The organism is Peribacillus sp. YIM B13477 (assembly GCF_042787955.1).
GTDB classification, from domain to species: Bacteria; Bacillota; Bacilli; order Bacillales; family DSM-1321; genus Peribacillus; species Peribacillus frigoritolerans.
Window position 1 is genome coordinate 1 of the sequence record NZ_JBHZPD010000009.1, and the last position, 57,671, is coordinate 57,671.

A 57,671-nucleotide genomic window follows, 5' to 3' on the forward strand; every position below is an offset into this window, starting at 1 on the left:
AGGCACGCCGCCAGCGTTCGTCCTGAGCCAGGATCAAACTCTCCGAAGAAATGTTTGACTTGCTCATTTGCTTTTTTGATAGTGTGTGCTCACTTAAAATTTAACGTTGGCGCTTTGTTTTGTTCAGTTTTCAAAGAGCAATTTGTTGTAGGTTTTTTTCAACTAATTCATCTTAACATAACGTTGAATAGTTGTCAACTTCTACGAAGTATTTCTTTTTTTAAAATCGCTCATTAATTAGGCGACTTTATTATCATACTGCTATTTTTCTTTAGTGTCAACATTTAATCCGTAAAATAAATCTCTAATAACATTTTCATCTTGAAACCATCTTGTTAATGAATGATTACATTCCTTGCAAAAACAAGAATAAGAAGAGCGGCAGGACACAAACTATGCTAAAAAGGAGAGTGTATATCATGGATGAAAAGGGTTTAAAACAGAACGCTAGTAATACTTTACGTACGAATAAAAAGAAAACTTTAGAAATAATACCAAGTGTTGATGAGTTAAAAAAAGAGCATGAACCAGAGTATGTCTTTTTATATTGGGATGAATTGAGATAGCCTTTAGTTTAAGAAGTTACATGCTTTATAAGCCTAATTTGTACTTATAAAGTTAAAATCCTTCTAAAAAATCCACTCTTTTAGAAGGCCTTATGACCCTTTCTTTTATAACTTGTTATGCTTTTTAATACCCGAATACACATCGTCCCTTTGCATTGATTGCTTTTTACATTTTTCGAACCAATTTCCCGGAATCTTTTATTATCTTCAATTTCACTTTTTCAATCACCATTCTTCATGCTCCATCATATAATACCTCAAAGGAAAACCGGGGGTATCAACATGCAAGACAATCAACATGGATCGCAAATGACTGAGGTTGAAAAGTTTGATGAATGGGTAAAAAGTTTTTTTCTGGATCCGGAAACTTGTGCGTTGGATCATCAACTTTTTTCAATTGATATATACGAAAGTGACGATGAGTATATGGTGGAAGCGGTTTTGGAAGATCATGATGTGAAAGATATTAAAGTATGCCTAAGTGATAATGAGCTATCGATCATCGTTGACGATACTCATAAGCCATTTCTTGAAAAAAAAGAAGATAAGCTACCCACACAGAGAAAAATCCCTTTCCCCTTTTCGATTTGCTCACGCAGAATTACCGCTGAATTCTCGAATCCGATTTTGGTGATTCGCATCCATAAGTTTTCCCCCGGAAAAACAGCTGAAGATATTAACATTGAGTAGTCCGTTCATTAAAAATAAAAAGAATGGCTAAGGGGAACCTCCCTTTAGCCATTCTTTTTTCTTGATTAACCAGCAAAATAAAAGGACGTCCGACTTCCTTTTTGTGTCGAAATGACTTGAAGCTGGGCATCGATTCTTTCTTTCAATTCCGGGACATGGGATATTATCCCGACCAATCTCCCGGTGCTTTGTATATCCATTAATGCTTCAATTGCATGATCAAGAGATTCAGGGTCGAGCGTACCGAAACCTTCATCGATGAACATCGTTTCAAGTGAAATTCCGCCAGCATTCTGCTGGACAACACCCGCAAGACCCAAGGCAAGTGCAAGGGAAGCCTTAAAGCTCTCTCCTCCCGAAAGGGTTTTGACATGCCTCTCTTGTCCTGTATATTGATCATACACAGATAACTCCAGACCGCTCTGGATATTCCTTCGTGTAGGATCAAGCTTTCGCAATAACTGATATCTTCCGCTTGTCATTTTCAGCAGCCTTGAATTGGCTTCTTTTAAGATATCATCTAAAAAGGCTGCAAGTACATAACGTTCAAAAGTTATTTTGAAGGAGTTTTGACCTTTGGAAATCTCAGACAGATGACCGACGATACTGTACCTTTCATCCAAACTTTTCTGTTCTTCCCTAATTTGCGCCAATTTCCTTTGGATTTCTTCGTTAGTCCGTTTTTCAGCCTGCAACTCATTCTGTTTTTGGCGTAACGACTCCAATTCTTCATCTATGAAATCGAAAGTCTTTTTCAATCCTTCAAGATCCGGTTTGGTCACATCTTTTAATTTCATTTCCAAATCATGAAACAGACTTAAAACACTTTGCCAATTTTGATTATACTGCTGAACTTGGTCCTCCAAATTTCCAAGAGCTGCTTCCGATATTTTTGCTGCCGTATATTCTTTATAATTGGAAAAACCTTGATTGGTCATATCCGCAATTAACTTTTCCCGCTCCTCTTTCAATTCTGTATTTAAAGCCTCGATATTTCTACTTAGGGATTCTTTTTTCGCACTGATGGCCGATTCTCTTTCCTTCACCAGTTGAAGGTTTTTTTGCGCATCTTCCAAGGCCGATTGTAAGCGTTTCTTTGTATTTACAGCCATTAGATAAGCTGCATTATATTCTTCCTCTGTCCGTATTCCGTCTGGCAGGGAATCGGTTAATCCTGTTAGTTTTGTAGAGTTTTCAATATACCTGGTTTTCCCTTGGTCCTCTTTTCTCTCTAAAGAGATCAGATTTTCCTTTAGCTCGGATGCTTTCTCTCTTAAATCCAGCAACCTTTTTTCCAGATCATTTAATACTGACTTTTTCCGCATCAATTCTTTTAGCTGTTCTTGCAGCACTTTTCCTTTTTGTACAAACTGCAGCAAATGCTCGTTAATATCTTCATTCCTAAACTCCGGCATATCATTTTGTAAGTCGCTCAGCTTTTCTTGTGAAGACTCTAACAATGCGTCATATTTGGATTTCGCTTGATAATATTCACTTTCCGCTTGGCTTTTTTGTTGTTCCGCCGTTTTCAGCTTGTTTTCTTGCTCTTTCAGTTCCAAATCCGTCGGCATATGCTCATGCATCTGCGCTGGTTTTGGATGACTTTGTGAACCGCACACAGGACAATTTTCTCCAGAGTGCAGCATGGAAGCAAGCATACCTGCTTGGCCAGATCGCCAGTTTCGATTCAGGGTTTCCAGTTTTTCCTTCTCCTGAATTTGTATTCTTTGTAACTCCTGGAACCGATTATTCTTTTCATCCAGCACCCGTTTCGTATTCTGGATTTCATAAAGAACTTCTTGAAGCTTTTTAATTTTAGATAATGATGAATGGTTTCTTTCTGCTTCAATTTCCTGATCACGATAAAGAACAGCCGCTTTTTCCGCTTCTGTTTTTTCTTGAGCGACTTTCTCAGCTTCCGCTTCGACCGACAGATGTTCCGAAACAGTTTTTTCACGAAGTCGTTTGCAAGTTTGCCACTCTTTTTCATCTAAGGTAACCTGTGCTTTTAAGCTTGCAAAAGTCATGACAGCCTCTTTTACCTGCTCAAGCTGATGAACAGCTCGGACTGCCTGCTCTCTTTCATTTTCCTTCAACATTTCCTTATCATAGCAATCCTGCTTCTCAATGCGCTCAGTTCGCAACTTCTCGGACTGCTCACTTAACTTTTGAAGTTCGGCTTTCGCATCTTGCACTTGTTTGCCAATTCGCAAATAGTATTGTTCCTGCTTTTCAAGTGAAGCCGCTTTGTGTGCCATTTTCATTTGGACTTTCACTAGTTCCATTTCTGGCAGCTTTGCTTCAAGGGCCTCTTTTTCTTTTCGAAGTTTTTCTTTTTCAGAAAATCGATTTAATAAATCGACAGCTTTTGAAAGCTCTTGATTTACTTGATCTCGTGCTTTTTGCTTTTCCTGTATTTGATTATTTATATATTCATTTTTTTCCGTTGCTTGCAAAATGACTTCCTGTAATAACGGTAAGACCTGCTGTTCATTAGGCTCTTCCCCTTGCAATTGCGCCTGCAGCTCTTCATGATTTCCAGGATGGATGCCTTTCATCAATTCAATTCGCCGCTGAGCACTTTTTTCGCTTTGCTTTCTTAGGATGGAAGCCTCTTCTTTTAATTTTTCTTCTATTCGTTTATAAAGTTCAGTATGAAATAATTTCTGGAGAATCTGTTCTTTATCCTTGCTGTCGGAAGTTAACAGTTTTCGGAATTCATTTTGTGGAATCATCAGGATTTGCCGGAATTGGTTCGCATCAAGTCCAATTAGTACTTTTATTTTTTCTTCAACTTCCCGTACATTTGCACCAAGTAATTTTTTCCCTTCAGGCAATACCTCATATAATTCAGCCTTTGCTCCAACCGTAGTTGTTCCTTCCCCTGCTTTTTTCTTCCGTTCCTGCTGTGGAGACCGGGTCACCAAATACGTTTTTCCACGCAAGGTAAATTGTAACGAGACTTCAGTCAACAGATCATCTTCGGCAAACTGACTTCGTAAATCTTGCCCGCTCCGATCTTCACCGCTGGCTTTTCCATAAATCGCAAAACTAATCCCATCAAATATCGTTGTTTTCCCTGCGCCTGTCTTGCCAGAGATGACAAACATGGTCCGTTCCCCAAGGGAATTAAAGTCAATGATTTCCCTTCCTGCATATGGTCCGAATGCCTGCATCGTTAAAATATCCGGTCTCATTTCAAAGCCTCCTCTTTCTTAACAGCTTCAATTACCGAAACCATCAAATCCTGCTTTTGTGAATCAAAGTCCCTATCTGTCATATCTTGATAAAACGTTTCAAACAGGTCCAATTCTGATTTCCGTTCATCTTTTACAGAAGTGAAGGAATTTTTCCTCCTAAGGTCAGTCAAATCCCATTTTCGCTCCAGATGAAGTACGTTCGGATAAATCTGACGCAAGCGGTTAATAGGATCGATGAGTGCCCCCTCATCATTTAGTGTTATTTTCAAATAGTCATCCCTTTTTTGCGATTGATAGAAAGCGGGATCAAGCAATTCTTCCATACCCCCGGATATTTCCCTCATATCGAATTTGGGTGTCAAAGAACGATAGCGTATATTAAAACTTCCATCTTCTTGCATATCGACGATGGAAAGCGATTTATTCTGCTTGGCCTCGGAAAAAGAATATTTTAATAGTGATCCAGAGTAAAACACCTTAGGATGACGTATCGCGTCTGGACTATGTAAATGCCCAAGTGCCGTATAATCGAACGCATCGAATAAGTCGGATGAGACACAGCCAGAACCACCTACCGACAAGACCCTTTCCGAATCGCTCGTTTTTCCGCCTAATACAAAAGCATGTCCTACAAAGACATTCGGCTCATCCCTATTGAAATTCTCGGCTATCGTTCCGGTTATCCGCTTCATCGCTTCTTGATGGGAATGGATACTATCATCTTCAAAAAGATGGCGGACCGTCCCAGGTTCTGCATAAGGAACACAATAAAAGTTCACGCCCTTGATGCGAACCGGCTCACATGTTTTTGTCAATTTTCCATGAATGTATAACTGACTATGACGATACCATGATGAACCGAATGCGAGTCTTTCCGCAGAATCATGGTTTCCCGAAATCGCAACGATCGGTGTATTCATTTTCACATTAATCGTATAAAGGATTTCATCAAGAAGCTCCACCGCTTCAGTCGGCGGAACGGAACGATCATATAAATCACCGGCAATCACCACGGCATCCGGTTTTTCCTCTTCGACAATTTCTATGAATTGCAAGAGTGCATGCCTTTGGTCATCTGTCATATGTACCCCGTGAACGATTTTACCTAAATGCCAATCAGCCGTATGGATAAATTTCATAGTTTCACTCCGTCCTAAATTTTACTTACTATTATTATATCAAAAATTTAACGAATAGCATGGTTTGGGTACAAACGTTCTAATTTTTACCACATAGCTCCATTCTTTTCATGATTCAAAATGAAAAAAGCAGACTCCAAATGAGTCTGCTTCTGAATTTAGACAAACGCGATGAAAATCGAGTTTGTCTACATTTTTTTTGCTTGCACAAATTTTGACGTTGATTTACACTTCAGGCACTCGCTTTCCGCGGGCGGTCCGGGAGCCTCCTCGGCGCACTCGCGCCTGTGGGGTCTCCCTTAGACTCGCTATTCCCGCAGGAGTCTCGCACACCCGCTCCAATCAACTATGTTTAAAAATTTGGATAGAACTCCTTTTGCCTACAGTCTTTTTTGTTTTAGAATAGATCTATTAAAACTTGAGGTGATGAGGATGCTTTCGAAACATCATTCTATTCAACGAGAACAACTTGAAATGATTACTTTTGATCAACTGGTGCCGCCGAGCCATTTGGTTCGTAAAATGGAGGCTTCCATTGACTTCATTTTCATTTATGACTTGGTGAAAGATATGTATTCAGAGGTAGGACGCCGAAGTAATGATCCAGTTATTTTAGTTAAACTGGCATTCATTCAATATACCTTCGCTATTAGTTCCATACGACGATTAAGTGTGTATTCGCGGATGCAAAAGAAAAGCAAGGTATGCGTTGGACTACTTTAAGGGGACTTAAAAAATTGTCGATGCAAGCAATGCTTACTTTCACTGCCATTAATTTAAAGAAGATGGCCATGTGGACATGGCAAGATCCTAAAATAGCATAACCTAGTGGCTCGAAGAGCCCAAATCTCTTAACCTTTGGTCAAAATTTCAAAGGGAATTTTAAAAGGGGTTCGAAATTTTTTTATTCTGAACCCCTTTTGTCTACAAACTGAAGCAGACTCCAAATGAGTCTGCCTTTTTCATCATTAGCTGAATAAATGTTCATATGGACCCATATTCACCTTTCTTTCAGCTAATTTTTTTTGCAAAAATTTATGGTCCCGCTTTGGTGTGGCAATGATATAGCCGCGTATCACTAAATCTTCCGTAATATCGCCCGCTTTTTCCTTTAGCGCCAACTCCCCGATTTTTCCCGCAATCTTATGACGTGCAACATCACGAAAAAGTTCTGGCACAGGACTCACTAAATCTTCCAGTAATTCCTTTTGCTGATTTGACCATAAGTGCTTTGTTTGATCCAAATAGTATTCTTCCCAATCCATATCGGATTTCCCATCTTCTTTTGGAAATCTTTTCAGGAACTTTCGAAACATGAAAAAGCCACCTATGCTCATCAATATAATTAAAAGGGCTACCCAAAATAGAATGAACCATAAAAACCATCCGCTAAGCAAAGTACCACCTCATATGTATAGAATGATCGTCACTATTATTATAGACAGTAACCCATATCTTTACAAGACTGGCAATACAATCATTCTTGACCGTTCACTTCCAGCAAGACGAGTGAAAAATCCCCTACCGCATTTTCTTCATATAGATTCGTGACCGAAGTTGCATAGTTAAAAATCTCTGCACGAAACTCCTCGTTTGACTGTGGAATCTTTAAATCAAAAACCATCTGATAAAGAAGTGTAGTAATATCATGATATTCACTATGTGTGACCTTGAAATTGAAACTGACTTTTCTGATTTCCTTACCTTCAGAATCCTTTACAGTTTCAGAAAGAAAATCCGTAACTTTCAGTGGAACATCATTTAAAATGACCTCGTCAACCAATATCAACATCTCCTTAATAAAGTGGTTAAAGACATATTATCACTAGAAACTTTCAGCGCCAATTATTCAACCTTGAAAAAATGAAAAAACGTGCACAGGAAACCTGAGCACGTTTTCTTCAAATCAATTTACTTTCCCTTTTTTACGATTATTCGCCATTTAGCGTCATCGATTTGCTCGAACTCGGTGATTTCATGACCTTCTGTAGCAGCCCAACGCGGAATGCTCTCAGTTGCTTGTGTGCAATCGAAATTAATGATCAATTCCTCACCTTTTGCCATGTCCGCGATCGCTTCTTTTGCTTCCACTAAAGGGAATGGACATACCATTCCAGTCGTTTCCAATACTTTTGCCATTTATATTCCACTCCTTGATTAAAAAGTTTTTGACTCGTATCTTAAGCCGCTTTGGATGCGGCGGCTGCCTGCTTTTGCTTACGGATGATCGTGAAATATGTTGCTACCCATGTACCCAGCAGGAAAAAGACAATCGCAATCCAACCTTGCCAAGCAAATAACGCCGAGTTCACCAGGCCATTTCCGATTGTGCATCCCCCGGCAACACTTGCACCGAATCCCATGGTTACACCGCCAATTGCATTATTACGTAACGTTTTCATATCAGGCAAACGCCAACGGAATTCCCCGCTCCCTTTGGCAGCAATGAAAGAACCTAGGAAAATGCCTACTACTAAAAACGTGCCCCAATCGATTAACGCATCATCTCCGTTGATTAGGAAAGTTAAAATGTTCGCGGAAGGCGCTGTAATTCCAAGTCCGAACATCCTCCCTGTCATTGCACTCAGCGGCCAAGCCATGATTGCAATAAGGCCGACCAATAATGCTGTAACAAAAGGATGCCAGCGTTTCTCGAATAAGATGTGGGCCAATCCCGTTTTTTTCGGTTTCATTTTAAAGATTGGAAGTTTCGGTTTTCTCAATTCACGAATCACCAATATGCCAACCAAGAGTGTCACAATAATAACAAGCACCCAAGGAGAAACATTTAACGTTTCATGAATATACGTATCATTTGTACGATAAGATAACAGATTATCCCCTGCGACTTTCCATACACCATATTTCGTCATTGCTGCCCCTAGCATATATCCAAAAAGGGCAACCCAACTTCCGATCATGCCCTCTCCGGCACGATACCATGTTCCAGTGGCGCAACCTCCTGCCAGAACCATACCAATACCAAAAATAAAGCCACCCACAATGGTTCCCAGCCATGGAAAACCATCATTTCCAAACTGAATGACCCCTGTATCATTCAATGCATAAACTCCAATACTTTGTATCGCTATTACAACAAATGTAGCCAAAAACATCCGTCCATCTTTAGCTAAAATCAAATCACGATATGCACCAACAACACAGAAACGGCCTCTTTGAAGCACAAATCCCAGCAGTAAACCACAAATAATCCCTAACACAATCATTTGTAACATGTACCGTTTCCTCCTTAAGTAAAATAATAATACTAATATAATATAATTCAGATGAAATTACTAGGGTTTTGGATTGATTTTTTTCTAATGAAGTTCCCACGCAAATGAAAAACCCGAGTCATCATGAATAACGACTCAGGTTTTGTAGATTATTTCCTTTGATTATCAAACCATACTGCCTCCGCCGAAACTGGCTGCTTTAACTTTCTTATATTGGTAAAGCATGGCAATTCTCCACGGAACGATCATCGCAAAAGCAAGTAAGAAAAACATTCCGCTCAATACACCGATTTCAATCGTGCTTCCCAGCATCAGCTTTGCCACCAGTCGAATCACCATGAGACCAATCAATATGAATATGAACGCTTTAGAGCGCAGAATATAAATTTTTTCATCTCTAACTTCAAATTTAGATGTTTTGATCAATAAGATGGAAAATAGCATTCCTGCAACAAGAGCCTCCAACAATTCGTATCGAGTGACCCTGAACATCGGGAAAATAAACATCAAAGCACCGGTACTCATAAACAGTGGCGGTAAAATGATTTTCCTTTCATTCACTGGTTTTTTCGTTTCCTTCATCCGTAATATGAAAACACCTATAGCCATCACAATCGCTATACCTGTTGATATATATATCATCTCTTAACCATCCCTTTTAACTAATAATAGGTAAGTACCATTAAAAATTATATATGACTTCAATTTATAAACAAAGTATATAGTACCTATTTAAGATAAACAAGGAGGTGTTTATTAATTAAGCCCGCTTTTGATGATGCTTCCAATTCCCGCCCTCGACAAAAGGCTTGACGATAAAACCTTGGTCCCGGCTTCTATAGCCTTCGTCAACCATTTTTGCATTATGAACATCGCAGCCTGAAGTTCTTCTTAATTTCTTAGATCAGGATTTAATTTCTATATAATATTCAATGCTTACCGCCCAATCCCGCATTCATCAACCACTTAGTGACTGACCTTATACCGAAAATCAACGAAATGGGCACCATAAGACCTAATAGCCGGCCTCAATTAGAATAATATTGAAAAATTAACTTATTATGGACTAAAAACCTGTAAAGCCACCGAATAGTCTAGACAGGACTGCAATTATTTTGGTCATCCAATCAAAAAATAAAACCACACCCATTATAATCATTAAATATCCGCCAATCTTCATGATGTATTGGCTGTACTTTTTGATCCATTTCAACTTTCCGACAAAGAAGGATAATATGAAGAACGGGATGGCAAATCCTAAAATATAGGCAGTCATATAGCTCATGGCAGCACTTGGATTCGTTGCACCCAATGAAATGACAGCACCTAACAGCGGACCTGCACAAGGAGTCCATCCAGCGGCGAAGGCCAGTCCGATAAGAATGGAACCTATATATCCGCTAGGTCGATTCTTGAATTCAAAACGACTGTCTTTCATCAAAGACTTCGGCTGAAAGATTCCTACAATGAATAAACCAAAAATGATAATCAGGATAGCACCAATCTGTCGAATTAATTCTTTGTAATCCGAGAAAAAAGAACCTAAGTATGAAGTGCTAAAACCAATTGCAATAAAAACCAGGGAAAACCCAAGAAGGAAGAATAAAGTATGCAGCATGCTTCTTCTTTGAAGCATGGCGTTCTCGGATTTGATTTCACCTACACTCATACCAGTGATATAAGATAAAAAGGCCGGATATAGCGGTAAGCAGCAAGGCGAAATAAAACTCAGGAATCCCGCCCCAAAAGCTAAAAACATATTAATATCATTCAAATAAGCTCACTCCTATGTATGTCAACCTATAAACATTGTAACAAATAAGATAAAAAAATACATTTATGGAACTGTGAATATTTCATGACAACCAATAGCTTATAACTGGATGGGCGACAGGCTAAGTTAACTTATTTGAATTCATTAGTCCAAGCCGATATAATTGTTATATTCATACAGATTTTACAACGAACACATAAATTAAGGGTACCTTGAAATAAATGTTGGGGCCAGAAAGGAAATATAATGGCTAAAAAGAATGAATTTCTCGAACAGATTGAATTAAAGAGAAATGAACTTATCAAAATTGTCGCTAAAGATGGTTTAAACTCTCATGTTGCCGTTGAATATAGCCAGCAACTTGATCAGTTACTAAATAAATATAATGAACTTTTTTATAAAACCGGTACAAATTTTTAATCCAGTACATCTCCCATTGATAACCACATAAGTTATTATATGATTTATTTTGCTGTCAATCTCCCCTTTTTACCTTCTTTCTCAATTAGGATACTTAGGCATGACCTTTGCAATATAAGAAAACAGGCAACCGCCATGGGCATTGCCTGTTTTTCGATTTAAAATAATGCATATGAATCATTTTGCAATATCAACATCGGGATGTCGGAGCATAGTTTGTCACAACAGAACAGCAAAAGATCCAGCAAAGACGGAAGAACCGTCCGGACCACTTCCTACCCCAGTGTGACACCCGGTTGTGTACGTTATTTAATCCTCGTTGCAGCACCCTACACACCACATATGAAGTATTTTCGATTATCTAAACACCTTAAGTAATGGCAGCCGGTTCTTAAACAATTCCTTAACTGTATTTCCAAGTCGGCGGCTTCAATTGATTTCCGTATATAATGATCACGAGTAAATGCGCGGAATTAACGAGTAAATAGAGCGAATTCACGAGTAAATCGTGTAAATTCACGAGTAAATAGCACAAATTCATGAGTAAATCAGCTAAACTCACGAGTAACAGTGTGAAGTTCATGTGTAAGATGTATGTAGCAGGAGGCATTCGTTTAAGAGATATCCCTTACAAATAAAAGGAATGATTTTTTCTACCTAAATATATTTATTTTCAAATTCAACCTGGAAACCTCACCTGTCCTCGTTCCTTTTTCTAAAGCAATCATTTTAAATTTAAATGATAAAAATTGTGTTTGACAAATCGATCAAAAAATATTATCTTTAATTAAAGATAAATTAACTCGAGATAATATCACTGTGTTTTTTTAAGTATAAATCTCGAATTAAAGATATCTAAATTCAAAATAAACTCTAGGAGGAATCATAAATGATTGGTATTGGTTTATTAGTTATACGCTTAGTAATAGGGTTATCGTTTGTTGGACATGGAGCTCAAAAATTATTTGGGTGGTTTGGCGGTCATGGCTTGAAAGGTACAGGAGGCTGGTTTGATTCAATTGGGATGAAGCCAGGAATTACGATGGCCCTATTTGCCGGTCTATCTGAACTTATAGGCGGAGCGTTATTTGCTTTAGGTCTCCTTACACCCTTTGCAGGTATATTAATTGCACTTACAATGCTCGTTGCGATCGTTAAAGTCCATGGAGCAAATGGCTACTGGGCAACTCAAAACGGTTATGAATATAATCTTGCCATTCTTGCAGTGGCGATTGGCGTTGCGCTAACCGGAGCTGGCCCATACTCTCTTGATTCCTTTCTATTTTAAGGAAGCTTGGGTTTTATAATCCCTATATTATGAAAAACACGGAGTTGGCTATAACCACTCCGTGTTTTTACTTTTTCCCCATTATTCAGAGATTTTTCTAGTGGTTATCAAAGCTTATAACTGAGTGATAGTTACTTCGAGTATAGTTCACATAGGTTGTCCCATATTTAAATTAGATGGTTTCAATATTAAAATGCAAACTACCTAAGCATCACTCTTGTACAGTAATTTTCACAAAGGAGTTGGAATAATGCCATTAAATTATAGAGTACCATCGAATCCTATTCTTTATGTTCCTACAAAAGAAAATCTTGGATTGAAAACAATAGTTCCTAATTTGAAATAGCATGTCTAAAAACCAAAACTCATATTCAGGAATAATAGAGTACAGTAATAACGAGAATGATCATAACCTCATGTTTTTTATTTCCGGTGTGTCCTCAATGGATCAAAAGAAACGCTATTTTTTTATAGAACTAAGTTATATATATTCCCTCAGAGACAGTTAAAGTGCTCCTATCCCATCCTGAAGATAGTAGAAATCAATGGTACTTTAATTCGTTCCTATGGCTTTCAGTATACAAACGATAAGTCGGCAATACTCAAGAAGAAGCCGAGGATTTACCTGTTGAAGTTTCAAGACGATTAATTGAAGAGGAGGCTAAAGTTATAGATTCCGGATCGGAATTTATGGTTATATATGATTTAGAAGTTACTAAACCAGGGCAAATCAGCACTTTTTGCATCAATTGCTGCAACAACTTTAAAAATGGGGGGAACTGTATATAAAGTAAAAAGTGATCGGTCAAAAGAAGATAAATTTTATATATACGGTAACTTTCAATGGCTAAAAACACCTTCATATACGTTAATTGATAAAATGACGATTGGTTTCCCTTCAAGTTCAGGGTTGTACCTGCCAACTAGTGGAGGGAAGTAAAACAACACCAGCACAGATATTCTCATGATCAACAAGGAAATGGACGTTGGATTGATTATGCAAACAAGTATTCTCCAAGTAATTGGGAACCAAGTGCTGGAGTGGCTGGTTCATATGATATAAGGACTTCTACTAGTAAAATCAAGCATAAAGGGTATATTGGACAATATGTATATGTTCCCACATCCAAAAATGGTAAAATAAACATTAAAATAACGTATGGTCATAGAAGAATTGCTGGTACACCTTCTGTATCAGTTTATCCGGATGGTTTATCAATTACACCAAATAATACTACAGATATAAGGTTATATGCATTGACGCTGTCTTATTGATCTGTTGTTAGATTGGGGGGACCATGAGGCAAATTATTATTAATTTCATTTTAATTCTAGTCATATCAGTAATTTTATTTTTTATCTTTAGCTATGATGCATCTTTAGATAGTGACTATATGTTCTCTCTTTTACTTATCATTTCTCTGCAAATATCTTTGATATTAGCTATTTTGTTAAAAAGAAGATAACACCATAAAAACAGCCATTAATTAATGGTTGTTTTTATGGTGTTATCTAACGTCCTTCCTAACCTTTTCCACGCGTACCGTAAAGAAAAAGCCCCTTTCCTCACCAAAATTCCCAAGTGTATCTGCGGTTGAGGCTTAAGTGCTAGTCAATAAAAATTCTAAACTTTCCCCTGTTTTATTTCCAATCAGCTTAGAAATAGAATGCTCAGTTATTCATTCGGACTCAATTTAAAATCACTATTTAGATTCTCATTCATATAAATGACTTTTCCATACATAAAAACCCGGATAAGAACACTTTTATATGTGTTTCTTAACCGGGTTATATAAAAACCAAATCAGTACTTTTACGAACTTTTATTTATTCAATCCCCGGAAACCATCCTGGAGTGTGGATGATCGCTTGCCATAATGGGTCTGGAATATCAAGTTGCTGCTGATTTTCTTTGTTTATTTTGGTCACGATTTCAGCTTCCCTGCCTTGTTCCACTTTTTGTACCCATTCAGGATCAATTATGATTTCACGCCCTAATGCTATTAACGGAACCCCCGATTGCAATGCTTTGATCGCATCATCTGCTGTATAGATGGAACCAACCCCAATTAATGGAACTTGATCTCCGATACGTTCTTTAATGATCTCTATCCGAGGTCGATCAACGTCGGTTCCCCGTCTTGCTTTCGACCAGAAATCCATTAATGAAACATGAAGATAATCCAGATCCTTTGTTACAAGCCCATCAATTAATGCAAGTGTATCATCCATGGTGATTCCTGGTGTTTCCGGTTCTTCCGGTGAAAAACGGTAACCTACGATGAACGGATCCTTGGCATGTTTGGCAACCGCCTTTTTCACTTCATCCACAACCGCTAATGGAAAAGTCAGGCGCTTTTCAAGAGAACCGCCCCACTTGTCTTCACGACGGTTCGAATGCGGCGAAAAGAATTGCTGTAGCAAGTAACCATTTGCACCGTGAATCTCGACACCGTCAAATCCCGCTTCAATGGCACGTCTGGTGGTTTCACCAAAGTCGAAAATGATCGATTCTATTTCCTTTTCAGATAGAGGTCGTGGAACTGCTTTCCCTTCACCTTCCGATGGGATGTTGCTTGCACTGACAACATCACCATTTACCAATTCGGGTGGAACCTCTCGGCCGCCATGAAAGATCTGGAGAATTGCCTTTGCACCTTTCGCTTTAATCGCTGATGCCAAACGACTTAGACTAGGTATCAATTCATCCTGATCTCCGCCAAATTCCCCGTGAAAACCTTTGCCATTAGCCGACACGTAAGTACATGCCGTTATAACCATGCCGACCCCGCTTGACCGACGTTCATAATAGTTAACTTCGGCGTCGGTTACAGTCCCGTCAGGATTAGAAGAGAAATTTGTCATAGGTGCCATCACCAATCGATTTTTCACTTCTAATTTCTTTCCTAAATTAAACGATTCAAATAATGGTGTATATTTAGAATTCATTTAGTCATCCTCCATTTAGTTACCCACCCTGTTGGTTGGTATAAGTCCTTAATTAAATATCATCCGCGTATTATGATTATAATCATGCATATTTTGCGATTAATGCCGATATGGCTTCTTTTGGCTGGAAACCAATAGCTTGATCTACCTTTTCTCCATCTTTGAATAGAATAAGGGCTGGAATTCCCATCACTCCATATTCGCTCGTCGTATCTGAATTTTCATCCACATTAAGTTTAACGATCTTAACCTGATTACCCATTTCCTCATCGATTTCATTAAGAACTGGGGCAATCATTTTACACGGACCGCACCATGGGGCCCAAAAGTCAACCAATACTAAACCTTCCTTGATTTCACTAGCAAAATTATCATCTGTAACATGTTCTATTGTCATGATCATTTCCTCCTTGTATTATCCGAAATATTTATGATCTTTACTCACATCTATTTAAAATCAAGTTTTGCGATTCTATTTCCCGGGATTTGAACCTCTGATTTCCGGGCAGTTATTTTCGGGTGGATTTTGATGGATTCCAATTTACCGGATAACTCCATAAACCATGTTTCATCTTTAGAAAGTAAAGCTAAATCAATTAAGGCCAAAAGATGAGCTTCGTTACTGATTTCTAGATCCGGCAGTTTTTCAGTCCATTTACTCGGAATCCAAATCAATTTCCCAACCGCTTTTTTATTGTCGCTTTCAACTACATTCACTTTAACGATTTCTCGATTATCGCTTACGGTTTCAACGAAACCATGGATAAGTTCCCCATCTCTTGATTTTCCCTGTACCCAATCCCCATTTTTGAACAGATTGTTTTCAACCATTTCCTTAGCACCCCTTTTATGTTCGTTTATTATTGAAACTATAGTTATTAACTGTATTAATAAAATATACATTTTGTGCAAAGAAAAAACTAAATCAATATCACGGACATTGTTTAATTTTTTCCAAAAATGTGCTGAGAGTTATATCTTCTAAATATTTTTCAAAATATAATTCAGCTTCATCAAATATTTGATCCATGACTACCTGGGTATTTGAAGATATGACACATTTTTTCTCCGGATCACCTGTACACCACTTTGGTTTCAGGGTTCCATGTGAGACCGCTATATAAATATCCGCCAAACTTACCTCTTCAGGGTTACAGTCTAGAATATAGCCTCCGCCCACACCTTCTTTAGTCTTAACAAATCCCTTTTTTCTTAAGCTGCTCATCATTTTCCGAATCCTAGCCGAGTTTGTACAAACGTTTTCTGCGATGGACTCACTGCTTGCCATATGATCTGGTAGATAAGCTAAATAGACCAAACTATGCACAGCTATTGTAAAATCACTATTCACTTTACGTATCCTCCTCAAGGAGATTACTGTAATATTAATATTTACAGTTGAAAAAGTCAACTCAAAAACCTCAACTGCTTCCTCCACTATATTTGACCGATTTAGTATTGCAGTGAAATCCCCACTTTACGCTTTTAATATTGCCCAAGTTAATGAGCCTTAATGTAAGACTTGGTGATAATATTTATCCCTTAATTATAGATACACTAAATTGACAACAAATCCATTCTTTCTTCATGAATGGTTTTTCTATTTACAAACATTCAAATAAAAAACACCCGATTACTCGGATGATTACTTTAATCAATTTTTATAATCACTAACTCATTAATGGTTTAGCGCTTAAATAAAAAGATTAATAGAAAAGATTTATTATTTTTTACATTTAGATTTCAATTTGAATTTTGATTCCCATTTGTTGTCTTTAAATTTACATTTGTGTTCAAATTTAAATTCACATATAGGAAAACACACCTTACATATTTTTACAATATCTTTTATCATTCTAACCACCCTCCTTAATACTGTATATGCATCTTTTGATAGAAAGTGTGGACAAGTATAATTTTTTGGCGTATTTACTTTCCAAATAAAAAAGCCCTCACATAGATTGAGGACTTACCTTACCATTCCAAAACAAAAACCACCTTTTCTGGATCATTCATTCAGAAAAAGTGGCTTAAGAAACAAAAATGAAAGATAAACCAAAATTTTATATAAAATCGGTAGAAGGATTCAGACTAAATCCATTTCGATATTATATAAAATTTTGCATCCAATCTTCCAAGAACATTGATATATCAAGGTTTCATGCTATCTTATTTTGTTTGTTGTTTATTCATGGCGCTCATCATTTGATTAATTTTCTTTTGGGATGGTTTCATACCCATTTGCATCATCATCATTTTCAACATTTGTTCGTTAATTGGCGGATTTTTCTTTAAGTAATCCATCATGTATTTACGAGCGATGAAAAATCCCAGCACTACTCCAGCAATCAATGCCAGTACGCCAACTAGAATGTAAACCCACATACTATTTCCTCCTTCATGTTGTCTAACATCAGTGTACTAGACCAAAGGTTATTATACAATACCCGCTACCGAAAAGTCCCCCATTTAGACAAATTTTCTTTCTTTTATCGGTTTTAACCAACCGTATTTTTCATGTTCAAAATCAATGGCCAGAAAACTCGCTTCATATTTTCGAATACTTTCAAAGAAAGCCGTTTCCGCTTCATAGTCTCCTTCAGCTTCAAGAGTAATGGAATCATTCTGAATGATTAAAACGGCTTTACTTGATCCGTTTGTTTTTTCTAAATAGTATTTTCCATTTTGAGTCCAATAATTCATCTTTTTTTGCAAACGTTGTTCAATAGCTAACTGCAACTGGATAATCGGGACTTTTTTGGTGACATATTCGATTTGTTTTTGCAAAATACTCTTTAGTCTGCCCCTTGCTTGAATATATTCCAAAAACAAATTGAAAAATAGCTTTTCTCTTCCATAATAATGATGGGCAAATTCATCTTCGATTAAATAAATTTGATAGGTTCTCATCAGCCAATGCCTCCTAGCTTTCCTATTTTGGTACGAAACATCTAACCACCAGCACCCTGTCCACTATTGATGACTTTCCCCTTTAACTGACACATTTAAACGAAATTTATTTATTCTCATTATATATTGACAAACAAAAAAGATATGTTGTTTGCTGGAGAAATTTTCTTCTTTTTTTGTCGAATGGAAGATTTCCTTTAGTATAGAAGCACATTCAATATATAATAGGACTCTTTTGATAAAAAAACTGACACCAATCTAGTTGGTGTCAGTTCCGCATTATTGTTATTTAAGCATTTCTTTAACAAGAGCAACTACATTTTCTACAGTGAAACCGAATTCCTCCATGATTTTACCGCCTGGTGCAGAAGCTCCAAAATGATTGATGGCCAATATTTCACCCTCATCACCTGCATAACGATCCCAGCCAAACGGTGAAGCCACTTCGATAGCTAAACGTTTTTTCACTGCCGGATTGATTACGCTTTGTTTATATTCTTTTGATTGAGTTTCAAATCGGTCCCATGATGGCATGCTGATTACCGCAACATCAATTCCTTCGTTCGCTAAAGCTTCCTGTGCTTCCACAGCCAAGTTCACTTCGGAACCAGTCGCAAGAAGTAATGCATCGGCTACTTCTTTCTTAGAAGCAGAGATGATGTAAGCACCTTTTGAAACACCTTCATACGCAGTTTCGGAAGTGCCTTTTATTGTTGGCAATCCTTGACGAGTCAGTACAAGAGCAGTTGGTTTATTTGTAGACTCCATAGCCACTTTCCAGGCTGCTGCCGTTTCATTGCCATCAGCTGGACGGATTACCCCTAGGTTAGGCATTGCGCGCAATGATGCTAATTGTTCGATTGGCTCATGAGTCGGTCCGTCTTCCCCTACAGCAATGCTGTCATGGGTGAACACATAATTAACAGGCAGTCCCATCAGTGCTGCCATTCTTATGGCAGGACGTAGATAATCAGAGAATACGAAGAATGTTCCTCCATATACTTTTAAGCCACCATGAAGTGCCATTCCATTTAAAGCCGCACCCATAGCGAATTCACGTACACCGAACCATATATTACGGCCACTGTAATTACCAGGTAATAGATCTGTCTCACCTTTAATGGCAGTATTATTAGACCCGGCTAAATCCGCAGAACCCCCAATGAAGCTAGGGACCTTTTTGGCGATCGCATTCAGTACTTCCCCACTTGAAGCACGGGAAGCTAATGTCTTACCTTCTTCATAGACTGGAATTTCCTGATCCCATTCAGCAGGCAGTTCACCTTTAATTGCAAGCTCTAATTGCTGTGCTAACTCAGGATGTGCTTCTTTGTAATTTTTAAATAATTCATTCCAAGCTTCTTCTTTTTGAGCTCCTGCATCAACAACAGCTTCATTGAAGTGTGAATACACTTCTTCAGGTACATGGAAGTCCTCTTCGAATGTCCATTTGTATGCTTCTTTTGTCAATTTAAGCTCATCTGCACCAAGCGGAGCGCCGTGAACGGCAGATTTACCTGAACGATTTGGTGAACCGTAACCGATAACCGTTTTCACTTCGATTAATGTTGGGCGTGCTTCGTCGGTTTTCGCTTCTTCAATCGCTTTAGCAATTTCCTGAAGATCATTGCCATCCTCAACGCGGATATATTGCCATCCATAAGATTTGAACCGGTCTGCTACGCTTTCACTAAATGATTGACTTAAGTCGCCGTCAAGGGAAATATCATTAGAATCATATAAAACAACAAGTCTTCCCAGTTGTAGATGTCCAGCTAATGAAGCGGCTTCTGCAGAAACACCTTCCATTAAATCTCCATCTCCACAAATGCTATATGTATAATGATCGACCACATTATAAGAATCGCGGTTATAGCTTTCTGCCAAGTGACGTTCTGCCATTGCCATTCCGACTGCCATTGCGATACCTTGTCCAAGCGGCCCGGTAGTTGCATCCACACCAGCCGTATGTCCGAATTCAGGATGTCCTGGAGTTTTACTGCCCCATTGACGGAAGCTTTTCAAATCATCGATAGATAAGCCATAGCCTGATAAATGAAGAAGGCTGTATAACAGCATAGAACCATGTCCAGCTGAAAGAACAAAGCGATCTCTATTAAACCAATCTGGATTTTTCGGGTTATGGTTCATATATTCGGTCCATAGTTTATACGCCATTGGCGCTGCACCCATTGGCATACCCGGATGGCCGGAATTAGCCTTTTCAATTGCATCAATTGATAATGTACGAATCGTATTGATAGAAAGTGCATCTAATTTATCTAACATATTGTAAAAACATCCCTTCCTGTAATGTACCTCTTTATATTATAGTGACAAGCATAATATCACAACTAAAATCACTATTTAATGCCCCAATATTACAATTTTCTAGGAATAAGAAGTCACCTATTTAGATTAAACTAAATAGGAGAATACATACATGAATGCACTTTCTTTTTACTCCAAAATGCCAAAGAATCCTCAAATGGAATATTCCATCAGAAGAATCCAAGCATTAATGTAAATTTCGTTTTTCTTTTATATTTTTTATCTTTTGAGGAGTGACGTCATTACCCTCTGGATCCACGACTTTCACATGCTCCAACGTGTCGGACATGGATTTTCTGAATGTTTCCAAATACTCACTTCTCAATTGGGTTTGCTCTTTCGCTTCAACTTCCGTCAAGCCTTCACCCTTTGCCTTTTTAGAAAGTTCATTTATACGGGCTATTTTTTCTTTTGATAACATAATTTCGCTCCTTCATAATCTGCGGATATTGTCATGGTATTAAAAAAAAAGCGAAATTACAAGTTCTATGATTTACTTTCCTTTGTATTCATTTGATGTTCGAGAAAACGCCTGTTCACAGTAGCCTTAGATACATTGTATCCAAAGCCCCTTAATGTGGCTGCGATTTCTGAGAATGTTAACCCATTGGCACGCAGTTTAATAATTTCTTCAATAGGAATCTCCATACGGTCCCTTCCAGTGGAATTCCTTTGATTCTGAAGATTTTTTTGAGGACGGTACCCTTTTTCAACGGCTCTCATCATTCCGCGCTTTATTTTAAGATTATGTAGTTTCCTTTGATATTCTTCTACAATGCCCACTATCTGAATGACCATGGCATCCGAATCCGATAACTCCAGCTCCCCATCGTGTGAGAGAGTATAAATTTTCACAGCTTCTTTAAGGATGACATGGAAAAGGGCTATTTTGGCATTCCCTCTTCCCAGTCTTGTTTCATCCTGGATTAATAGCACTTCAGCTTCTTTGGTTTTAAATAGTTCGAGCATGTCAAAAATGCCATCCCGATTCAACTCATAACCACTTGCCTGTTCTTTTATAATGGAGACAACTTCCACATCCATCTTTTCAGCCAATTTGACTAATTCATCTTCCTGCCTTGCCAATGATGTTTCCTGTGACTCTTTTTCGGTGCTGACCCTACAATAGATTACCGCCTTCATAATACCCTACCTTTACTACTTACTGCTCACTGGCCAAATTCTGGACAAGTTCTTCCCCTTTAACCGGTATGACAATGACTTGTCCAGGCTTTATCGAATCCGCGCTGACTCCATTATTCTCTTCTATCCAACCAATGAATTCTTTTTTTGTCAAATTTGATTCTTCATATTTTTCGGCAATTCCCCATAGGGTGTCACCCTCGCTTACTTCTATAGAAAGGAAATCCTTTTTTTGATCATTGTTCAATGTACAAGAGAATAAAATTGAAAAGATGAATACTGATCCCGCTAATAGAATCGTATAAATATAATTTTTGTATAATTTTTTCATAATAATCCCTCCAAAGCGAATGTTCGTTCGTATGTTATGATCAAATTATAATACGAACGTTTGTTTCAGTCAACAACAAATTCGAACTTATGTTTGTATAGAGATGGGGGCCATGCTATAATGTAGCAAAGAACATTGGGGAAGAGGTGCACAAATGACAAAACTATCAAAACGGCAGCAAGATATTCTTGATTTCATTAAAGAAGAGGTCCGCCAAAAAGGGTATCCGCCTTCCGTACGGGAGATTGGCGAAGCAGTGGGACTTGCATCAAGTTCAACAGTACACGGACATTTATCCCGCCTGGAAAGTAAAGGCCTTATTAGACGTGACCCAACCAAGCCAAGGGCCATTGAAATAATGAATTTGGAGGAAGCGAACAATATTCCCAAAGTCAATGTCGTGAACGTGCCGTTACTTGGAAAAGTAACAGCGGGCATGCCGATAACGGCCATTGAGAACATTGAAGAATACTTTCCGCTTCCCGAAAGCATGGTTCCACATGATGACCATGTATTCATGCTGGAAATCATGGGTGAAAGTATGATAGAAGCAGGAATTCATGATGGAGATTATGTCATCGTGAAACAACAAAGCAGTGCCAATAATGGAGATATCGTCGTGGCGATGACGGAAGATGATGAAGCCACTGTAAAACGATTCTTTAAGGAACCGGATTACATAAGGCTTCAGCCTGAGAACTCAAATATGGAACCAATTATTTTACGAGATGTTTCGATACTTGGAAAAGTAATAGGCTTATATAGACAAATACACTAAAAGCGCTTCCCGCGCTTTTTTTGTTTGTTTAATTTATGTCCAGAATTCTCTCAATATGCATATGGAAGAGTAGATATTGAAATATTTTTTAATAGAATCTAGTTTCATGCGAATTTAAACATCCTTTATAAGGGATGAAAGTTACTATCGCCTTTCTCGTAATATGATACTTTGGAAAAAGCTCATTGAAATAAAAAAAAGAGGATTTAAAATCCCCACTTTAATAAGGTTTAGATCGACCAAGTCATTCCACTGTTGAATCTGCACTTGTTGACAACCATTTGCAAGTGCAGGGAAAAAAATACATATATTTATTTTCCCCCGATAACAAACTTCCAACCATATCCATCAGAGACCCGTTGAATTAATACTTCAATAAGTAATTACGACCTGGCTGTTTCCATTGGCTGAATTACCATCTCCCTAGTTACCCCTACCATCAAAATAATGCCTCCTCAACTAAGAGAAGGCATTTCGTTATTTCTCAATATAGACCGAACGAATCAGCGTCCGGGTTCTTACAGTACCATCCACATTTTTTTCCTTAACATCTATTGTTACATTATAAACACCTGACTTAGGTACTTCTGGAAGGGTGCCAGTAAAATTTTCAGTATCCATTGCCTTAATTGAGTTTTTTTCACTAATTTCATTACCGGTTTCATCTATCAGATGAACCAAAAATGTTGTACTGATTGGTCTTTTTTTATCATTCATTGGATTCTTTATTAAAAATTTTGCATCTTTTTGCTTAACTTTACCGGTCATACTTAATGTAATGGGATTCTTTTCGTTAAATTGTGCTGTGAACAGGAAGGCGTCTTTTGGCGATTTAGTCTTCATTCGTACTTTCCAGTCACCAATTTCAAGGTTATTTCTGTAGAATGATTGGATGGTTGCACCATTAAAAAAGGAAGTTTCATTTTTGGCTGAATGAACCTTTAAGGAAGGTGAATACTTTTTATTGGATGGAGAAATCAATTCAACCTCGACTTCATTTGAGGCTGTATATATGCTTATATTACCTGGGGCAGCTTCATTTACATGGAAGCTTTGTTCGACCCAGACATTTTGTTTCAGGACATCACCCAGAACGGTTTGAGCGAGTGCTGTTGTAATGACATCATCTTCAACTCGTTCTTTATAATTAACATGATATGCAGGAATCCCAGCGGTGGATGTGCTTTTTAAATAGGGTTCAATTCTTGAAAATACAGCTGAGCCAACTCGAATATTGTCGTGATCAAAGTTGGGACCCGTAAATAAATGTGTTGCATAGGGTATTTTTGTACTCCATACATTCACCAGTCCATCATTTTCCCCATATGATGATAAATATTGTCCCCCCATTGATAAGGCTGATAGTACCGGGCCTCTGTTCATACCTGCCACAGTGAAATACAAGTTTTTACGAGAGTTGATATGGTTATCCGTGACAGAACGAAATTCAGCCATTTTACCAACTTGTAAAGAATAAGTTCCCTCATCTTTTTGACCTAATAAGGAACCAAGCCAGCCCGCATACCAGCTATAAGCCAAATCAGCTAAGTGAGAACCATGATGTGGGGAAGCTAAAGTGATCACCCTTCCAACATATTGGTGTGCTCCATAGTGGACTAGAGCCGCTTGGGTGTCTGGGCCCCCTTTGCTGTGAGCTATAATATTTACTTTTTTGCCCCCGAAATGGTTACTGATTTCTGAAAGCATTTGAGCTAAAAGCCTTCCATTGGCATATTGGCTCACTGACCCATTTCCAGCTGAATCATGAAGCTGAACAAAAACCGTTTGGTAGCCAGCTTCATACGCTTTGGTATACATATCATTGACACCATGATATTCCGTTTCGCCATACCAGCTGGTTGAACTGCCGTTTTTCCCTTGAACAAACACGATCGGTGGTTTGTTTGTATCAAGATTGGGAGGAATACTTCCAAGAAACCAATCCCCTGGACTGAAAGTTTCGGAGGGCGGTTTCAATTTTCCTGCTGAGGAAATGTCTGGCTTTGTCATAAATAATATGGTTAGAATGAGAACAAGAAAAACGACATAATTGATTACATTCCTTTTCAAGGGTTATCTCCTCCAATATCATCTGGAATTTTTTTGAACTCATCCAATTACCAATGCCCAGCTTCCAAAGCCTTCATTAGCCTTCATTAGTATATAATTGTACTTTTGCATACCATTACCTGCTATCTTCATAAAGATGGGAGAAAAAAACTAGAAGAAGTTTCATTGATAGTAGAGAAAAAGTATGAAGATTTACCTTCCATTCATTTATGTATGTGGTCTTTTTCATTTTATGAAGACGTGCTTTGGGGAAACCGAATGCTGCCAATTCACGAAAATAGAGAACAAGCCCTTATCCTGCATAGGATAAGGGCTTGTTCATCCAGATAAACTTTTCCTTCGAATTTGCCATTGTCCATTTGCTCCTATTCATGGTGTTCAGAAGTCCGCCCTATACATTAAGTAAATAATTTTCTTTAACAGCAATTGGCTGTCATTATTGGAATCTCAGTAGCAATCGTATATTTGCACAAGAAGATTGGATTTGTACACCTTTTACTCCATACACGTATTTTACAAATGTTCTAATGTCAGCAGCTCCTAAGCAACTTCAAAAGAATTATTTTCCCTTTCCTCTTTGTTCCCCCCTTTCCATCGTTACTTGAATCTTGTCCTATGGAAGTCAGGATTGTATGGATTCAAATGGCCACTCTGTTGAGGAAATGCTGGTTCAATTGAAGCTTTAACTACATTTAAAGTGTAGGTCAGGGTCAAAAAAAATGATATCGTCAATCGAGAATCCTACACATTCAGCAAATAAATAAGCCTTATCGATTCGCAAAGGAATCTTATATTGCTCATAGTCAATGTAAGTCCTCTTGGCCATCTTCAGCACTTTAGCCATTTCATCTTGAGTTAATCCTTTATACTTCCTGGCTTGTTTAAGTGTGAACTTAACGCTTGTCATATCTTGTCACCCCCTATCTAAAAAAATAATATCACACTTGAAGTATAGTTACCAACATTTTTTCGCAAAATTCACGCACTTTTCGTTTACTCACTTTCACTCATAGTGTATATTCAAGTAAGAGGTGAAGAAATATGCACATTGGTGAACGGATTAAAATGTTAAGAAAAGAAAGAAAAATGACACAAGAAGATTTGGCAAAAGTATTAAAAGTAGCTCCTACGGCAGTATCAGCTTGGGAATCCGGACGGAATAAACCTTTAATGGATAAATTGAGCATGATGTCCACTTGTTTTGAAATACCGCTATCCCACCTCATTGAAGGAGCGCCTATCGTTAGAAATAATCCTGGAATGGGATTCCTAAATGAAAAAAATGTAAGATTAATTGGTGTCTACGGAAATATCCCCGCTGGAGAGCCTAATTTCACCAACGAATATATAGAAGCGTATATGCCGACATTAAATTCGATGCTTAAATCGGATAAAGAATATTTTTTCCTTAGAGTGAATGGCAATAGCATGAATAAAGAATTCAGAGACGGATCATTGATTCTCGTTGAAAAAACAACCTACCTTGATAACGGGAAAATTGGAGTGGTCTTGGTAAATGGACACGATGCTACGGTCAAAAAAGTGAGAATCAATGAAGAAAACATCATACTCACTCCCTGCAGCACGGATCCTTTTTATGAAGAAAAAACCTATAACATAAAAAATGATAGAGTCCGTATTTTAGGAAAAGTGGTTCAAGCCATTAAAATATACGATTAATATTTAACTCGAGGGTTTCTTACGGAAAGAAAGTAAAATAAATGAATAATGAGCAGCCATACATAGATTCAATTCTTACAGTTTTTATCAACTTAATTGCTGTTGCATTTTAGGTACAAGCCATCATGGTTTGTGCTTTTTAGTATTGTTCTTTTATTTGTCTTTACATAAAATCCTTTTAATTTGTGTCAGCCCATAAAAAAAAAGGCATACCTTACATACGGAAGGACCGAATCAGGACGGCAGAATGTAGAGTTTTTCATTACATGCATATTCCTGAATCAAAAAGGCCCCTCTCTTTTTGAGAAGGGCTTACTGTGTGGTGTGCTTCTAGAAGGTATAAATAATTATTAATTATTCATTTCACCCGCAATTTCTGGTTAACCGTAATGGTGTACTGACTGTCAAGACCGTTCCAATCTTTAATTTGCTGAACCGTACTGCCATAAGAATTGCTTAAGGAATATACTGTATCCCCACTAACGACAGTGTGGTATACAGCTGTACTTTTCTTAGTTAGATTGAAGCATTTAACTAAACCGTTTACATGTCCGCGAGCCAGTGATTCGATAAAGAATGATGTTTTCAACTTTGCTGCGTCATTTACATTATCGATAAATCCATTTTCAGTCAGGAGTGCAGGCATGTCCGTTTCGCGGAGTACATGTAAATCTCCTGTTTTTTGTCCTCTGTCCTGGATGTTGATAAGCTTCATGACCTCTGAATGAATATGATCTTGATACGTTTTCGTTATCTGGTTAGTGGACGTATAAATGTAATCCTCGTACCCGGTTCCGCCGCCGGCATTAATGTGGATGGAGAGAAAAAAGTCGGCTCCCCACGCGTTCGCTGCATTCGTACGATCGTTTAAGGAGGGGTAGGTATCTTGGGTCCTGCTCATTTTCACAGAAACGTTATTATATTCTATCAATAAGATGTCTTTGATTCGGGTTGCAATGGATAAAGTTAAATCCTTTTCTCTCAATCCATTCCCGACCGAGCCTGGATCCGTACCGCCATGGCCGGGATCAATAAATACTTTCACCATTTCTATCACCTCTATTAATCTTATGTTACGTATTAACAAATGCTTGTACACATAACTATCGGATTAAAGAAATTCTGCCGTTCTCAAAAAAAATACACCCCCTAAAGGTGTAGTGGCATTATATGATGACATTCGCCCAATGGAAGGGAATTCTTTGAAAAAGACTTTTCTATTTTTTTACTTTCGCATCAGGAATTTTTGGAGAATAAGCCATCTATAATCAAAAGAACAAGAAGATTGAGGGATATTAAAAAAAGTTAATTGAGTCAATCACTATAGTCGGTCGGTTCTGATAATTGCAGAAAATGTCCACTCTTTTCAGCGACAATGTGTTTGCTGTTTCTTGTCAATGAAAGTAATTCCAATTGATTCTCAAGTCGTTTTTTTTCGAGCTTCCTCTGGCATCATTCGATTTTCTTGTCCACCAGTAATGACAAAGTACAGGCTTCTCGGGGAATGTATCAGTTAGATGGATTTGATTAATCGTTTTTTCCACAAAGTTTACTTCATTGAATTGTTTATGTGAAGACAAGGAATCAAGCACTTTGAACATTTCATTAATGGTTTTTACTGCCTTGCCTTGATATTCATTAAGGCTGATATCTTTCGTGGTACTGGATTCTAAAAAAACAATTCCCGCTACTTCATTCGGGTAAAGGCGAGCATATAAATTAGCATATAGGCCGCCTAGCGAATGTCCAACCAATAAGAATGGAGATTCAAATCCCACGCTTGTTAATGCTTCACGTAAAGTGTTAACAATATTCAACCCGTCTTGGCTTACCTTAAGTTTATCGCTGCCAGCAACACCAAAACGATTATAGGAAAATACTGATGATGACTCCGAAATTGCCGGAAGTATTTTCATCCAACCGTCTATCGGGCCAGAACCACCGTTAATTAAAACTAAATTTGGTTTGCCGTTTCCACTAATATTATATTAGTAGCGTCCCTTTCGTAGTTTCCGCCTTATATTTTTCTATTTTTCAATGTCAGCACACCCCACTTTGTTTAGATTAATTACGTGTGTAACAAGCTATTGGGTTCATATATAAAAACTGCTAAATGGATTCTTTGAATTTTTTACATTGTAGGGATTCTAAAAGGAGAGATAAGTATGATAAATGAATATGATAAGTTTGAACAATTAGTTAAAAAGTTGGATCAAGGAAACAAGCTAATTCGTGCATGGAAATTATTGGGCGGAATTTCTGCAAATGTGACAGGACTGGAAATATTACAATCGTCAGGGCGGATCGTAAAAATGATCGTTCGTAAGCATGGTGATAATGACTTGAAACGGAATCCAAATATTGCTTCATTTGAACACAAGCTCTTAGGGATATTGAAAGCTGCCGGTTTGCCTGTACCAATGCCCTTTTACTTTGAGCAATCCTGCGAGATATTTTCCAAGCCATGCATACTTATCGAGTTTATTGAGGGTAAGTCAGAATTCACCCCCTCAAATCTTAATGATCATATCTTGCAATTGGCAATCAATCTAGCAAAAATCCATCGTGTTAATTGTGCAGATCTATCTTTATCATTCATGCCTAAACTGGAAAATACATATGTCGAGATGTTAAGCAATAAAGATAGGGTAATCCTGGACGAAACATTAAATTTGAGCTTGATTAGAGATCTGCTGAAATCCTCCATGCCGCTACCCTCCATGAATAAGGAAGTGATCCTTCATGGTGATTATTGGCCAGGAAATATATTATGGAAAGAGGATAAACTAGTTTCCATAATTGATTGGGAAGACTCAGGTTTAGGGGACCCTTTGACTGACCTTGCCAATAGTCAACTCGAAATTTTATATCATTTTGGAATGCAAGCGATGAATGACTTCACCATTCAATATAAATCGATGATGCCAGAGGTGAATTTTACAAACCTACCCTTCTGGCAATTATTTGCCGCATTGCGGTTATCTACATTTCCCGAATGGGGCTTGGAAAAAAGCAAGGAAAATAACTGGCGGAAAAGACACGAGTCATTTGTTCGTGCAGCGATTAACCGAATTCGGTAAAGTTAATGTTTATTCATTTTTTTGAAAATGATTGAAGGATATGCCCGTAATTTTTGATAAAGGCATTTATACCAGTCCCTTTATCATGTATTTTCATAAACTAATAATGACTTTCAAAAAAATCCCAGGAGGTGTTTACATGTATAATAAGCCCTGGGGGCATCCGAAAGGCGGTCAATGTCCACCACAATATTGCCCACCTAACAGAATGCCCACTCAATATAATCCATCTCAAACCTCCCCGACCAAGCAATATGTTAAAACCAATGTCATTAACACTGTTATTCCGGTTTTTCACCCGACACATACAACAACCGTGAATAAACACTTCAACACATATATACCGCATACCCGAAGTATCGTAAAAGAGTGTTATTCACAAAGTTTTGTTTGCGGAGTTCCTCAACCCCCCAGTTATTCGAGGAGAATGTTAAGATATTAATTAAAAAAACCCCGAATCGGGGTTTTTTATTAATTCCTTCAACCTGTTGAATTGAGTTACAAAGGATTTACAACTGTCTGAATGCAAACTCCCTATACTTTTTAAAATTTTGTTTCTTATAAAACTCTTTTGCTGCCATGTTTTCATACCAATAATCCAGTTCAATTAAATCTATATCATTCTTTTTAGCAATATCATAGACCTCATTCATTAGCTTTTTACCGTAACCTTTATGGGCTTGACCTTCAACGATACTAAGCTGATGCACATATACTGATTTATACTCATTTTTAAAAACACTTTCAGGATAGTTTTTAAATTCAATCCATGCGTAACCAATTGGCACTTCATGATCTTTTAAAACTAGAAAAACAAAATTATCATTTTTAACCAAATTTTCAAAAGTTTCTTTCATTGCATTATAATTATATTCCTTAAAATACTTAGGATATAGTTTTGCATGCAGATTGTGAACATTTCGATTTAATTTTGCAATTACTTCATGGTCCCTGGATTGACTTACATACATAATTATCCCCCTTGCCTATACTATATTACAATCAAGCAACAACCACATTCCAAAAGTACAATCCTAGCCACTATCTGATATATTCATTCCAAAACATCAGTTCCACCAAACCTACTTTAGTTACTACTTCAAACGCTTCGCCACCACAAGCTGCTGGCAATGTATCAAAGAGAACTTGCCTAAATGAAGGAACATTAATCTTATAAAAGCAGATGGAGCTTCTGATGAAACGCTTACGGCTTATCCGAAAGCCAAACTTGCCTGCCGCTGGCTTTCTTAACGCAATCTATGAATTGTACTTATTAGAAGGAATCCTATTTTCATAGGATAACGTTAGCCAAGTGAAAAAGGTAGCGGAAACGGTTAATGAGCGAAAAAAATATTACGGAGAGAATCTTCTTAATGTCCTTGCATATGTAATAGTTGAATATGTGAGTTCAAGCACGATAAAACGCAATCCTTCCTTCTTGAAAGCGGGATAAGGATAATGAGCTTTACCACTTAAAAGCGCGACCCTTTCCTTCCTGCACGGTTTGATTTTGCACAAATACGTGTTATGAAGGGTTGCTAGCACACTTTAAAAGTCGTTACCTATTTCGCAAATAGGGAACATTGTTTAAACGCCAATATGGATGATATTTATAGAAAGCATACTCATTAATACCTCTATTTTAAAACTAAAATGAATCTAGGAAAAAGTGTTCTATCTAAAAGGTAAGACAAAGTTGATTGGAACGGAAGGTACGAGACTCCTGCGGGAAAAGCGCGTCTAGGGGAGACCCCGCAGGCGAAAGCCGAGGAGGCTCCCCGACCGCCCGCGGAAAGCGAGTGCCTGGAGTGGAAATAAACGTCCAAATTGTACAAGCCATAAAAATAGACAAACTCGATTTTCATCGAGTTTGTCCACAATCTGAAGGGATTTTCTGTATAAAGACCCCTTTTTACTGCTTATTCAACTAAAGCCCTTTAAATCAAAGTTGAAAAAAGTTTTTGGTTAATCCGGCATGATAATATGGCTCCGTTTTAAGGTATACCCAACTGTGAAAAGATCAACGGACATGATTCTATTCAGCGAGATCAACTTGAAATGATTACTTTAGATCAACTGGGGACACTGAAAAAAAACACGTGAAGCGCATCTGCTTCCGGGAAAACTTCAGCTTGATCCCTTTGAGTTTAGTTGTTGAGCTTCCTCTTAAAGGAGTATCTGCCATAGTATATGAAATTTTAGCAGTTGGATGCACAATTCCACTTCTTGCGCCAATAAGTGAAACCTCCCCGTTCTTAGGAAAAAAATTGGCGGTCAAGGTTGCCTTCTTGGAGCGTCCCCAAACTGGACATAGGAGAAATACATCCTACTACAAACCAATAGTGAGTATTTTGCTATTGTTGGATCACATGAATATTATATATTCTATCGAGGTATATCTTAAAATAAACCATGTCTTTACAGAGGTTCTTCAGACTGTCGATAGGTTTTTCCATTCAATTGATGGACGGATGTATCTGGCTGGATGAAAGGTTCTACTTTTACCTTCGAAATCAAGTTGTCGGCCTTACACCAAGAATGAAGACCTTTTTTCTATCACTATGAATATAATGGGTCCAGATTTTACTGGATCTCTTTTTCTTGGTGATTGACCGTTACCATATCTTCCACCTGAAGTAATAGGCTGTTGCGGTTCCCCCCCCCCCGTTATTCGTTTCTTAGGCTTTGTTCCTCAATATGTTCTCACTGGTGATATAAGATGACGATAGGAGGAATTTTCGCTTGGCTCGATTAAGACAGGTCTCATTGGACTGCCAAAACTTAGCTTTACCTCGTTTTCTTTTATCGATTTTAAGGCATCCAATAAAAAACTTCCATCAAGTGATACACTTAACCTCGTCTCACCGCTGATTGAATTGATGCTTAGCGTTTCTTCTATTTCCCCTAATTTCGATGAATTAGAAGATATCCTTAATTTACTATTATCAAGGATTTCAGTCGGAGGAAGCCGCTTATTTTATCACTTTCATTCTAATATTGAGCGTAACCGGGGTTTTCTTCCATGACAGAAAATATGTAACTGAATATGGGTGGTATGGGTTTAATATGAGTCCTTTAGATGTTAAGATTCTTGGGGGAAGAGATTGAAAAATAGTAAGTAATATATATATAGGAGGAGTTCATCTTGAATCCTTATGCATTTTTGGCAATTGCCATCCTAAGTGAAGTGTTTGGCAGTTCGATGTTAAAAGTATCACACGGGTTTAAAAGGTTATTCCCTTCCATTGGTGTGGTTATTGGGATGGGTTTGGCTTTTTATTGCCTATCGTTATCTCTAATAACCATCCCGCTTGGAACGGCTTATGCCATTTGGTCGGGAATAGGCACAGCTTTAACTGCTTTAGTGGGAGTTATCATTTATAAAGAAAGCTTTAACCTGAAAAAATTTTTAGGTTTAGTCCTGATCATTGGCGGAGTGGTTGTATTGAAACTCTCTAGTGAAGGCACTTCTTAACAATTTAGTAATCGGAGGTAACAATATGAAAGGATACATAGCTTTAGGAATTTCAATCATAAGCGAAGTATTTGGTACGACCATGCTTAAGCTGTCTGAAGGCTTCACTCATTTATTCGCTACATTTGGGGTTATGATAGGATTTGGTATAGCATTTTATAGTTTATCTGTATGTCTTAAAACAATTCCGTTAAGCTTAGCATACGCCATTTGGTCAGGAATAGGCACAGCTTTAACAGCATTGATTGGCGTGCTTTTATGGAATGAGCCATTTAGTATCACTACATTAGGCGGCTTAGTATTAATAATTGGCGGAGTGGTTTTACTAAATGCTTCCCATACCTTCAAACAAGCGGAAGGAGAATCAAACTAAGTTTGACTCTCCTCCTCTCCCCGCTCATTCAAAAATATCAGTAGACTTCACCAAGTTCTCCGTGCAAAGTCCGTGAACTTGAATTTATCGGGTCTATGCCTGGATTCGCTATACTGAAACAAGCTTCCATCGATTAAATGGACCGTACTTTTCACAACTGCCACCATATCGAAGTCTTCAATGTCCAATAATTGTTTATCTTCTTCACTGCATGGCTCCACGGTAATTTCCTTATTTGAAAAACCAATCTGGAGCCCGAGTTCCTTTTCGATATATCCATAAATCGAATCCTCACAAATCTCCTTTGTCAGGTTGCTTACGAACTCGCTTTTGAAATAGTCTTTGTCCAGGATGATTTTCTTCCCATTGATTTGCCGAATCCGGAAAACCTTCCATACTTTACCATCCCCAGTTAAGTCTAGAAGCTTGGCCATATTTGAGTCGGGGGTCTCAAGCTCCAACTTATGAATGATCGTTTTGGAATGCAAATTCAACTTTTCCACCATTTCTTTATAGGAAATCAACCCTGCTACAGGAAAATTAAATTTGCTGAAGTCCAAGACAAATGAACCCTTGCCTTTGATTTTATGGATATATCCATTTTGTTCAAGCAACTGTAAGGACTTTCTCACAGTATCCCTGGATATGTCATATTTTTCCATGAAGCTGCTTTCGGAAGGAAGCTTTGAATTTATCGGAAAGGTTCCCTCTTCAATTTTTGAAACGATATCACCATATAACGATAGATATTTGCTGTTCATTTCATCACCACAATATATTTTTCTTAGTCTGCTACTCGTCCTTTTTCAACAAATAGACAACCGATTCATAGGGACGGAGGATAAAATCACCTGCAAGTTCTTTCGAATCGATATAATTTGAGAGCAGGAGCTCTGAGTTGTACCCGGATAGGTCAATATCATTTGGTATTTCGAAGGAAGCTTCTTTTGCATAAAAGTTATTGATGACCAAAAGTTTCTCGTTTTCATAACTGCGTATATAAGCGAACAAAGCGTCATGGTCGCCAAGAATTTCCTGATAGTCCCCATATGCAATGATATCATGTTTCTTGCGTAAGAATATAAGTTTTTGGTAATGATGAAAAATGGAATCTTGATCCATCAGTGCGTGTTCAGCGTTGATGTTTTTAGCATGATCAGGCACCGCAATCCATGGAGTCCCTTTTGTAAAGCCTGCATGCTCCGTATTTTCCCATTGCATGGGAGTTCGCGAGTTATCACGGGATTTAGCTTGAAGGATTTCAATTATTTCCTTTTCATCCTTGCCTGCCTCTTTTAAAATATTATAATAATTAATCGATTCCACATCCCGGTATTGTCCAATATCATTGAACTTCGGGTTGGTCATCCCTATTTCCTCCCCTTGATAAATATAAGGGGTTCCCCTAAGCATATGAATGGCTGTTGCCAGCATCTTGGCAGATTCGTTATGATACTCTTGATCATTCCCGAACCTGGATACAATCCTCGGCTGGTCATGGTTGCACCAGAACAGGGCATTCCACCCATTTCCTTCTTGCATCCCATATTGCCAGCTGCTTAAGATTTCCTTTAACTGCCTGAAGTCAAAATCTGCAAGTGACCACTTTTCCCCGTTCTTATAATCCACCTTTAAATGATGGAAACTGAATACCATGGACAACTCCTTTTCAACAGGAGCTGAATATTTGATGCAATGGTCAATGGTCGTCGATGACATTTCCCCTACTGTCAGCACCTCTTCATCCTTCCCGAAAGTTTCTTCATTCATTTCTTTGAGGAATTGATGAATCTTGGGACCGTCTGTATAAAAACATCGGCCATCTCCATCTTTGTCATTTTCATAGATGTCAGGTTTCGAAATAAGATTGATGACATCCAAACGGAATCCTTTGACACCTTTATTCATCCAGAAGTTTACTACATTGAAGATCTCCCGCCTTACTCTGGGATTTTCCCAGTTTAGATCAGCTTGTGTCCGATCGAACAAGTGAAGGAAGTATTCATCATGTTCCGCTACATATTCCCATGCAGGGCCCCCGAATTTCGAAATCCAATTGGTAGGGGGCTCTCCATCTTTAGATTTCTTGAAAATATAATAGTCCTTATATTCTTTATCTCCAGCCAATGCTTTTTGGAACCATTCATGCTCTGTTGATGTATGGTTGAATACCATATCAAGCATGATTTGGATATCCCGCGAATTCGCTTCTTTCACCAATCTTTCGAAATCATCCATCGTCCCAAAAACAGGATCAATGGATGTATAATCGGCTACATCATATCCATTATCATTTTGCGGTGAACGATAAAAAGGGGTGAGCCAAATATAATCCACTCCCAGTTTATTCAGATAATCAAGTTTTTCAATAACACCATTTATGTCCCCGATGCCGTCACCGTTCGAATCCTTAAATGATTTCGGATAAATTTGATAGATGGTACTTTTTTTAAAATCCTTCATTGTGATTCCTCCTCTTCGATCCCCGCTGTATCTTTCGTAAGTATCGTAAAAAAGAGGGAGAATGCTTCTCCCTCCGCGTTATCAAGCATTTAATTTCGTTGTTTTCGTTCTAGTTTTCAAGTTCATTTTAGGACGTTTGGAGAATGCTATCGTCAAAATGAATGGCACAACGAAAGCAACCAGCATCGCGAGTGCAAACATCCCCATATGCTGCGGCTGGATGGATAGGATACCTGGGATTCCTCCAACACCGATTGAGTTTGCCATCACTCCAGACCCGACTGAAACGATGCCTGCAAAAAGTGAACCGATCATACCGGCTAAGAACGGAAAGCCATATTTCAAGTTAATGCCGAACATGGCTGGCTCGGTTACACCGAGATAACAAGAAATCGTAGCAGGTATGGATACTTGCCTTTCCTCCTGGTCCTTTCTGTTGATGTAAATCATTGCTAGCACTGCCGTACCTTGTGCAATATTGGATAACGCGATCATCGGCCATAGGTTCGTACCGCCAAGCTCACTCATAAGCTGAAGATCGATTGCGTTTGTCATGTGATGCAGACCTGTGATGACAAGCGGTGCATAGGCAAAGCCGAAAACGGCAGCAAATAGCCAGCCAACTGATGATGTCAATCCGGAATACACAACCGTAGAAATGACAGAACCGATTTTCCAGCCTATAGGCCCCAGAATGGTATGGGCAATGATTACAGTTGGAAGTAACGCGAAAAATGGAACGACGATCATGGAAATGGAATTGTGAACTTTATCTCTCAAGAACCGTTCTAAATACGCCAAAACGAACCCTGCAAGTATCGCTGGTATGACTTGAGCCTGGTAGCCGATCATATCGACCTGGGCAAAACCGAAATCCCAAAAAGGTATATCACTTGCCTTTGTGTTTGCCACTGCATATGCATTAAGAAGCTGTGGGGAAACCAGGGTCAAACCAAGGACGATGCCGAGAATTTGAGTCGTGCCCATTTTCTTCGAGATCGACCATGTAATCCCAACAGGAAGAAAATGAAAAATAGCTTCACCTATAAGCCAAAGGAAGGCGTGTACCCCTCCCCAAAATTGTGAAATATCCACAAGGGTCTTTGTGCTGTCATCGAACATTTTAATATCCCCGATGATATTGCGGAATCCAAGAATGAGTCCGCCAACGACTATGGCAGGAATCAGCGGGGTGAAAATATCCGCAAGATGAGCAATCATACGCTGCAGCCAGCTCATATTCTGTTTTGCTGCATTTTTCACATCTTCTTTTGATGCTTCCTGAAGTCCAGCTATGGAAACGAATTCATTATAAAACGATGATACTTCGTTCCCGATTATGACCTGAAACTGGCCAGCTTGTGTAAAAGTTCCTTTCACAAGCTTAATCGATTCGATATTCGTTACATCCGCCTTGGCGGGATCTTTCAACGCAAAACGCATTCTTGTTGCACAATGCGTAACCGTCGCAATATTTTCTTTCCCTCCGACATGTTGGAGCAAATCAGTTGCTGGTTCTGTGTATTTACCCATTTCACTACTTCCTTTCCCTAGAAAGCAAAATATAGTTGTTTTTATAACCTGTACGTATAGGTTCTGTATACGCTTTCATATTATCCTGTACGTACAGGATATGTCAAGAACTTTTTCCCCCACTTTAAAAGAATTGATTATCAAGGACTTTCATTTACGATTCTGTTCTTGCACATTTGGATTTTGATAGCATTCATATTATCCCGTGATTTTAGACGAGTAGCTGAAAAATTCAGAAATAAGGTATAATGAAGATATAACCTCTCAATTTATATTTTAATGGTTAGAATTTAGCAGGGAAATGGGAGATGAACTTATGTCTGAAACTAATAAATTTCCACTTATATCAGGTAATCTTTCTCTGGATTTAGTGAATACGGAGCTGGTCAGTCGTGGCCAACGGCAAGACTTATTACTATCAGAACGGGATATGCTGGACTGGCTTATTGTAATAAAAGGGAATAACTCATATTTGGATAATCAGTTATCCCCAATAATTAAAGAGAGAATTCAACGAGTATTTGCAAGCATTCTAGAAATGCGTACTATTTTAAGAAAACAATTTGAATTAATAGCAGATGGGAATTCGATTCCTGATGAGTTTATCGCCTATTTGGAAAAAAAAATCGATAAATCGCCTTTCACATATAAATTAAGTGATCAAAAACTGGTTCCCATACCTGTTGGAGAAGCGGAAGATGCCCTGCAATCTTATATTGCCTTCGACTCATTAACTTTAATTGAAAAAAATAAGCTGTCATCATTAAAGCGATGCTCGAATGATGATTGCGTCCTGTTATTTATCGATGAAAGCGGAAGACGCAAATGGTGTTCAATGAAAATATGCGGGAATAGGAAAAAGGTAGCCAAATTTCAACACCGGAAATCTGATGATGAATGAAGTTACACACCTTATTAAGTTTGTCAGTCAAATTTGAAGTAAGCTTGTTGCCTGCAGTTTATTCATTATAAAACGGTTCCAGTTAATTTCTTCACATCCATTTAGGATTTCATAAAACAGTAAAATGATTCGAGATCTGAACCTCCTCTTGTCAACACACTGAGTTGGCTTTTTTTTTGGATTTTTAAACTAACCACTAAAAATTATTTTGACGGGTTAGTTCATTTCATGTAAAGTCTAATTATATAAAAAAGGAGGGTTCACTTTGGACCGTATTTCAGCCGCGAGGCATAAAGAAAAACGTTATTTTCATATTCATTATTTATCGAAGATGAAGGGAAAAGGAAGAAGCCCTTTACAAATAAATGTAAAGGACGCAATAACGGGATTGATTGGGGGGTTTTTCACTATATTCGCCTTAATTCTCTTAACAAAAATAACATCAGCAGTGTGGTTAATGGCTCCATTTGGTGCCAGCTGTGTGCTGGCATTCGGTCTGTGGAACGCACCATTATCACAACCGCGGAATATTATAGGCGGTCATTTTGTTTCAACATTCGTAGGTTTAGCTTCCTATCATTTTTTTGGCGCTGAACCTTGGGCAATCGGCTTGGCTGTCGGATTAGCAATTGCAGTGATGATGCTGACAAAAACGACGCACCCGCCAGCTGGAGCAGACCCGCTTGTAGTCATGCTTGGCCAGTATGGCTGGAGTTATTTATTTACTCCTGTTTTAACTGGTGCCGTGATAATCGTTTTACTGGCATTGTTAATTAATAATTTGCGCAGCAATCGGAGCTATCCAACCTTTTGGATTTGATTGCTTTTTAATGTGTTATGAGATAAAGCATAATGTTTCAATATCATGAAATAATAAACGAGGAACGCTCAGACTCCTCGTTTTTGTCAACCTTAATTGCTGTATTCCTGTTAATTAAGTTCTCCCTCGCTTTTCAATAACCTTTATCATCCATCATTTAGTTTGACTTGCGTTTCGGCAACTTCCACACCGTTCACAAGGAGTGATATTCGATGGATCCCCATGTAATGTCGACGTGTCGTCAGGTCTTTCCAATTGTGAATCCTCACTCTTTCAACTCCTTCACCATCTGCGAAATCCCTATCTGCCAATAGGAAAATTTTACGGGAAGTTTTCTGATTTGCTTTCACAAAATCGATGGCATACTCGATGCGAAGTTTCACAGTGTTCTTTTCTTGAACTTGAAAACCGAAATGAAGTTCACTCGTTTCCCCAATAAAAATCGAGTCTGGTTCATTTCTAATAAATGCGTTTGTAATGATATTCGGATTATTCAATATATCCGTGTATCCAAATAAAGAAAGGACTTCTGGATCTGCTTGACGAACTAAGGTCCTGCATCCCCGTCGAATAATCCAAATCGTGTTGGGTTCTCCGCTTTCATACCAGCGCTTGGCTGTTTCTATTACGGTTTTAGGATGATCTTTGGCAATATCATTCAAGTTATTGGCCACACTTTTACGAACATATAGGGACGGATCGTTTTTCAGGTTCTCAAGTAATTCCAAGACGGGTGCCGGATCGGATTTGAACATCGGTAAAGATTGGCCCCAAGGTAACCTGGGCCTGCATCCCTCACTAGCCAGCCTGCGGACATGCTCATCATCATGATTGGTCCATTCCTTCATCTTCTCGATCATTAAAACGGGATCAAGCAATATAAAAGCACGGATTGCAAACTCGGAGGATGACCTTGCTGTAAAACGCTCCAACGCATCTAGCGATAACGGCCAATCTTTCTTATTCAATCCATGTACCTCTACAAAATCAGGGAAAAATAAATATCTAAACCCCTCACAATCCTTATCAAGCCGATACAAAATATCCAAAGCCTCTTGATAATCACTTGGAAGATACTTTCCAAGAGTAATGGAAATGTGCCTTATTCGTTCTTTTAACTTCCTCTCGTCCCAATGCTCATCAATTACTTCCCCTATAAACGATTCAGTAGAGAAGGACGGATGGACACCCTTTACTTTTTCACCGAATTCACGAATGAACGTTTCATTATATAAATCCTTTAAAGGCTCAGCCATTTCATTCACTTCTTTTCTTCAGGTTAAATTTGCTTTTGGATACTTGCACTGCCTATCAGCTATCATTTCAAACTATGTTATGCAGGATACAATCATTAAAAAAGGACAGCTTACTTTACAGAACAAGTCTGTCCAAAATCAAGTGAAGTTCATTCATCACTATTTGGAATGGCTGCATAATAGCTGATTCTATAGGAATCTATAAACCTCTTTCCAATGGATGTAATCTTTGCACCTGAACCCGTTTCCCATAAGTCCATCTAATATCCCCATACAAAATCCCTCCAGGAGTTTTCCTTTGTGTATAGTATGATAGTAGTAGCATATAAAGTAAAATATTTCTACCATATTAATGAATTAATCAAAACGACAAAAAGCCCACTCTAAGAGCAAGGGCCTGCTTCTAGCTTTTATCAAAGAAAAAGGGTCAGTCCCACTGAATTAATACTTTAACACAGTGGGGACTGACCCCAATTGTCTATTAGACATTTTGATTTTTGCTTTATCTGACCTTTCTACTTATCTATTTAATTGTTTCACTTTTACAGGCTTTTTTTCCTTGCTTAATTTGATGATTTGACCGATAATACTGATGGCAATTTCTTCTGATGTTTCCGAGTCAATTTCCAATCCGATTGGAGAATGGACCTGCTCCAACTGTTCTTGCGTGACCCCTTCACTTTTTAACTTTTCAAATATGCTTATGACCTTGCGTTTACTGGCTACCATCCCAACATATGCAATCGGAAATTGCAGTGCCGTTTTTAATACAATATCATCACAATCTTTTGTAACAATTACCACATATGATTTTTCATTTAGGTTGGCTGCGAGCAAAGCCTTTCCAATATCCTCGTTCACAAAAAGGTTTGCCGCATTCGGAAAGCGTTCCTTTGTACAATAACCAACGCGATCATCGACAATGCAATAAGGATATTCAAGGAAATCAGCGAGCTTTGCCAACGCATGGCCTAAATGACCGGCCCCAGCCAGAATGAGTTCAGGCCTGCTTGTATAAACTTCGATAAAGACCCGTAACGTGCCGCCACAATTCATCTGAATTCCGTCTTTTGCATGTTTATTCAATTTATATTCAACGATTTTCGATTGTCCATTTTGGATAGCCTTTACACTATCTTCGATCACATAGTGTTCAGCCAAGCCCCCTCCGACAGTCCCTTCAATGGTACCATCCCGGTAGACAATCATTTTTCCAACATGCCTGGGAGTCGAGCCCTTTGATTCAATAATCATGGCTAAAGCAAAGGTTTCGTTTTGACGCGTCAGCATGGCCACTTTTTCCATCAGCTGCATGAAAAGCTCCCCCCTATCTTTAAACATTAATTCGGTTGATATTGCTTCATGCTAAGAAAATAACGTAAAAGATGTAACGCGACGGTTTTTCTGTATGCCGCAGTGGAGCGTTGATCGTCAATTGGTCTAATGATCTTATCGAAGGCTGCCACAATTTCAGCGATGTCTGCATCGGCTAATGGTATCGTTTTTCCAACCAGCTTCTTCTCAATATCAATGGAACGAACCATCGTAGGTCCGACCGCCCCGAAGGCAAATCGAATGTCATCGATTCGATCTTTGCTTATCCGGACGAAACCCGCAAATGATACTTTGGCAATGGCATCTGCGTTGCGGTTGCCGACTTTCTCGAAAACGACATGTGAATCTCCTAATACGAACGGAAGAATGATCTCCGTTACCATTTCATTGTGAAAGCGTTGAACCTGTCGTGGACCTTGAATGAAATCGCTAATCTCAACCATGCGATCACCATTTACGGAGCGCAACAGAAGCTTTGCATTGTATACATATAATAAAGGAAGCATGTCACCGGCTGGAGAGGCGTTGCATATATTACCGCCTAATGTTCCCCGGTTTCTAATTGCCGGGGCAGCAATTGTTTTAATTGCATTCTTTAAAGCAAACGGAATCAACGGATTTTCAAGTAATTCACTATAGGTACAGCAGGCCCCGATGTGGAGATCCTTGTGATGTTGATACACTTGCTTTAATTCGGAAAGATGATTAATAAAAACAATCGGTTTAGGGATTTTTGGAGGTACTCCCCTTCTACTTTTGTGAAGAACCATAACATCGGTGCCCCCGGCTATGATTGCACAATCTTCTCTATTCAATTGGCTCAAAGTTTCGTCTAAACGCTCGAAGCGATACGCTGTTATTTTCTCTATCATAAGCCATCACCTTTTTTAGCTGCTAGGTTAACCGCCTCAACAATCATATTGTAGCCCGTACATCGGCACAGATTTCCGGAGATGCCCTCACGAATTTCAGCCTCTGAAGGATGAGGATTTTCAGATAACAAAGCTGCACTTGCCATAATCATTCCCGGTATGCAATAGCCGCATTGCACTCCCCCGGCTATGGAATAGCTTTCATCTAAAATTTTAAATTGTTCCGTTTCTATGATGCCTTCGATCGTTTGAATATCGGCACCAGCAATCGAGCCAATTGGAATAAGGCAGCTATTTTGCAGGAGGTTATTCACAAAAACACTGCAGGCTCCGCACTCCCCTTCACCACAGCCTTCCTTTGTTCCGATTAACTCAAACTCATCTCTTAATAAATCTAGTAATCTTGCTGTAGCAGGGGCGTCAGTTTCCACCGTTCTTCCATTTAGTGTGAATTTAATCAATCCTCTTCACCTTCTTTCATCCAAAGACTTTCAATAATGACTTCCGGTGTAATCGGAATTTGCTGAAAAGAAGTGTGCAGGGCATCCTCAATCGCAGCTTGGACTGCTGGAGCGCCTCCGATTAAAGTCAATTCACCTGCGCCCTTCGCCCCGTATGGACCATCAGCATAGGGGTTATCAAAGACCTTGCTTTCAATTGAAACGATATCCAAGGAAGTCGGCGGTCCATAATCCGATATGCTTTTTTGTTGGATTCTACCTTGTTTTGACGTCATCTTTTCCAGATAACCGTATGCTAGCCCTTGAGCCAAACCACCGTCAATTTGGCCTTTCATAATCCGTTCATCGATGACCTTCCCAACTTCATAATTGCCGTATACTTTTTCTAACTTTAAATTACCTGTTAACGTATCAACTTCTACTTCAACGATATTAACGCCCCATGAATAAGCCGGGTACGCATCTCCAGTGAAGGTTTTCTCGTCCCAAGGAATCATTTCACGGTGAACATAGTGCTCAACCACTTCCTGTTCCACCCCTGTTTGCCACTGATTCTTAAGTTTTTTTGCGGCCATTTCAAGCAATTTTCCGACAATCATCGTCGTCCTGGAAGCTACGGTCGGACCCGAGTCGGGAACCTCTTTTGTGTCGGGATAAGGGTACAAAATATCTTCGAACGGGAGTTTAAGTTCTTTGGCGACAATTTTACACAGCGTCGTCAAAATACCTTGTCCCATGTCAGAGTTTGAGATTTTTAGTGATACCTGATCGTCCTTTGATTTAACCAGTTTCACCTTTGCTTTAATATGATCTCTTTCGCCACTGCCAGTAAATCCACAGCCGTGGAGGAACAGCGAAGTTCCTATCCCTTTTTTATAGCGCTGATTTTGTTGATTCAAGCGCTGAAAGTCTTCTTTTTTCTTGTTGTATTCTGACACGGTGAGTACGTCCTCAATCATATCTTCCACTAATATCGGGTCGCGGAATTTACCTTTGGTGATGGTGGGATCTCCTTGTTTGACGAGGTATTTTCGTTTATAATCAAGCGGGTCGATTTTTGCCAGTTTACTAAGATGTCCAATATGACTTTCGATTCCGGCAAAGCTTTGAGGAGCACCAAAGCCTCTGAAGGCGCCGTTCGGAACGGTATTGGTTTTTAAGACATAGCCTTTTGCATGAAAATGCGGAATTTTATAAACACCAGCACTGTTTAATAATGCGCGCTGCAGCACGACAGAGCTCAATCCAACATTTGCCCCTCCATCGAGAAAGATGTCAACACACATGCTTAGAATATTTCCTTCCTTATCAAGGGCCGTCCGATATTTGAGTTTGGCCGGATGCCTTTTCGTCGTTACCAGCATATCCTCAGAACGGTCGAACACGAGCATTACCGATTTTTTTACTGCTCTTGCGGCAACGGCTACGTGACAAGCCATCATAGAAGGATAATCTTCTTTGCCGCCAAAACCTCCGCCGGTAGGACTTTGAACAACCCTGACTTCATCGTCACCACAGGCTAATGCGCTTAGCAATGCATTTTTTATATAATAAAGACATTGCATCGATCCCTGTACGACAATTTCATCATCCTTATAAACGGCGAGCATTCCTTGCGGCTCAAGATAGACATGCTCCTGATAACCCGTATCATATTCTTCTTCGATGATTTGATGGGCCCCTTGCTCGATAGCTGAAATGTTTTCTAAGCTTTCCCCAAATTCATAGCTTGCCAAAACTAAGGATACTGATTTTTGCTTGATCGCTTCGTCCAATGTATAGATAGCCTGATGTTCTTCAAATTCAACCTTCACTTCATTTAACAAACTGTACAGGATATCCAGGTCTTTGCCCGTGAGCATGAGAATTGGCTCACCAATATAATTGACCCACTCATTGGCAAAAATGGGCTGATCTTCTTTGATAATCTTGACATAATTCGGTCCGGGGATATGCTCTGCTCCAACAGCTTCATACCCATCCGGAAGATTGGGTAATTGAATGGATATGATTTTTCCATAAGCAATTGGCGATCGATACAAAACACCATATACCATATTTTCCACTTTTACGTCACTAATATAGGGCAACTGGCCCGATACTTTACCTTTATGGTCCTTTTTGGGCACTGAGGTGCTTATGTCTTTGAGATTCATTGCAACAACACCCTTCGACTCATTTTTTTAATGGGACATATTCTGAATAGAAACCTCTTCCAATGATATTATCAATGAGCATGATCTTTTATGATTCATTTCTATTCAAGATTTTCGTATTTTTTATTTTTATTTTTACTTCGAGAAATTTAAAGCATTATCATAATCAATGGCTTTTTGGTAATCCTCCGGTGTATCAACATCCATTAATACTCCCGCATCATCTACATTCATGTATTGCTTTTCGTAACCGTCCAGGACCACACGCAAATTACTTTCTGGATTGGTTTCGAGAATTTTCCGTTTCACTTCGCTCGATAATTTAATGGGATGGCCGCCTTTATAGTCAAAGCTGGGAATAACCACGTTTCCTTTGTGTTTTGCTAGTAGCTGAACAGTCTCTTTTTTTACAAGCGGACAATCGCCGGGAGTTATAAAGAAGGTTGGGGCATTCACTTCGTTACAGCCCTTTTGAATGGAATGAAACATTCCCTGGTTAAAGTTTTCATTATAAACAAACTTGATCTGAAATGAATAGGCATTTTCACTGATGATTTTGACAATTTCCTCTTGGATGATTTCCGCTTGAAATCCAGCTACGACGATGACCCTGCTGCAAAATCCTTCAAATTTAGAGATTGTTTGCTCCAACACGCTCATTTGCCCCATCGGCAAAGTCATTTTAAATGCATTCGCTCGGCTGGAATATCCAGCAGCTAGGACGATTGCTTCCATGTTTGTCACCTTCTACCTATCATTTTTCTTAAATCTCGCAATAAAATCACAAGCACTGGAAGGATTTGCTGTATGGACATTGATTGTTTATGCTTTGAATTTTAATTAAAGAATCTGGATAGTGTTTTTTTCTTTATATGCGTAAAAGCCTCATTATATTACTTATGGTACGATTCACCGTAGTTATTTAAGAGGCAAAAAAACAGACAGGATAAATATTTTCCTGTCTGTTTTAGTTTATTCAAAATAAGAATTAGAATCATTTCACCCCTGAATTTTCACAACATTGAAATTATTTTAGGTGTAAACTATGTTCCCACATACTATATGTGTAGTGTGCAGACGGTAGGAAATATACAAAATAAAGATGAGATGTAGTGGTGCATCTTTGCTATCTATTTTACTAGTTCATGAATTAAAGGTATACAGCACGGTAATTTAACTCAGTTAGTTTCACCTTTTAAAACTCCTAAGATATCATTATCTTTAACCTTATTAGGTTACACACTGTAAATCATTCTAATGAGATGGTCGTGGCCATCTTCATGAATACGTATTTGTTTATAATAATGTATATATATTGATTTAATAGTGGAATTACCTTAGAATTAAAACAAAGATTACCTTTTTAGGATATTGAACCCACCCACCTTTAGCAAAGAATGGAAGGGTTCAATGAAAGGCATTGTCGTTAGCAGTCTCCTTTACGGGACTGCTAACGACAATGCCTTTTTCTTTAACTAAATCTAAATATAAGAAAGACAAACATTTCTAATAAAAGAATGAGTGTTGTTTCCGCTATTTATTTGAATAATTTGAAATAAGGTAATTTTAATGACTAGGAGGTCCTATAAATGGAGTTTGTTACAAGTGTAAACTCATCAGTCAACATTAAAGTAATTGGTATTGGCGGCGGAGGAAATAACGCCGTTAACCGTATGATCGAACATGGAGTTAAAGGTGTAGAATTTATAGCTGTTAATACAGATGCACAAGCTCTTAATTTATCAAAAGCAGAGATCAAGATACAAATCGGTGCAACATTGACAAATGGTTTAGGATCAGGGGCAAATCCAGAGGTAGGTAAACAAGCAGTTAAAGAAAGCAAAGAGCAGATCCAAGAAGCATTAAAAGGTACAGACATGGTACTCATTACAGCCGGAATGGGCGGCGGTATAGGAACGGGTGCTGCCCCTGTCATTGCTCAAATTGCCCGTGGGCTTGACATACTAACCATTGGCGTTGTAACACTTCCGTTTGCGTTTGAGGGCAATAAGCGTGCAACACAAGCAGCAGGAGGGATCTCCTTAATGAAGAAAGCAGTGGACACATTAATTGTTATTCCAAACGATCGCTTATTGGAGATTTTACATAAAAATACACCAATGCTTGAAGCATTTCTTGAAGCGGATAATGTTATTCGCCAAAGTATCCAAGGTATATCGGATTTAATTGCTGTACCAGGTTTAATCAACATTGATTTTGCAGACGTGAAAACAATCATGTCCAATAAAGGGTCTGCCTTAATAGGCATTGGCAGGGCAACAGGTAAACATCGCGCTGCGGAAGCTGCAAAGAAAGCCATTTCCAGTCCGTTACTTAACACTTCCATCGACGGAGCCCAAGGTGTGCTAATGAAACTCACAGGCGCCAATATAAGTCTATATGAAGTACAAGAGGCAGCAAATATTGTTACTTCCGAGGCAGACTCAGAGTTAAATATGATTTTCGGTTCTGTTATTAATGAAAACTTAAAAGATGAAATTATAGTAATCATCATTGCTACTGGCTTGAATGATCAGGAGGTTCCATCATTGAAAAGGCCTGCGCGCCCTTCATCAACAGAAATGGAAAAACGGCTGTCACACGAGTTTTGATGCAAAATACGATTATTATAATTCACCAAGACCTCAATTAGTGAAAGTCAAATAGAAGGTATGGAGCAAGAATTATCTGAAAGTCCAGAAGAAGGGACATAAATAGTTTCTATTAAGCTCCTTTTAACCTTTTCATATCCATAACAAAGGTATGGAACCTGAAAACAGTAATAGATCGGTTTGTTTTCCCGCATTTTATATTAATAGACTGCTTTCTTCCACATATCATATTGAACGGAAATGAATGGTTTGGGAAACATGGGAAAGTGGATTGATATGATTCCAACAAAATACTTTGAGCCTATTACCCCGATTTTCATGTTTTTTCACCTCGAAAATCAAATAATATTTTTATTATATGGCAAAATCTTATTAGCACTTAAAAAAATCCACCAAAAATCATGCTTTGAAAAGTGAAAGTCCATCTCATCTCTGTTTGCAATTTAAGAATGGGGACCTCTTCACGGAGGTCCCCATTAATGAAGGCAAGGTTTCTTGTTAATCGGTACAGTTTATTACGGAATATCATGTCCCATCGAGCTTGTTAAAATGTTAAACCATTGCTCTTTTTCCATACTTAGGTTTAGTGAATCAATGGCGCTGTCCAACCGTTCTTTCTTACCGGACCCAACGATTGGAATGATTTTTGCGGGATGCCTCAACAGCCAGGCATACATCACTTCATCTATTCCATTGGCACCGATTTCTTCTTTCACGGTTTCTAACGTTTTTCTTAAATGGACAGCCTTTTCGTTCGATTCCTCAAAGATGCCGCCTCCTGCAAGCGGTGACCATGCCATAGGCGCAACGCCCTTTTCCTGACATAAGTTCAAGGTTCCGTCTTCGAAGTTTTCAAGATTGTATGCCGAAAGCTCCAGCTGATTCGTCACAAGCGGATATTCTAGATATGATTGGAGCATATCCCATTGCGGTTTTTTGAAGTTCGATACTCCAAAGTTCCGCACCTTTCCTGATTCCTTTAATTGATTAAACGCCTCAGCCGTTTCCGCCGGGTCCATCAGGGGATCCGGACGATGGATAAGTAATATATCAATATAATCCGTTTTAAGATTCATAAGGGATTGTTCAACAGACTTTATGATATGGGTTTTACTAGTATCGTAATGGTGACTTTTATGTGAAGGACGGTTTTCTGATTGAAGAACGATGCCACATTTCGTAACGATCTCCATTTTATCGCGTAATGAAGGCTTTAATGAAAGTGCATTCCCAAAAATCTCCTCACACGTATAGCTTCCATATATATCGGCGTGATCATATGTAGTGACGCCCCGATCCATTCCGTGTTCAATAAGAGATAGGATATCCTCGGCAGAAAATCTCCAATCTGCCAATCTCCACATACCGTGTACAATGCGTGAAAGACTAAGACCTTCAGTTAGATTGACTCTTTGCATGTTTTTCTCCCCTTTTATAAAATGATTGCACTTGCTAATTAGTTGTTTGTTTTTCTATCATGACTACCCTTCGTTAATCAGTGACAGTATCTATTGCTACTGTCATGAACCTAGTATAATTTAAATTTTCGGAGAATCCTAATCTTGAGTGACCCTTATCTGCCATATTCATTTAACTAAAGTTCATGAAGGAGGATATCTCCGCCTTCTCGTTGAAGTTCACACGTTATGAACAATAAGAAAAAGGCTGCCGCAGCAACCTCCTGAATATTGTTAGTTCTTTTGTGTTTTCTTGTGTAATTCGACGATTTCTATCGCTATATCTTTTGTTGTCATGGAAGTCATCAAGTGATCTTGAGCATGGATCAAGATCATTGGAATATCGAATTTCTCACCATTCACTTCTTGTTGAATCAATGCGGTTTGGATTTTATGTGCAGCAACAAACTCATGTTCCGCTTCCTTTAATTTATCCTGGGCATCGCTTGATTTACCTTGTTTTTGCAAGGCAATGGCCTCCATAGCACAACTGCGGGCATTCCCGCTATGGAGAATTAATTGAAATGATAATTCTGATAGATCCTCTTTTGTTTTCGTCATTTTACCACTCCTTTTGATAGTATGCTATTTTGAAATTAATTGGAGGGCCGTACGCAATACTTCCTTGCCATTACAAGTTCCATAATGCATTGGATTTATCGTATCTACGCGAAAACCAATAAACATTACCCTCGATCCATACTTGACTAATAGACTCGCTAATTTGGCTGAAGAAAGAGATATCCCCATCGAAAGACTGATGGATAAAGCGGTAGACTTGTTGCTTGAATACATGGAAGATAATGATACCCTTAATCAGGTGAAATACAGTAATAACGAAGTGGTTGAAAAGAATAATCAATTGATTGCAAAAAGCAGAGAGTTCATAAATAAAAAACAAGCACAGAACCCCTAGGTAAAATACTTGTTTCATACTGTAGGCAAACTTGATGAAAATCGATTTTGCCTACAGTTTTTTATGGTTTTTATAATTTGAGATTTTCACTCCAGGCACTCGCTTTTCGTGGGCGGACAGCCATCGGCGCCTTTAAACCTGCGCGGTCTCCCCTAGACATGGAATGAATAAAACTAGAGTATCGAAATGATCTCTAATCATGATTTCTATTCACCATCCCACTGCGGATTCCAAACGACTTCCCAAAGGTGTCCATCAGGGTCTTGAAAGTGTGCAGAGTATCCTCCCCAGAAAGTGTCATGTGCCGGATCGGTTATGGTCGCTCCAGCTTTTTTTGCTTTTTCCAACACAATATCCACTTCCTCTTTACTGCCTACATTGTGACCAAGGGTAAATTCAGTAGGGCTTGCCGGAGACAAAGGAACCTTGGCCTCATGAGCTATATCCCTTCGATTCCATATGGCAAGCTTTAGGCCTTCTTGCAAGTCCAAAAAGGCAACGGCTCCATGCTCAAATTCTTTGCCCACTATTCCTTCTGTTTGAAATCCCAGGCCATCCCGATAGAATTCCAGCGATTTTTCCAAATCATCCACACCTAATGTAATGACAGTAATACGTGGCTTCATGATTGTCCCCCTTCATACTTCGTTTCTCCTTCTATTGTTTACCAACGCTTCTAGTTCAAACCAGATCAAAATAAACAGGTTTTTTTGTCAATCTAAACTGAATTCCTGTATAGTAGATTGATAAACTGATCAAGCTCGAATATCAGGATTTACTCATTCACTTTACTTTAAATGTAATGATTCGAAAGGAAAAGCGATTACCAATGATTTCGTTTATCCTCACCTTGAAACGTTTTCTAAAAGCGCTCTGGTCCGCTTTTAAACTGAAGAACTTCCAGGTTCTTTTCGTCTTGGTCCTCGTTATGTTATTTTCCGGCACGATTTTCTATGTTAAGCAGGAAGGTCTGACTGTGATTGACTCCCTTTACTTCTGTATTGTTACTCTTAGCACGGTTGGGCATCCCAGCTTTGAACCGCAGACAGCATTAGGAAAAGTGTTTACAATGATTTATATTGTAGGCGGCACCGGATTATTTATGGGCTTAATAGGGTACCTAGCATACGCAATCATAAAGAAACCGGAAAACGTGAGCAACAGCAACAAAATCTGAATACAAAGGAATGCTTATGATAATTGGCATTCCTTTTTTATCGTAATACAATCACCCTTCACTACAACTAGTGCTGGTTCTCTGCCGAATAACAGTTGTTTACGTAGGGGCATAAATCCCGCTTTATTTTGGAGACCATCGAACTTTCATTAACATAGGATGTTAGTGAGACGGCATTCGAGGTGAACAATATATATTTTATTAAAAATAATTATTTTTTTCATAAGTAAAGTACTAGGAAACAATCAAAAAGAATTCAATATTAATTTTCCCAGAGACTATATTGAATGCTAAAAATTAAAAATGGCGGGTAGCTCAAATATCAAGCGTTGCCCGTAAATTTTAAAAGTTCTTGAGCCGTTGACCTACATTATCTTTATGGAATCAAAAAAAATGTCCCCACTCAAAGCAAGTAGGGACTTTTCAATGTTTCGCAGTAAAAATAGGTGTAGGGTATCCACGTTATTCTTTTGTATTGATCATTAATAACAAAAAAGACCCTCTATAAGGGTGGGCTTTGAAAGATGGAGGTACCTTGTGGAGATAATACGGGTAGTTTTATTATCTCCATTCGATTTCTAATTGTTCACCTTACAAAATAAAAAGGGTCAGCCAATCGGTCAAAACCCTATCTGCATACTTTTGCTCTATATATACATTTACTTGCTGAAGCATATACGATCTATTGCCATAATCGTTGCACTTCTTCTGCAGTCACTGCATCTGCTTCGGTAACATGAACAGTACCAAATGGATGATTAGGAGGAGCATATATCGAGTAAAGCTTTAGAGGAATATTACCTGTATTGGCTACATTATGCCATGTGCCAGCATGTATCATTATTGCATAATCATCATAGACGTTTCTTACAAAGTTTAAATTATCCTTTCTATTGCCCATTTGAACAACCCCTTGACCTTGTTCAATACGTAAAAATTGGTCAACGTTTGGGTGAATTTCTAAACCAATATCTTCACCAACTTTAAGACTCATCAATGTAACTTGCAAATGTTTTCCTGTCCATAAGGCGGTACGGTAGGTTGTGTTTTGTTTCGTACCCTCATTGATATTCAATACAAATGGCTTAGGTCAATAATCTTTTACCTCAATATTATTTCTTCCATTTGATGATTGTAAATAGCCCAAATGGTTAACATTATTTACACTCCAATAATCAGGATTTCTTAAATGGTTATACATTGGTTCATTAACATAATAAGAATTTTGATATTGATAGGGATGTGGATGGATATAAGGAGCATAGTACATTTTTCTCAACCCTTCACAGTTTATAAAATTATCATATGCACTTGTTAAGTGAATGTACTTGAAACATAAAAAAAGCCCCTACTCATATGAGTAAGGGGCTTAGATTTTGCAGGAACAAATCAATGATAGTGGCTTTGCCAGCATTCTTATCAACAGAAAAATTTCTGTCCTTTTGGAACTTATATTAAGCTGACTCTGTACTTTTTCCACATATAGTACACACCTTTTTCAACAGTAACGATGGCTGCCTTAATCTTAGCTTCCCATAGCCATTTAATGATTAAATTTCCATTTGATCTCCAATCAGGATGAATTTACCTTAATCCTTTTTATTGGTCTTTTAATAAATGTAAAATAAACTAAATCATAAAGGCCCTCTCGATTGAGAAGGGCCTTTTATGGTTTGCACTTATTCTTCAAGCTCTTTTTTCTTGTTCAAGAGTTGGAGGTATTCCCTATCCAATTCCGCTTTTTCCTCTTCCTTCATAACACTGGACAGTTTACCAAGTGTCTCGATGATTTGCACTTCAATCATAAGAAGCTCAGCCTGTTTATCATCAAGGCCATCCTTGCGAGTGGCTGATTTTGTTGATTCCTTATTTATAGCACATACTCTCGGAGGTTCTTTTTCAAATGAAAGTAAATGTGTTGCAAGCGATTGGATCAATGAACGATCATGAGTCACAAAAACGATCGTTCCTGGATATGCTTTTAACACTTCTGTTAAAGCCTCTTTAGTATGAATATCCAGGTAATTTGTAGGTTCATCCAAAACCAGTACATTATAGTTTCCCAAAAAAACTTTTGCTAGGGAAGCCCTGACTTTTTCCCCACCGCTTAAAAGTGATATTTGTTTGTGAACGTCATTTCCTTTAAAAGCTAATCGTGATAAAAGTGTACGAATAAAGGCTTGATTGTAGGGACTGTCCTCCAATATATTTTCGAGAACCGTTTTACTTTCATTTAAATTTTCTTGTTGTTGGGCAAAAAATCCAATCTTTGCTGGCATCGCGACATATAAATCTGGGTGCCTTTCCACTATCTTTTTCAATAATGTCGTTTTACCTGAACCATTTTGACCATTGATGGCGAGTCTGCAAGCTAAGGGGACATCTCCGAAAATATGTTGTTTCAGCACCCGTGACCCGACTTTCAGGGAACTGCCATTAAATCGAATGACCCTTTTGCTATGCAAAGATGGAAATTCTGAAATATCAAAGATGATGGGGGGATCTTCCCTCGGTTTTTCTTTTTTTGCTAATTTTTCGATTCGGGTTTCGATCGCTTCAGCAGAACGGTTCAATTTCGCCTTCTGTTTCCCGGAGCTCCGTTTATGCAGCCTTGCTTCTGAATTACCCATTCGTTTAGGGGCTTTCCTAATTGAATCGGATTTGGCTTGGAGGTTTTGTGCAGCCTGTTTCAACCGGTTCTTTTCACGGGTATACTCTTCATATTGCTTATTTTCCTTTTCTGTTTTTGCCTGCTTTTGTTCTATATACGCTTCGTAATTCCCTTCATATACCGTTACCTTGCCTTGCTCAACTTCCCATATTGTTGTACAAAGATGATTCAAGAATGCTTTATCATGTGAAGTAAGCAAAATAGCGCCTTTAAAAGATTTTAAATCTTTTTCCAATTGTTCAATTCCGAATATATCCAAATGGCTGGTAGGTTCATCCGCGATCAATACATCCGCATTGGAAGAAAGGGCTGCGGCGATTTTTCTTCGGGTTCGTTCACCGCCGCTTATGATTTCTTGATTCTCATCGGGCAGTTTCCATATACTCGTTAATACCCCGCTTATTTCTTGTTCAGTTTCTTCCATCTGCGGGATATAGCTGACTGTTCCATAGCTCTCGATATGACCGGAATCGGGTTTCCTCACTCCCGCTAGTATAGAAAGCAGGGTCGTTTTACCTTCTCCATTCCTGCCAACCAAACCAACACGGTCATGACTATATAGATGAAGTGTATCAACAGAAAGAACTTCACGGCTTCCGTAGCTTTTCTTTAATTCATTCGCTTTTAAAAATAACATAAAAAAATCCCCCTCCATTTTTCTAGAGAGAGATCGCCTGTTACTAATATACATAAACCAAATATACCTCATCTGATTGGATATCAGAAAAAGTAGTTGTATATGAATTAGTACCTATAAACGAACAGACGAATCCCATCTCTAAACATAATCATTAAAAATCTCACATGGGTATCTAAAAAGATTCTTGTTCAAATTAAAAATGAATTCACTTTACTTACCGAAAATCCGGTAAGCAAACAAAGTGACGGCTTATTTGCATTGAACATATCTAACCGATTACACCCATTGAAATTGATTCAGATTTACTGTTTATTTGATAAGATTACTGCTTCATTGTATAAGGTACCTTTTCCTTCCAATGTAATGAATTAATGATTGCATATTATTCATATGTTTGTAAAGCAGATTTATACCTTTTTTGTTCATGCATAATGAAAGAGAGAGTTAATTGGGCTCTACATGGACATGAACATCATACACTCCATGATCTTTCATCATCACTTTTTCTACATGTGTCGCTATATCATGTGCTTCTTTAATATCCAAGGTAGAATTGACAAGGATCACAACATCAATCACTTCATTGTTCCCGTAATTTCTTCCTTTAATTTCTTTTATCCCCTTGACTCCATCTACATTTGTAATTACATCCTTATATAGATGAATTTTATTTTCATCAAAACCGTCAGAAAGTTCATGCGAGGCTTGACTGAATATATCCCAGGCTGTTTTGCATATTAATAATCCAACAATGATGGCCGTAAGGGGATCAAGCCAAGGCATGTTTAATTGGGATCCGAAAATCCCTATAGCTGTTCCTATACTTACCCAAGCATCGGAAATATTATCTTTCGAAGCTGCCATAACGGCTTTACTGTTAACTTTCATAGCAAGCTTTTTATTATATCGGTATACAAAATACATGGCTATTGCTGATAAAACACCTACATATCCGGCAATAATGTCAGGTGAATCCTCTCCACCTTTAAGCATGGAAGCAACAGCATCTATCAATACTTGTACACCAACGGCAAACATGATAAACGAAGCTACCATTGATGCAATCGTTTCACTCTTCCAATGACCATAACCATGATCTTTATCGGGGGGTCTTTGAGCTAGCCTTAAACCGATCAGTACGGCAAGGGACGCGATAATATCAGTCGTGTTGTTCAACCCATCCGCTTTTAAAGCCGCTGAGTCGCTTATGTATCCGATAGCCAGCTTCATGATTGATAGACAAATATAAGCAATAATACTGATGATTGCACCACGTTCGCCTAATTTGAGGTCATTATATTTTTGTTCTTCCATTCAACTTCCCCCCACAATTAAGTACCTGAATATCATAACAACTTAAAAATGGGTGGGTCTATAGCAACCTTTTTGTATCGCTTTATATAAGTAAGTGATAGATAACTATGTTGCATATGGCAAACTATCTGAAAAGAATGATATTAATGAATCCCTTGAATATAAAACCCAACCGACCGGTTATGATTATGTCAGATAATTTTATTTTACAAATTCAAATGTAAACCCCAGTTACCTTCGCTTGGAAGGTTAACTGGGGTTCTTAATTGAATCACTAAGCTATTTGGGGGAGATTCTACAACTTCTTGTAACAGATATTAGGTGATTGATTTAAAAGTACCGTTCGTCATAGCTGACGAATGAGTAAGTTTCATGATGTTAGTGTGTCACTTGATGTGATTAGTTGCATCTTTCTAGAGATAAATCTTCATGGATTGCCACCAATTGCATTACTCCAAAATACCTTTTAAAATTGTCATGGTTAATTCCCCCCACTTATTGCAAGATAGTAATATTATCTTAAACTCTACTGACCCGATAGTTTAAAAAATTAAAATCCAACTACACGGCGCTCTGATTTTCAGCTAAGTAACCCGTGTAGTTTAAAATCCATCAAGATAATAAATTCTGATTAACCATGTTTAGTATCGATTATTAAAAAGTTATAAAGTAGTTAAGAACATTGAGAGTGCAGGAAAATAAGTAATAATTAATAAGTCACAAATCATTACAATAATGAATGGTACAATTGATTTAATTAACTTGTCATATGATACATTAGCTATCCCTTTTACAATAAAAAGATCTAACCCTACAGGGGGAGTTATAAGCCCTATAGAAAGATTGACAACCATGATCAAACCAAAAAATATTGGATCAATTCCAACCCCCACAGCAATAGGTAGAAGTAAAGGCGTTAGTATAGTAATAGCGGCAGATGCGTTCAAAAAGCATCCAGCGATAAAGAAAATAATATTAAACATAATTAGTAAAATATATTTGTTTTCAGAAAAGCTTGTAACAAGCTGGGTGAGAAGTTGTGGGATTTGCTCTGCTGTTAACAGCCAACCAAATAAGTTGGCGCCTGCTATGATAAAGACAACCATCGCTGTCATTTTCCCCGCATTAAGAAATGCAATCGGTATGTCTTTCCAGTCCATATCTTTGTAGACAAATTTATTTATTATAAAAGCATACGCTGCAGCTATAGCAGCAGCTTCAGTCGGGGTAAAAATTCCTCCACGAATTCCAAAAATAATAATTAGAGGTAAAACTAAAGCCAATATTCCTTCAAAAAGGGTTTTTTTGAAGGAAGCAAATTCAAATGTACCTACCTCTTCAGAATACCCATTCTTTTTTGTGAGCCAATAGTTTAACATCATTATAGACAATCCTATTAATATCCCAGGGATAATTCCTGCAGTGAATAAATCCCCAATAGAGACTCCCGCAGTTACACCATAAACAATCATTGGTATGGAGGGTGGAATAACTACCGCAATCGTCCCTGCACTCGCAACAGTAGCAGCTGCAAAACCTTTATCATATCCTTTCTCCTCCATCATTGGAATCATCATTTTCCCCACAGCCGCTGTGTCAGCTGCCCCTGAACCAGAAATTCCAGCAAAAAACATACTGGTTAGAGTAGAAACTT

General features: G+C 38.3%; 55 protein-coding genes and 3 pseudogenes (1 of these 58 running past the window's edge). 18 read left to right on the forward strand and 40 right to left on the reverse strand.

Going from position 1 to position 57,671, the window contains the following annotated elements:
• The first annotated feature begins 419 nt into the window (after positions 1-419).
• The gene (locus tag ACFX4H_RS21765) at positions 420-566 is read left to right on the forward strand and encodes a hypothetical protein (protein WP_377436197.1); all 147 of its coding nucleotides are present in this window, start codon (positions 420-422) and stop codon (positions 564-566) included.
• Positions 567-848: 282 nt separating this feature from the next.
• Positions 849-1,256: an Hsp20/alpha crystallin family protein gene (locus ACFX4H_RS21770; RefSeq protein ID WP_034312897.1), complete on the forward strand. Its 408-nt coding sequence runs from the start codon at positions 849-851 to the stop codon at positions 1,254-1,256.
• A 65-nt stretch (positions 1,257-1,321) separates the two neighbouring features.
• On the opposite strand, the gene ACFX4H_RS21775 is transcribed toward ACFX4H_RS21770, so the two are convergent.
• Positions 1,322-4,453 (reverse strand): SbcC/MukB-like Walker B domain-containing protein, encoded by a 3,132-nt coding sequence (locus tag ACFX4H_RS21775; RefSeq protein ID WP_377436198.1) that lies wholly within the window; start codon positions 4,451-4,453, stop codon positions 1,322-1,324.
• A complete protein-coding gene (locus ACFX4H_RS21780) occupies positions 4,450-5,595 on the reverse strand; it encodes an exonuclease SbcCD subunit D (RefSeq protein ID WP_377436199.1) in 1,146 nt (381 codons plus the stop codon). The genes ACFX4H_RS21775 and ACFX4H_RS21780 overlap by 4 nt, the downstream gene beginning before the upstream one ends.
• Before the next feature lie 522 nt (positions 5,596-6,117).
• Here ACFX4H_RS21780 and ACFX4H_RS21785 point away from each other — a divergent pair.
• Together ACFX4H_RS21785 and ACFX4H_RS21790 are read left to right on the forward strand one after the other, a co-directional pair.
• Positions 6,118-6,318: a transposase gene (locus tag ACFX4H_RS21785; RefSeq protein ID WP_483878272.1), complete on the forward strand. Its 201-nt coding sequence runs from the start codon at positions 6,118-6,120 to the stop codon at positions 6,316-6,318.
• Positions 6,258-6,419, forward strand: a pseudogene (locus ACFX4H_RS21790) (transposase); the annotation flags it as partial. The gene ACFX4H_RS21785 and the pseudogene ACFX4H_RS21790, both read left to right, overlap by 61 nt.
• A 144-nt stretch (positions 6,420-6,563) precedes the next feature.
• On the opposite strand, the gene ACFX4H_RS21795 reads toward ACFX4H_RS21790, so the two are convergent.
• The 6 genes from ACFX4H_RS21795 to ACFX4H_RS21820 form a co-directional block, all read right to left on the reverse strand.
• Positions 6,564-6,992, reverse strand: a complete 429-nt coding sequence (locus ACFX4H_RS21795; RefSeq protein WP_089363245.1) for a DUF2621 domain-containing protein — start codon at positions 6,990-6,992, stop codon at positions 6,564-6,566.
• A gap of 80 nt (positions 6,993-7,072) precedes the next feature.
• Positions 7,073-7,378: a DUF3219 family protein gene (locus ACFX4H_RS21800; RefSeq protein WP_241637515.1), complete on the reverse strand. Its 306-nt coding sequence runs from the start codon at positions 7,376-7,378 to the stop codon at positions 7,073-7,075.
• Between the two features lie 128 nt (positions 7,379-7,506).
• Positions 7,507-7,734, reverse strand: coding sequence for a sulfurtransferase TusA family protein (locus ACFX4H_RS21805; RefSeq protein ID WP_034312908.1), 228 nt, complete (start codon positions 7,732-7,734; stop codon positions 7,507-7,509).
• Between the two features lie 41 nt (positions 7,735-7,775).
• Positions 7,776-8,831 (reverse strand): YeeE/YedE family protein, encoded by a 1,056-nt coding sequence (locus tag ACFX4H_RS21810; protein ID WP_241637516.1) that lies wholly within the window; start codon positions 8,829-8,831, stop codon positions 7,776-7,778.
• A 165-nt stretch (positions 8,832-8,996) separates the two neighbouring features.
• Entirely contained in the window at positions 8,997-9,473 is a 477-nt protein-coding gene (locus ACFX4H_RS21815) for a CcdC family protein (RefSeq protein WP_048685979.1), read from the reverse strand.
• A gap of 424 nt (positions 9,474-9,897) precedes the next feature.
• Positions 9,898-10,605: a cytochrome c biogenesis protein CcdA gene (locus ACFX4H_RS21820; RefSeq protein ID WP_034312916.1), complete on the reverse strand. Its 708-nt coding sequence runs from the start codon at positions 10,603-10,605 to the stop codon at positions 9,898-9,900.
• Between the two features lie 246 nt (positions 10,606-10,851).
• Between ACFX4H_RS21820 and ACFX4H_RS21825 the strand changes: the two genes are divergently transcribed.
• Both ACFX4H_RS21825 and ACFX4H_RS21830 read left to right on the forward strand, forming a co-directional pair.
• Positions 10,852-11,025, forward strand: a complete 174-nt coding sequence (locus tag ACFX4H_RS21825; protein WP_084737866.1) for an aspartyl-phosphate phosphatase Spo0E family protein — start codon at positions 10,852-10,854, stop codon at positions 11,023-11,025.
• 889 nt (positions 11,026-11,914) lie between these two features.
• Entirely contained in the window at positions 11,915-12,313 is a 399-nt protein-coding gene (locus tag ACFX4H_RS21830) for a DoxX family protein (RefSeq protein ID WP_095679715.1), read from the forward strand.
• A 1,827-nt stretch (positions 12,314-14,140) separates the two neighbouring features.
• Here ACFX4H_RS21830 and ACFX4H_RS21835 read toward each other — a convergent pair.
• The 10 genes from ACFX4H_RS21835 to yneA form a co-directional block, all read right to left on the reverse strand.
• Positions 14,141-15,262, reverse strand: coding sequence for an NADH-dependent flavin oxidoreductase (locus tag ACFX4H_RS21835; protein WP_249598236.1), 1,122 nt, complete (start codon positions 15,260-15,262; stop codon positions 14,141-14,143).
• An 82-nt stretch (positions 15,263-15,344) separates the two neighbouring features.
• A complete protein-coding gene (trxA, locus tag ACFX4H_RS21840; protein WP_034312928.1) occupies positions 15,345-15,659 on the reverse strand; it encodes a thioredoxin in 315 nt (104 codons plus the stop codon).
• 50 nt (positions 15,660-15,709) lie between these two features.
• Positions 15,710-16,093: an IDEAL domain-containing protein gene (locus tag ACFX4H_RS21845; RefSeq protein ID WP_377436201.1), complete on the reverse strand. Its 384-nt coding sequence runs from the start codon at positions 16,091-16,093 to the stop codon at positions 15,710-15,712.
• Positions 16,094-16,193: 100 nt separating this feature from the next.
• The gene (locus ACFX4H_RS21850; RefSeq protein WP_034312932.1) at positions 16,194-16,613 is read right to left on the reverse strand and encodes an RrF2 family transcriptional regulator; all 420 of its coding nucleotides are present in this window, start codon (positions 16,611-16,613) and stop codon (positions 16,194-16,196) included.
• A gap of 818 nt (positions 16,614-17,431) precedes the next feature.
• Complete coding sequence (locus ACFX4H_RS21855) at positions 17,432-17,647, reverse strand: YneF family protein (RefSeq protein ID WP_034312934.1); 216 nt, start codon at positions 17,645-17,647, stop codon at positions 17,432-17,434.
• A gap of 84 nt (positions 17,648-17,731) precedes the next feature.
• On the reverse strand, positions 17,732-18,172 hold the full coding sequence (gene sirA, locus ACFX4H_RS21860; RefSeq protein ID WP_034312935.1) for a sporulation inhibitor of replication protein SirA: 441 nt from the start codon (positions 18,170-18,172) through the stop codon (positions 17,732-17,734).
• A gap of 285 nt (positions 18,173-18,457) precedes the next feature.
• Positions 18,458-20,461, reverse strand: a complete 2,004-nt coding sequence (gene tkt / locus ACFX4H_RS21865; RefSeq protein ID WP_034312937.1) for a transketolase — start codon at positions 20,459-20,461, stop codon at positions 18,458-18,460.
• A gap of 229 nt (positions 20,462-20,690) precedes the next feature.
• Positions 20,691-20,924 (reverse strand): DUF896 domain-containing protein, encoded by a 234-nt coding sequence (locus tag ACFX4H_RS21870; protein ID WP_034312941.1) that lies wholly within the window; start codon positions 20,922-20,924, stop codon positions 20,691-20,693.
• A 65-nt stretch (positions 20,925-20,989) separates the two neighbouring features.
• Positions 20,990-21,646, reverse strand: a complete 657-nt coding sequence (locus tag ACFX4H_RS21875; RefSeq protein ID WP_377436202.1) for a YneB family resolvase-like protein — start codon at positions 21,644-21,646, stop codon at positions 20,990-20,992.
• A 19-nt stretch (positions 21,647-21,665) separates the two neighbouring features.
• The gene (gene yneA / locus ACFX4H_RS21880; RefSeq protein ID WP_377436203.1) at positions 21,666-21,977 is read right to left on the reverse strand and encodes a cell division suppressor protein YneA; all 312 of its coding nucleotides are present in this window, start codon (positions 21,975-21,977) and stop codon (positions 21,666-21,668) included.
• 154 nt (positions 21,978-22,131) lie between these two features.
• On the opposite strand from yneA, the gene lexA reads away from it, so the two are divergent.
• Entirely contained in the window at positions 22,132-22,755 is a 624-nt protein-coding gene (gene lexA, locus ACFX4H_RS21885; RefSeq protein WP_034312948.1) for a transcriptional repressor LexA, read from the forward strand.
• 477 nt (positions 22,756-23,232) lie between these two features.
• Here lexA and ACFX4H_RS21890 read toward each other — a convergent pair whose 3' ends face one another.
• Together ACFX4H_RS21890 and ACFX4H_RS21895 are read right to left on the reverse strand one after the other, a co-directional pair.
• Positions 23,233-24,765: an esterase/lipase family protein gene (locus ACFX4H_RS21890; protein WP_377436291.1), complete on the reverse strand. Its 1,533-nt coding sequence runs from the start codon at positions 24,763-24,765 to the stop codon at positions 23,233-23,235.
• Between the two features lie 742 nt (positions 24,766-25,507).
• Entirely contained in the window at positions 25,508-25,732 is a 225-nt protein-coding gene (locus ACFX4H_RS21895; RefSeq protein WP_034312951.1) for a helix-turn-helix transcriptional regulator, read from the reverse strand.
• A gap of 134 nt (positions 25,733-25,866) precedes the next feature.
• Between ACFX4H_RS21895 and ACFX4H_RS21900 the strand changes: the two genes are divergently transcribed.
• Positions 25,867-26,505 carry a LexA family protein gene (locus ACFX4H_RS21900; RefSeq protein WP_377436204.1) on the forward strand — a complete coding sequence of 213 codons (639 nt, stop codon included), beginning with the start codon at positions 25,867-25,869 and terminating at the stop codon, positions 26,503-26,505.
• A gap of 358 nt (positions 26,506-26,863) precedes the next feature.
• On the opposite strand, the gene ACFX4H_RS21905 is transcribed toward ACFX4H_RS21900, so the two are convergent.
• A complete protein-coding gene (locus tag ACFX4H_RS21905) occupies positions 26,864-27,553 on the reverse strand; it encodes an N-acetylmuramoyl-L-alanine amidase (protein ID WP_377436205.1) in 690 nt (229 codons plus the stop codon).
• Between the two features lie 346 nt (positions 27,554-27,899).
• Complete coding sequence (locus ACFX4H_RS21910; protein WP_377436206.1) at positions 27,900-28,421, reverse strand: alpha/beta fold hydrolase; 522 nt, start codon at positions 28,419-28,421, stop codon at positions 27,900-27,902.
• A 249-nt stretch (positions 28,422-28,670) separates the two neighbouring features.
• Here ACFX4H_RS21910 and ACFX4H_RS21915 point away from each other — a divergent pair, with 249 nt between their 5' ends.
• A complete protein-coding gene (locus ACFX4H_RS21915) occupies positions 28,671-29,585 on the forward strand; it encodes an aminoglycoside phosphotransferase family protein (protein WP_377436207.1) in 915 nt (304 codons plus the stop codon).
• 208 nt (positions 29,586-29,793) lie between these two features.
• Positions 29,794-30,027 (forward strand): CotD family spore coat protein, encoded by a 234-nt coding sequence (locus ACFX4H_RS21920; protein WP_223255940.1) that lies wholly within the window; start codon positions 29,794-29,796, stop codon positions 30,025-30,027.
• 67 nt (positions 30,028-30,094) lie between these two features.
• On the opposite strand, the gene ACFX4H_RS21925 is transcribed toward ACFX4H_RS21920, so the two are convergent.
• Both ACFX4H_RS21925 and ACFX4H_RS21930 read right to left on the reverse strand, forming a co-directional pair.
• The gene (locus ACFX4H_RS21925; protein ID WP_377436208.1) at positions 30,095-30,556 is read right to left on the reverse strand and encodes a GNAT family N-acetyltransferase; all 462 of its coding nucleotides are present in this window, start codon (positions 30,554-30,556) and stop codon (positions 30,095-30,097) included.
• A 1,721-nt stretch (positions 30,557-32,277) separates the two neighbouring features.
• Positions 32,278-32,538, reverse strand: coding sequence for a hypothetical protein (locus tag ACFX4H_RS21930; protein WP_377436292.1), 261 nt, complete (start codon positions 32,536-32,538; stop codon positions 32,278-32,280).
• A gap of 192 nt (positions 32,539-32,730) precedes the next feature.
• Between ACFX4H_RS21930 and ACFX4H_RS21935 the strand changes: the two genes are divergently transcribed.
• Positions 32,731-33,060, forward strand: coding sequence for a DMT family transporter (locus tag ACFX4H_RS21935; protein WP_377436209.1), 330 nt, complete (start codon positions 32,731-32,733; stop codon positions 33,058-33,060).
• A gap of 25 nt (positions 33,061-33,085) precedes the next feature.
• The gene (locus ACFX4H_RS21940) at positions 33,086-33,433 is read left to right on the forward strand and encodes a DMT family transporter (RefSeq protein WP_377436210.1); all 348 of its coding nucleotides are present in this window, start codon (positions 33,086-33,088) and stop codon (positions 33,431-33,433) included.
• A gap of 47 nt (positions 33,434-33,480) precedes the next feature.
• On the opposite strand, the gene treR is transcribed toward ACFX4H_RS21940, so the two are convergent.
• From treR to treP, 3 genes are all read right to left on the reverse strand, one after another.
• Complete coding sequence (gene treR / locus ACFX4H_RS21945) at positions 33,481-34,194, reverse strand: trehalose operon repressor (protein ID WP_377436211.1); 714 nt, start codon at positions 34,192-34,194, stop codon at positions 33,481-33,483.
• 31 nt (positions 34,195-34,225) lie between these two features.
• Entirely contained in the window at positions 34,226-35,896 is a 1,671-nt protein-coding gene (gene treC, locus ACFX4H_RS21950; RefSeq protein ID WP_377436212.1) for an alpha,alpha-phosphotrehalase, read from the reverse strand.
• Positions 35,897-35,977: 81 nt separating this feature from the next.
• Positions 35,978-37,429, reverse strand: coding sequence for a PTS system trehalose-specific EIIBC component (gene treP, locus ACFX4H_RS21955; RefSeq protein WP_034312977.1), 1,452 nt, complete (start codon positions 37,427-37,429; stop codon positions 35,978-35,980).
• Positions 37,430-37,745: 316 nt separating this feature from the next.
• Between treP and ACFX4H_RS21960 the strand changes: the two genes are divergently transcribed.
• Positions 37,746-38,330, forward strand: coding sequence for a CGNR zinc finger domain-containing protein (locus tag ACFX4H_RS21960; RefSeq protein ID WP_377436213.1), 585 nt, complete (start codon positions 37,746-37,748; stop codon positions 38,328-38,330).
• A 265-nt stretch (positions 38,331-38,595) separates the two neighbouring features.
• Positions 38,596-39,150, forward strand: a complete 555-nt coding sequence (locus tag ACFX4H_RS21965; RefSeq protein ID WP_328136797.1) for an HPP family protein — start codon at positions 38,596-38,598, stop codon at positions 39,148-39,150.
• A 146-nt stretch (positions 39,151-39,296) separates the two neighbouring features.
• On the opposite strand, the gene ACFX4H_RS21970 is transcribed toward ACFX4H_RS21965, so the two are convergent.
• Positions 39,297-40,406 carry a DNA alkylation repair protein gene (locus tag ACFX4H_RS21970; protein ID WP_377436214.1) on the reverse strand — a complete coding sequence of 370 codons (1,110 nt, stop codon included), beginning with the start codon at positions 40,404-40,406 and terminating at the stop codon, positions 39,297-39,299.
• A gap of 91 nt (positions 40,407-40,497) precedes the next feature.
• On the opposite strand from ACFX4H_RS21970, the pseudogene ACFX4H_RS26875 reads away from it, so the two are divergent.
• Positions 40,498-40,586, forward strand: a pseudogene (locus ACFX4H_RS26875) (IS6 family transposase); the annotation flags it as partial.
• A 339-nt stretch (positions 40,587-40,925) separates the two neighbouring features.
• On the opposite strand, the gene ACFX4H_RS21975 reads toward ACFX4H_RS26875, so the two are convergent.
• The 5 genes from ACFX4H_RS21975 to ACFX4H_RS21995 form a co-directional block, all read right to left on the reverse strand.
• Positions 40,926-41,720 carry an XdhC family protein gene (locus ACFX4H_RS21975; protein WP_057276140.1) on the reverse strand — a complete coding sequence of 265 codons (795 nt, stop codon included), beginning with the start codon at positions 41,718-41,720 and terminating at the stop codon, positions 40,926-40,928.
• A 26-nt stretch (positions 41,721-41,746) separates the two neighbouring features.
• On the reverse strand, positions 41,747-42,613 hold the full coding sequence (locus tag ACFX4H_RS21980) for an FAD binding domain-containing protein (RefSeq protein WP_249598243.1): 867 nt from the start codon (positions 42,611-42,613) through the stop codon (positions 41,747-41,749).
• Entirely contained in the window at positions 42,610-43,074 is a 465-nt protein-coding gene (locus tag ACFX4H_RS21985; protein ID WP_328136802.1) for a (2Fe-2S)-binding protein, read from the reverse strand. The genes ACFX4H_RS21980 and ACFX4H_RS21985 overlap by 4 nt, the downstream gene beginning before the upstream one ends.
• Positions 43,071-45,230 (reverse strand): xanthine dehydrogenase family protein molybdopterin-binding subunit, encoded by a 2,160-nt coding sequence (locus tag ACFX4H_RS21990; RefSeq protein ID WP_377436215.1) that lies wholly within the window; start codon positions 45,228-45,230, stop codon positions 43,071-43,073. The genes ACFX4H_RS21985 and ACFX4H_RS21990 overlap by 4 nt, the downstream gene beginning before the upstream one ends.
• Positions 45,231-45,365: 135 nt before the next feature.
• Positions 45,366-45,965, reverse strand: coding sequence for a nucleotidyltransferase family protein (locus tag ACFX4H_RS21995; protein ID WP_377436216.1), 600 nt, complete (start codon positions 45,963-45,965; stop codon positions 45,366-45,368).
• 854 nt (positions 45,966-46,819) lie between these two features.
• Here ACFX4H_RS21995 and ftsZ point away from each other — a divergent pair.
• Entirely contained in the window at positions 46,820-47,842 is a 1,023-nt protein-coding gene (gene ftsZ, locus ACFX4H_RS22000; protein ID WP_249598246.1) for a cell division protein FtsZ, read from the forward strand.
• Between the two features lie 515 nt (positions 47,843-48,357).
• On the opposite strand, the gene ACFX4H_RS22005 is transcribed toward ftsZ, so the two are convergent.
• Positions 48,358-49,260, reverse strand: a complete 903-nt coding sequence (locus ACFX4H_RS22005; protein ID WP_377436217.1) for an aldo/keto reductase — start codon at positions 49,258-49,260, stop codon at positions 48,358-48,360.
• A 273-nt stretch (positions 49,261-49,533) separates the two neighbouring features.
• Positions 49,534-49,860 (reverse strand): PTS sugar transporter subunit IIA, encoded by a 327-nt coding sequence (locus ACFX4H_RS22010; protein ID WP_377436218.1) that lies wholly within the window; start codon positions 49,858-49,860, stop codon positions 49,534-49,536.
• Positions 49,861-50,023: 163 nt separating this feature from the next.
• Between ACFX4H_RS22010 and ACFX4H_RS22015 the strand changes: the two genes are divergently transcribed.
• Positions 50,024-50,215, forward strand: coding sequence for a hypothetical protein (locus ACFX4H_RS22015; RefSeq protein ID WP_377436219.1), 192 nt, complete (start codon positions 50,024-50,026; stop codon positions 50,213-50,215).
• A gap of 206 nt (positions 50,216-50,421) precedes the next feature.
• On the opposite strand, the gene ACFX4H_RS22020 is transcribed toward ACFX4H_RS22015, so the two are convergent.
• Complete coding sequence (locus ACFX4H_RS22020; RefSeq protein WP_034313006.1) at positions 50,422-50,841, reverse strand: VOC family protein; 420 nt, start codon at positions 50,839-50,841, stop codon at positions 50,422-50,424.
• 203 nt (positions 50,842-51,044) lie between these two features.
• Here ACFX4H_RS22020 and ACFX4H_RS22025 point away from each other — a divergent pair, with 203 nt between their 5' ends.
• The gene (locus ACFX4H_RS22025; protein WP_249598249.1) at positions 51,045-51,392 is read left to right on the forward strand and encodes a potassium channel family protein; all 348 of its coding nucleotides are present in this window, start codon (positions 51,045-51,047) and stop codon (positions 51,390-51,392) included.
• Positions 51,393-52,074: 682 nt separating this feature from the next.
• Here the strand turns inward: ACFX4H_RS22025 and ACFX4H_RS22030 are convergent.
• The 4 genes and pseudogenes from ACFX4H_RS22030 to ACFX4H_RS22045 all read right to left on the reverse strand — a co-directional run.
• A pseudogene (locus ACFX4H_RS22030) lies at positions 52,075-52,662 on the reverse strand (cupin domain-containing protein).
• Positions 52,663-53,071: 409 nt separating this feature from the next.
• The gene (gene abc-f, locus ACFX4H_RS22035; protein ID WP_377436220.1) at positions 53,072-54,700 is read right to left on the reverse strand and encodes a ribosomal protection-like ABC-F family protein; all 1,629 of its coding nucleotides are present in this window, start codon (positions 54,698-54,700) and stop codon (positions 53,072-53,074) included.
• 447 nt (positions 54,701-55,147) lie between these two features.
• The gene (locus ACFX4H_RS22040) at positions 55,148-56,017 is read right to left on the reverse strand and encodes a cation diffusion facilitator family transporter (protein WP_241637544.1); all 870 of its coding nucleotides are present in this window, start codon (positions 56,015-56,017) and stop codon (positions 55,148-55,150) included.
• Positions 56,018-56,679: 662 nt separating this feature from the next.
• A protein-coding gene (locus tag ACFX4H_RS22045) for a TRAP transporter large permease (protein ID WP_367411096.1) crosses the window boundary here: on the reverse strand, positions 56,680-57,671 show its 3' portion. Its footprint extends 289 nt past the window's final position; 992 of the gene's 1,281 nt are visible here — the last part of the coding sequence; its start codon lies off the right edge, out of view; the stop codon is at positions 56,680-56,682.

Coding starts and splice junctions, on each gene's coding strand:
- ACFX4H_RS21765 (WP_377436197.1), top strand. CDS start 420: ATGGATGAAAAGGGTTTAAAACAGAACGCTAGTAATACTTTACGTACG.
- ACFX4H_RS21770 (WP_034312897.1), top strand. CDS start 849: ATGCAAGACAATCAACATGGATCGCAAATGACTGAGGTTGAAAAGTTT.
- ACFX4H_RS21775 (WP_377436198.1), bottom strand. CDS start 4,453: ATGAGACCGGATATTTTAACGATGCAGGCATTCGGACCATATGCAGGA.
- ACFX4H_RS21780 (WP_377436199.1), bottom strand. CDS start 5,595: ATGAAATTTATCCATACGGCTGATTGGCATTTAGGTAAAATCGTTCAC.
- ACFX4H_RS21785 (WP_483878272.1), top strand. CDS start 6,118: ATGGAGGCTTCCATTGACTTCATTTTCATTTATGACTTGGTGAAAGAT.
- ACFX4H_RS21805 (WP_034312908.1), bottom strand. CDS start 7,734: ATGGCAAAAGTATTGGAAACGACTGGAATGGTATGTCCATTCCCTTTA.
- ACFX4H_RS21810 (WP_241637516.1), bottom strand. CDS start 8,831: ATGTTACAAATGATTGTGTTAGGGATTATTTGTGGTTTACTGCTGGGA.
- ACFX4H_RS21815 (WP_048685979.1), bottom strand. CDS start 9,473: ATGATATATATATCAACAGGTATAGCGATTGTGATGGCTATAGGTGTT.
- ACFX4H_RS21825 (WP_084737866.1), top strand. CDS start 10,852: ATGGCTAAAAAGAATGAATTTCTCGAACAGATTGAATTAAAGAGAAAT.
- ACFX4H_RS21830 (WP_095679715.1), top strand. CDS start 11,915: ATGATTGGTATTGGTTTATTAGTTATACGCTTAGTAATAGGGTTATCG.
- ACFX4H_RS21835 (WP_249598236.1), bottom strand. CDS start 15,262: ATGAATTCTAAATATACACCATTATTTGAATCGTTTAATTTAGGAAAG.
- trxA (WP_034312928.1), bottom strand. CDS start 15,659: ATGACAATAGAACATGTTACAGATGATAATTTTGCTAGTGAAATCAAG.
- ACFX4H_RS21845 (WP_377436201.1), bottom strand. CDS start 16,093: ATGGTTGAAAACAATCTGTTCAAAAATGGGGATTGGGTACAGGGAAAA.
- ACFX4H_RS21855 (WP_034312934.1), bottom strand. CDS start 17,647: ATGTGGGTTTACATTCTAGTTGGCGTACTGGCATTGATTGCTGGAGTA.
- sirA (WP_034312935.1), bottom strand. CDS start 18,172: ATGAGAACCTATCAAATTTATTTAATCGAAGATGAATTTGCCCATCAT.
- tkt (WP_034312937.1), bottom strand. CDS start 20,461: ATGTTAGATAAATTAGATGCACTTTCTATCAATACGATTCGTACATTA.
- ACFX4H_RS21870 (WP_034312941.1), bottom strand. CDS start 20,924: ATGTTATCAAAAGAAAAAATAGCCCGTATAAATGAACTTTCTAAAAAG.
- ACFX4H_RS21875 (WP_377436202.1), bottom strand. CDS start 21,646: ATGAAGGCGGTAATCTATTGTAGGGTCAGCACCGAAAAAGAGTCACAG.
- yneA (WP_377436203.1), bottom strand. CDS start 21,977: ATGAAAAAATTATACAAAAATTATATTTATACGATTCTATTAGCGGGA.
- lexA (WP_034312948.1), top strand. CDS start 22,132: ATGACAAAACTATCAAAACGGCAGCAAGATATTCTTGATTTCATTAAA.
- ACFX4H_RS21890 (WP_377436291.1), bottom strand. CDS start 24,765: ATGACAAAGCCAGACATTTCCTCAGCAGGAAAATTGAAACCGCCCTCC.
- ACFX4H_RS21895 (WP_034312951.1), bottom strand. CDS start 25,732: ATGACAAGCGTTAAGTTCACACTTAAACAAGCCAGGAAGTATAAAGGA.
- ACFX4H_RS21900 (WP_377436204.1), top strand. CDS start 25,867: ATGCACATTGGTGAACGGATTAAAATGTTAAGAAAAGAAAGAAAAATG.
- ACFX4H_RS21905 (WP_377436205.1), bottom strand. CDS start 27,553: ATGGTGAAAGTATTTATTGATCCCGGCCATGGCGGTACGGATCCAGGC.
- ACFX4H_RS21910 (WP_377436206.1), bottom strand. CDS start 28,421: ATGAAAATACTTCCGGCAATTTCGGAGTCATCATCAGTATTTTCCTAT.
- ACFX4H_RS21915 (WP_377436207.1), top strand. CDS start 28,671: ATGATAAATGAATATGATAAGTTTGAACAATTAGTTAAAAAGTTGGAT.
- ACFX4H_RS21920 (WP_223255940.1), top strand. CDS start 29,794: ATGCCCACTCAATATAATCCATCTCAAACCTCCCCGACCAAGCAATAT.
- ACFX4H_RS21925 (WP_377436208.1), bottom strand. CDS start 30,556: ATGTATGTAAGTCAATCCAGGGACCATGAAGTAATTGCAAAATTAAAT.
- ACFX4H_RS21940 (WP_377436210.1), top strand. CDS start 33,086: ATGAAAGGATACATAGCTTTAGGAATTTCAATCATAAGCGAAGTATTT.
- treR (WP_377436211.1), bottom strand. CDS start 34,194: ATGAACAGCAAATATCTATCGTTATATGGTGATATCGTTTCAAAAATT.
- treC (WP_377436212.1), bottom strand. CDS start 35,896: ATGAAGGATTTTAAAAAAAGTACCATCTATCAAATTTATCCGAAATCA.
- treP (WP_034312977.1), bottom strand. CDS start 37,429: ATGGGTAAATACACAGAACCAGCAACTGATTTGCTCCAACATGTCGGA.
- ACFX4H_RS21960 (WP_377436213.1), top strand. CDS start 37,746: ATGTCTGAAACTAATAAATTTCCACTTATATCAGGTAATCTTTCTCTG.
- ACFX4H_RS21970 (WP_377436214.1), bottom strand. CDS start 40,406: ATGGCTGAGCCTTTAAAGGATTTATATAATGAAACGTTCATTCGTGAA.
- ACFX4H_RS21975 (WP_057276140.1), bottom strand. CDS start 41,720: ATGCAGCTGATGGAAAAAGTGGCCATGCTGACGCGTCAAAACGAAACC.
- ACFX4H_RS21980 (WP_249598243.1), bottom strand. CDS start 42,613: ATGATAGAGAAAATAACAGCGTATCGCTTCGAGCGTTTAGACGAAACT.
- ACFX4H_RS21990 (WP_377436215.1), bottom strand. CDS start 45,230: ATGAATCTCAAAGACATAAGCACCTCAGTGCCCAAAAAGGACCATAAA.
- ACFX4H_RS21995 (WP_377436216.1), bottom strand. CDS start 45,965: ATGGAAGCAATCGTCCTAGCTGCTGGATATTCCAGCCGAGCGAATGCA.
- ftsZ (WP_249598246.1), top strand. CDS start 46,820: ATGGAGTTTGTTACAAGTGTAAACTCATCAGTCAACATTAAAGTAATT.
- ACFX4H_RS22005 (WP_377436217.1), bottom strand. CDS start 49,260: ATGCAAAGAGTCAATCTAACTGAAGGTCTTAGTCTTTCACGCATTGTA.
- ACFX4H_RS22010 (WP_377436218.1), bottom strand. CDS start 49,860: ATGACGAAAACAAAAGAGGATCTATCAGAATTATCATTTCAATTAATT.
- ACFX4H_RS22020 (WP_034313006.1), bottom strand. CDS start 50,841: ATGAAGCCACGTATTACTGTCATTACATTAGGTGTGGATGATTTGGAA.
- ACFX4H_RS22025 (WP_249598249.1), top strand. CDS start 51,045: ATGATTTCGTTTATCCTCACCTTGAAACGTTTTCTAAAAGCGCTCTGG.
- abc-f (WP_377436220.1), bottom strand. CDS start 54,700: ATGTTATTTTTAAAAGCGAATGAATTAAAGAAAAGCTACGGAAGCCGT.
- ACFX4H_RS22040 (WP_241637544.1), bottom strand. CDS start 56,017: ATGGAAGAACAAAAATATAATGACCTCAAATTAGGCGAACGTGGTGCA.